Source organism: Paenarthrobacter sp. MSM-2-10-13, assembly GCF_011605365.1.
Taxonomy (GTDB): Bacteria; Actinomycetota; Actinomycetes; order Actinomycetales; family Micrococcaceae; genus Arthrobacter.
On the sequence record NZ_JAAOXO010000009.1, the window covers coordinates 56,737 to 114,407 of the forward strand.

Below are 57,671 nucleotides of genomic sequence, written 5' to 3' on the forward strand. Positions count from 1 at the left end.
GCAACGCTGTTGCACCAGAATATGTGTGAGCGGCGCCACGGTCAAGGGTTAGTTGTGACGGATAAGCATCAGCTCAATCTGGCCGGCCGGACTAAACCGCTGACTGGAGTGGGCTGATGGCGCAAAAGGCGTTTGTTGCATCTAACCCAACGCAGTTGCCCCTATCGACGATCTCTCACATCCCACCCCCAAAACCCGATCTTTCTCTCACATCCCACCCCCAAAACCCGATCGCTCTCTCATTAGGGCGAAGAGGAGGCGTCGTCCGCACTCAAGTCCACATCGACGTCGAGCCTTTCGTTCCTGGCCGCTGTCCACGTTCCCGCGGGCCGGGCGGCGAGGCTTGCAACCTAGGGCAAGTCGGCCCCATAGGCCCACTGGAGATTGCATCCAGCAACTCCCAGTGGGACGTGAGAGAGCGATCAGCTCAAAACCGCGGGATGTGAGAGAGCGACGGCAAAAACCCGCGGGATGTGAGAGAGCGACCCGCTCAAAACCGCAAGACGTGAGAGAGCGATCAGCTCAAAACCGCGGGATGTGAGAGAGCGACGCCAAAAAACCCGCAAGACGTGAGAGAGCGACGCCAAAGAACCCGCGGGACGTGAGAGAGGATCGGGAGGGGGTGGGTTATCCGGCAGGGCGCGTCTAAGGGAGTGACGACCTAGCGCGCAGAGGATGAGCCCGCCGCCGGAAGGCGGGAGCACGGCAGGGCAGGAAAGCTAGAGGACCTTGCGGATGGTCTCTTCGAAGCTGACTACGTGGTGCAGGGCGAGCTCTGCGGCACGGTCTTCGTCGCCGTCGGCAATGGCCGTGAGGAGGTCGACGTGCTCGGAGATGTGGCCGGAAACGGAGGGCATCTTCTCGAGCATGTGGCACCAGATGCGGGTGGCGAGGTTGTCGTAGCGAATGAGGACGTCTTCCAGGTGGGCATTGGCCGAAGCCTTGTAGATCAGCCTGTGGACCTGGATGTCGTAGCGCATGAGGTCCTGGGAGGAATTGTCCTGACCTTCAAGATCCCGGATCGCGGCGGCGACGGCGCGGAGCTCGGAACGCATGGCGGGGCTGGCCATCCGGGCAGCTTTCCTGGAGGCGAGCGGTTCCAGCAGTTCGCGGATTTCGGAGACCTCGGCGAGCTGGGTGATGTCCACGCCGGTGGCGAACGTGCCGCGCCGGGGGTAGGACACCACGAGGTGGTCGCTTTCGAGGCGCTTGATGGCTTCACGGACAGGAGTGCGCCCGATTCCCAGTTCGGCGGCGATTTGTCCGTCGTTGATGGGGTCGCCGGGTTTGACGTCCAGCATGATGAGCCTGTCGCGCAGCAGCAGGTAGGCGTTCTCTGCTAGGGACGTGCCCTGCGGAGCTGACTCCAGTGCTTCAAGTGCTGCGCTCATTGCTCTCTCCCGTTGTCACAACCACGGTCCCACGGATGAGTTTCCCGGACCTGTTGACGACCATGTGATCTTCAACATACTATGGCAATAGTTCTAATATATCAGTTGCCTAACAGTCGGCCACTAGACAAGCTTTTGAAGGAGAACACCATGGTTGAACCGCTGATCCGCCCGCTTGCACAGGCGGACCCGGAGGTCGATCAGGCGATCGCCCAGGAACTCATCCGCCAGCAGTCCACGCTGGAAATGATCGCCTCTGAGAACTTCGCTCCTACGGCCGTCATGGAAGCCCAGGGCTCGGTGCTGACCAACAAATACGCCGAGGGCTATCCCGGCAAGCGCTACTACGGCGGCTGCGAACACGTTGATGTGATTGAACAGCTCGCCATTGACCGCTTGAAAGCCCTGTTCGGCGCAGAGTTCGCCAACGTCCAGCCCCACTCCGGCGCCCAGGCCAACGCCTCGGCCATGCACGCACTGATCACCCCGGGCGACACCATCATGGGTCTCAACCTCGCCCACGGCGGCCACCTGACCCACGGCATGCGCATCAACTTCTCCGGCAAGTTGTACAAGGTTGTTCCGTACGGAGTCCGCGAGGACACCCACACCGTAGATATGGCTGAAGTGGAGCGTCTGGCTCTGGAGAGCAAGCCGCAGCTGATCGTCGCCGGCTGGTCGGCGTATTCCCGCCAGCTGGACTTCGCTGAGTTCCGCCGCATCGCTGACCTGGTGGGCGCCTACCTCATGGTGGACATGGCCCACTTTGCCGGCCTCGTGGCCGCTGGGCTGCACCCCAGCCCCGTGCCGCACGCCCACATTGTCACCAGCACCACCCACAAGACCCTCGGCGGTCCGCGCGGTGGCGTGATCCTGACCAACGACGCCGACATCGCCAAGAAGGTTAACTCGGCAGTCTTCCCCGGCCAACAGGGTGGTCCGCTGGAACACGTCATCGCAGCCAAGGCCGTTGCCTTCAAGATGGCCTCCGAGCCCGAGTTTCAGGAACGCCAGCTCCGCGTCCTTGAGGGTTCCAAGATCCTGGCCCAGCGCCTCCTGCAGGACGACGTTGCCGCAGCCGGCATCTCCGTTGTCAGCGGCGGAACCGATGTCCACCTTGTCCTCGCCGACCTCCGCCACTCGGTCCTCAACGGCCAGCAGGCCGAGGACACGCTGCACCGGATCGGCATCACCGTCAACCGCAACGCCGTCCCGTTCGACCCCCGCCCACCCATGGTGTCGTCCGGCCTGCGCATCGGCACCCCAGCCCTAGCCGCCCGCGGCTTCGGCGCCGAGGACTTCACCGAAGTTTCGGACATCATTGCGACGGCGTTGATCGCCGTAGCGAACAGCGGCACCCAAGCAGGCACCCAGGCAGGCGCCGAAGCAGCCACCGCCGAAGGTGACGTCACCCTGGACGAGACCACCGCCGTCGAACTCCGCAACCGCGTGACCGCCCTGGCGAACAAGTTCCCCCTCTACCCGCACCTAAACCACGACGGCAATGGCGCCGTAACCGAAGCAGAACTGATTGGAGCAGCCAAGTGAGTGCAGACCACCTCCCCGAACACCCGGACTTCCTCTGGCGCAACCCGGACCCGAAGAAAAGCTACGACGCCGTGATTGTGGGCGGCGGCGGGCACGGCCTCGCCACCGCGTACTTCTTGGCCAAGAACCATGGGATGACGAATATCGCCATCCTGGAAAAGGGCTGGCTGGCCGGTGGAAACATGGCCCGCAACACCACCATCATCCGTTCCAACTACCTCTGGGACGAGAGCGCAGCCATCTACGAGCACGCCCTCAAGCTCTGGGAAATCCTCCCGGAAGAGCTGGAGTACGACTTCCTCTTCAGCCAGCGCGGTGTCATGAACCTGGCCCACACCCTGGGCGATGTTCGCGAAAGCGTTCGCCGGGTGGGTGCCAACCGCCTCAACGGTGTAGACGCCGAATGGCTGGACCCGCAGCAGGTCAAGGAACTTTGCCCCATCCTGAACATCAGCGACAACATCCGCTACCCCGTCATGGGCGCCACGTACCAGCCACGCGCAGGCATCGCCAAGCACGACCACGTGGCCTGGGCCTTCGCCCGCAAGTGCGATGAGCTTGGCGTGGACATCATCCAGAACTGCGAAGTTACCGGTTTCATCAAGGACGGCAACAAGGTCACCGGTGTCCAGACCACGCGCGGCACCATCAACACCGAAAAGGTGGGCCTCTGCGCCGCCGGCCACAGCTCGGTCCTGGCAGAAATGGCCGGCTTCCGCCTGCCGATCCAGAGCCACCCGCTCCAGGCGCTGGTGTCTGAACTGCACGAGCCGGTCCACCCCACGGTGGTCATGTCCAACCACGTCCACGTCTACGTATCCCAGGCCCACAAGGGCGAACTGGTAATGGGCGCCGGTGTGGACTCCTACAACGGCTACGGCCAGCGCGGCTCGTTCCACGTGATCGAGGAGCAGATGGCAGCAGCCGTGGAGCTCTTCCCGATCTTCGCCCGGGCCCATGTGCTCCGCACCTGGGGCGGAATTGTGGACACCACGCTGGACGCTTCTCCCATTGTTGGCCTCTCCCCGGTGGAGAACATGTTCGTCAACTGTGGCTGGGGAACCGGCGGCTTCAAGGGCACTCCGGCGGCGGGCCTGACTTTCGCGCACACCATCGCCACCGGCGCTCCGCACCAGCTGAACAAGCCCTTCGCGCTGGAACGCTTCGAGACCGGCGCCTTGATCGACGAACACGGCGCCGCAGCCGTAGCCCACTAGCCAGGACAGGAAAAGACATGCTCCTCATTTCATGCCCCAACTGCGGGCCACGCGACGAAACCGAATTCCACTACGGCGGCCAAGCACACGTCGCCTACCCGGAGAGCCCCAACGACCTCACGGACCGCGAATGGGCTGAATACCTGTTCTACCGCGAGAACACCAAGGGAACTTTCGCAGAACGCTGGGTCCACAGCACAGGCTGCCGCCAGTGGTTCAACATGCTCCGCGACACCGTGAGCTACGAGATTCACTCCATCTACGGCATGGGCCAGCCCCGGCCGGACATCAAGGTGACGAGTCCAAAGAAAGCACCGGAACAGCCGGGCGAGTTCACCCAGGCCGGTGAGTTCGGCCAAGCCGGCGAACCGGGCCTCTCCCCCGGCGCCGCCTCCCCCACAGCTACCACCCCCATCTCTTCGGAAGGAGTCTAGAAGTGACCAGCAAGAACGCACGCCTCGCCACCGGCGGACGCATCGATCGCAGCATCTCCTGGCGCTTCACCGTGGACGGCCAGGAATTCACCGGCCACCCGGGGGACACCATCGCTTCGGCACTGCTGGCCAATGGCCACATCAACGCCGGCAACTCCCTTTATGAGGACCGCCCCCGCGGCATCATGGCAGCCGGCGTAGAAGAGTCCAACGCCTTGGTCAAGATCGCTCCCCGCTTCCCGGGCCACGTTGCCGAGTCCATGCTTCCCGCCACCGCAGTTTCCTTGGTGGACGGCATGAACGTTGAGCTCCTGTCCGGTCTGGGCAAGCTTGACCCGAACGAGGACAAGGCCGAGTACGACAAGAAGTACGTCCACACGGATGTACTGGTTGTCGGCGGCGGCATCGCCGGCCTGGCAGCGGCCCGCGAAGCTGTCCGCACCGGCGCCCGCGTCATCCTCATCGACGACCAGCCCGAGCTCGGCGGCTCACTGCTCTCCGGTTCCACAGCCCCGGATCTGGCGGAAGAAATCGAGGGCAAGCCGGCCCTGGAGTGGGTTGCGGACGTGGAGGCCGAGCTGGTTTCTGCCGCTGAATGCACGGTGCTGAACCGCACCACCGCATTCGGCTCCTACGACTCCAACTACTTCATCGCAGCCCAGAACCGTACCGACCACTTGAGCGTTCCGGCAGCATCGGGTGTCTCCCGCCAGCGTATTTGGCACATCCGTGCCAAGCAGGTTGTCCTGGCTCCGGGCGCCCATGAGCGTCCGCTGGTCTTCGAGAACAACGACCGCCCGGGCATCATGCTCGCCTCGGCAGCCCGCACTTACCTGAACCGTTATGCAGTGGCCGCCGGATCGCGCGTGGTCATCAGCACCACCAACGATTCCGCTTACGCTCTTGCCGCGGATCTGAAGGCAGCAGGCGTGGCGGTTGCCGCCGTCGTCGATGCCCGTCCGCAGATCAGCGCGAAGGCCGCTGCCGCCGTCGAGTCCGGTACCCGGGTCCTCATCGGCAGCGCCGTGGCTGACACCTCCGCGGATGAGAGTGGCCGCCTGAACGGGGTCACCGTCCGCAGTATTAACGACGACGGCGAACTCACCTCGGGCGTCGAAGAGCTGGCTGCCGATCTTCTTGCAGTTTCTGGCGGTTGGAGCCCGGTGGTTCATCTCCACAGCCAGCGCCAGGGCAAGCTGCGTTGGGATGACGAGCTCGCAGCGTTCATCCCCACCGCTCCCGTGAGGGACCAGCAGGTGGTGGGCGCAGGCCGGGGCAGCTACGAACTCCAGGACTGCCTGGCAGAAGGTATCTCGGCCGGAGCAGCAGCATCCATCGCTGCCGGGTTCGAATCCGCAACAACCCCGATGGAACTGCAGGCTCCCGTGGCAAGTGCACCGAGCCGTCAGCTCTGGCTGGTTCCCGGCCAGACCGGTGAGCCGGGCGAGTGGCACCACCACTTTGTGGACTTCCAGCGCGACCAGTCCGTGGCCGACGTCCTTCGCTCCACCGGAGCGGGCATGCGGTCCGTGGAGCACGTCAAGCGGTACACCTCCATCAGCACGGCCAACGATCAGGGCAAGACGTCCGGCGTCAACGCGATCGGTGTCATCGCCGCAGCACTGAAGTTCGGTGGCGCAGAGAGCATCCCCGGCGTCGGCGAGATCGGAACCACGGCGTACCGTGCACCGTTCACCCCTGTCGCTTTCGCGGCCCTGGCTGGCCGCCAGCGCGGCGAGTTGTTCGACCCCGCACGAGTCACCTCCATCCACCCGTGGCACGTGGCCCAAGGCGCACTGTTCGAAGATGTTGGACAGTGGAAGCGCCCCTGGTACTACCCGCAGGGCAGTGAGGACATGGACACGGCAGTCCTGCGTGAATGCGCCGCCGTCCGCGATTCCGTGGGTTTCATGGACGCCACCACGCTGGGCAAGATCGAGATCCGCGGCAAGGACGCGGGCGAATTCCTGAACCGCGTGTACACCAACGCGTTCAAGAAGCTCGCCCCGGGATCCGCACGCTACGGCGTGATGTGCACCCTGGACGGCATGATCTTCGACGACGGCGTGACCCTGCGCCTGGATGAGGACCGCTACTTCATGACCACCACCACCGGCGGCGCAGCCAAGGTGCTGGACTGGCTGGAAGAGTGGCACCAGACGGAGTGGCCGGAACTCGATGTGGTCTGCACCTCGGTGACCGAGCAGTGGAGCACCATTGCCGTGGTTGGCCCGAAGTCCCGCGCTGTGATCGCCAAGGTTGCTCCGCAGCTGGCCGAAAACGGTGGCTTGGAGGCCGAGAACTTCCCGTTCATGACGTTCCGCGAAACCACGTTGGCGTCCGGAGTGCAGGCACGCGTTTGCCGTATCTCCTTCTCCGGCGAACTCGCCTACGAAATCAACATCCCGTCCTGGTACGGCCTCAACACCTGGGAAGCTGTTGCTGCCGCGGGTGCCGAGTTCAACATCACCCCGTACGGCACGGAAACCATGCACGTGCTCCGCGCCGAAAAGGGCTACCCGATCGTGGGGCAGGACACCGACGGTACGGTCACCCCGCAGGACGCGGGCATGGACTGGATCGTTTCCAAGGCCAAGGACTTCATCGGCAAGCGCTCCTACCTCCGGCAGGACGCAAGCCGCGAAGACCGCAAGCACCTGGTGAGCGTTCTTCCCGTAGACCACTCGCTGCGGTTGCCGGAAGGCACGCAGCTGGTGGAGAAGGGCATCCCCGTCAACCCGGCCAACGGACCCGTCCCCATGGAGGGCTTCGTGACCTCCAGCTACCACAGCGCCGCGCTGGGCCGTTCCTTCGGCCTGGCACTTATCCAGGACGGCCGCAACCGCATCGGCGAGACCTTGGTGGCCTCGCTGGGAGACCAATTGGTGGACGTGGTTGTTGGCGAAACCGTACTTTTCGATGCTGAAGGGACCCGCAAAGATGGCTGAAACAGCAACCCCCGCAGAAACCGTGAACAGTGTTCGTGGGGCACGGCGCAGCCCGGCCCAGCACCTGGCTGAGGCGTTCACGTCCGGCTCAGTTCCGGGCATAGTGACACTCACCGAGATCCCGTACCAGGCCATGGTGGGCATCCGGGTTGACCGGACGTCCAACGCCGGCGCCCGCGTTGCGTCCGTGACCGGCGGCTTGCCTGCCGCTTGCGGTGAAGTGACGGGGACGGATTCCGTCAACACCCTGTGGCTCGGCCCCACCGAGTTCCTGGTGGTTGCACCGGAGGAAGCCCACGACTCCCTGGGCGGATCCTTGGTCAGCGATCTGACCACTGCACTGGGCAACGATGCCGGCCAGGTGGTGGACCTGTCCGCCAACCGAACCACGTTCGAGCTCTCCGGCAGCCACGCCCGGGCAGTGTTGGAAAAGACCTGCGCGCTGGACTTGCACCCGCGTGTCTTCAAGCCGGGCACGGCCGTTTCCACGGAACTTGCACACATCCCGGTGATGCTGTGGAAGACTTCCGAGGACTCCTACCGGATCTTTCCCCGGGCCTCGTTTGCCGACTTCCTGGGCCGCTGGCTGCTGGACGCCATGAGGGAATACGCCTCCCCTGAGGTCCCCTGATGGCACTGAGTGTGCTTGACCTGTTTTCTGTTGGCATCGGGCCGTCGTCTTCACACACGGTTGGCCCCATGCGCGCGGCAAAGCAGTTCACGGACGGTCTCGAATCGTCCGGCCAGCTTCCGGCCACGGTGCGCGTCCAGGCTGAGCTTTTCGGCTCCCTGGGCGCCACCGGCCGGGGCCACGGCTCAGACAAAGCCGTGGTGCTGGGGCTGCAAGGCCACTCCCCCGAAACCGTGAACACCCATACGGCCGACGACCAGGTCGCGGCGGCGGCACTCGAGGCGGAACTGCGTCTGGGCGGCAACCACCGGGTGGACTTCAACTGGGACGAGGACGTGGTCCTGCACCGCCGCAAGTCGCTGCCTGCACACCCCAACGGCATGACGTTCCGCGCGTTGGACCACACGGGCGGCGTGCTCCGGGAACGCAGCTACTACTCCATCGGTGGCGGCTTCGTGGTGGACGGGGACGCAACCGGCACCGACAAAGTGGTAGCCGATGACACCGTTCTCCCCTACCCCTTCACCACGGCGGACCAACTCCTGGCGATCTGCGAGCGCGAAGGCATGTCCATCTCGGACGTCATGTTGGCCAATGAACTCGTGTGGCGTTCCGAAGAGGAACTCCGCGAACGGCTGCTGGGCATTTGGGCTGTCATGCAGGAGTGCGTTGACAACGGCTGCTCTGCCGAGGGAATCCTGCCGGGAGGTTTGAGCGTCAGGCGACGGGCGCCGTCGTTGTTCAAAAAGCTTTCCGAAACCGACGCGGACCTGAACGGTAGTGCCTCAGCGGACCCGCTCCTCGCCATGGAATGGGTCAACCTCTTCGCCTTGGCAGTGAATGAGGAAAACGCTGCGGGCGGCCGGATCGTCACCGCGCCCACCAATGGCGCTGCCGGAATTGTCCCGGCAGTGTTGCACTATTACACCAAGTTTGTTCCAGGAGCCAACGACGACGGTGTCGTGCGGTTCCTGCTGGCGGCGGCCGCCGTCGGAATCCTGTTCAAAATCAACGCGTCCATCTCCGGTGCCGAGGTGGGCTGTCAGGGTGAAGTGGGTTCCGCCTGCTCCATGGCGGCGGCCGGCCTCTGCGAAGTCCTTGGCGGGACGCCCGAGCAAGTGGAAAATGCCGCCGAAGTGGGCATCGAACACAACCTGGGCCTTACCTGCGATCCCGTGGGCGGGCTGGTGCAGATCCCCTGCATCGAACGCAATGCGATCGCCAGCGTCAAAGCCATCAACGCGGCCCGCCTTGCCTTGCACGGCGATGGCAGCCACAAAGTGTCCCTGGACAAGGCCATCAAAACCATGCGCGAGACAGGCGCGGACATGAAATCCAAGTACAAAGAGACCTCCCGTGGGGGCCTCGCCGTCAACGTAGTGGAGTGCTAGCAATGACTGCCATCCAAACCGAAACCACTGCCGCCTCCTCCGCGGAGACCACGGTGGAACACGTCCTCACCCTGGACTGCCCCGAAGGTCCCGGGATCGTGCATGCCGTGTCCGGATTCCTGCTGGACCACGGCTGCGACATCATCGACAACAAGCAGTTCGGCGACCGCGCAGAGGGCCACTTCTTCATGCGCGTGCATTTCGCGTCCGACGGCGATGACTCCACTGTTGATCAGCTGCGGAACGCTTTTGCCCCTGTGGGCGATAAGTACAGCATGAACTGGCAGCTTGAGCGTCAGGGGTACAAGCGACGCGTGCTGATCATGGTCTCCAAGTTCGGGCACTGCCTGAACGACCTCTTGTTCCGGGCACGGATCGGCGAGCTGCCCATCGACGTGGTGGGCGTAGTGTCCAACCACACCGACCATCAGGGCTTGGCGGAGTGGCACGGGATCCCGTTCTTCCACGTCCCCGTCACGGCTGCCACCAAGCCCGCGGCCGAGGGACGTTTGCTGGAGATCATCGATGAGCTGGACGTGGAACTCATTGTCCTGGCCCGCTACATGCAGGTCCTCAGCGACGACCTCGCCCGGAAGCTCGATGGCCGCGCCATCAACATCCACCACTCGTTCCTGCCGAGCTTCAAGGGTGCCAAGCCCTACCACCAGGCGTACGCGCGTGGTGTGAAAACTGTGGGTGCCACCGCCCACTACGTAAACGGCGAGTTGGACGAAGGTCCCATCATCGCCCAGCAGGTAGTGGAAGTGGACCACACTTTCGGACCGGACGATCTGGTGGCCGCCGGTCGGGACACAGAATGCAAGGCCCTCAGCAACGCCGTTCGCTGGCACTGCGAGGGGCGGATCATCCTGAATGGGAACAGGACGATCGTGTTGAAGTAGTGCTTGCCCCGCCGAGATCGCGGGTCGGCTGTGAATTCGCTGTTGCTGACGGGCGAATTCGCAGCGGACCCGCGATCTCGCGTTAGACCGGGGTTACACCCGAGCCAGCCGAGTTGCCAGATGCAGCGCAGCCAGCCGGCCGTTCCCGCGTGGGTCACCGCCGCACAGCTCGAAGATCCGTTGCAGCCGGTGATGCAGGGACTGCCTTTCCAAGTGCAGCTCGCGGGCGGCCTGGGCCGTGTTGCAGCCCGTATCCAGCCACACACTCAGCGTCCTCATGAGTTGGGACTTCTTCAGACGATCATGCTCGACGACGGCACCCAGCTGCCGCTGGACGAACCCTTCACGTGTGGCCGGGTCCAGTGTTTCCTGAGCCAGGAGCTCCACGGCCAAGGTGTCGGCATCCACAACGCCTTTGCCTGGCGAGGCCAGATCAAAGGCTCGGCGGGCCTCCGCCAAGGACCAGGGCGCCTCAGCAATCCCGTTGCCCAACGGCCCCACAGCCACCAAGGATCCGGTGGGTACTTCCAGCCCTCGCAAGGCTTCCACCAGCGCACGCCTGGTGGCGGCCCCCTCCCCCAAAGCAGCGAGTGCAATCAGCTCAGCGTTATCAGCGTAGCTCGCACTATGCGGCACAGAGAGCCGGAGCAACGCGTCCACCGCAGGACGCAGATGCCCGGCGCCGGTTGATCGAATCACCACTGCGGCCACCGCGCCCTGAGCAGGGAACCCCGATGCCGGACCCAGCTGCTGAAGTTGCCAGTGCTGTCCTCCCGAATTAATGGCACGCATGAGTTCGATGCCCGCCAATTCCTTCAGCCCCGGCGGCATACGCTGCAACAGTGCCAAGCCCAGAATGTCCACGGAACGTTCGCCGGCCACCCGTGCGAGGCCGCCGTCGCCGTCGTCGGGCATGTGCAGTTCAAGCCGCGCGGCAAGGACGCCGCGGACCGGCACGTCCACGATGGTGACGCTGCCGGCGACTTCGAACGAGCCTGCAGAACTGAGGGTGGCGCCCGATGGTGAGAGCAGCCGCGCACTTGCCCCCGTTTTTTCGGACAGCACCGCCAGGAGTTGATCGAGCCCGCCGCCGTGGGCAAGCTCGGCTGCCATGGCGTGGCTGGCTTGGTCGCCGCGCTGAAGGTGCTCCACGGATTCGCTGACCAGGAGCGAATTGATCTCCTGCATGACTGCCACAAACGGAACCACGTGGCGCAGCTCGATCACGGGCAATCCTGCCGCCTCGGCGATCTCCAGCATGCGTGCAGGAACTACGGGCAGGGCTGGACCAGTTTCGAGGGCCAAGGCAGCAATGCCCCGGGCTGCCAGCTCACGGACGTAGTCGGCTTGCCGTTCGGCTGTGACGCCGGCCAGGGCTTGGCCGCCACTGAGTAACAGCTCACCGCCGCTGAGGAGCGGAGCGATGTCCAGGACTTCACTGGAGTGGACCCAACGGACGGCGCGGCTCAACGCCTCAGGGACGTTGTTGAGGAAGCGGGGTTCTGCGGATTTGAGGCTCTGAGACTTCAAAGCCGAGTCCAGGGCTATGGACATGACACTCCGTACGGTTGCGATCTATTTGCTTAGACACATCGTATCTTGATGCTGTGATCCGGGGCACATACGCTGAAAGGGTCCCTTTCATACACGGAGGCTCTCCCCATGCAAGACAACCTCTCTTCTTCGCGTTCGAGTTCAGCGCAAACAGGCTCTTCCCAGCCGGGCTCAACGCTGTCAGGACCGGCAACGGCGCCGGGCCACGACAGCGAAGCCTGGCTTCAACCCATTCCCGAATCAGACCGCACCCGCAAAGTTTCCGGACAGTTCTGGATCTGGGCAGGCGCCAACCTCGCACCTATCAACTGGGTGCTCGGCGCCCTCGGCATCCACCTTGGCCTTGGCTTCGCTGACACCGTGATCGTCCTGGTCCTGGGAAATCTGATCGGCATGCTGCTGTTCGGCTGCTTTGTCCTCCTTGGCCAGAAGACCGGCGCCACCGGAATGGTGTTGGCCCGCGCAGCGTTCGGCCGCCGGGGCAACTACCTCCCCGCCGCCATCCAAGCCCTGCTGGTGATCGGCTGGTGCGCCGTCAACACCTGGATCATCCTGGATCTGGTCATGGCGCTCTTCGGCACCCTTGGCTGGGTTGACCCGGAGGCCAAGAACTACGCCTGGAAGATCGGCGTCGCCACGGCCATCATGGCGGCCCAGGTAGCCATCGCCTGGTTCGGCTACAAGGCTATTGCAGCCTTCGAAAAGTGGACGGTTCCGCCCACCATCATCATCCTGGCCGTCATGTCATGCGTGGCGTGGTTCGGAATGAAGATCGACTGGGGCTATGCAGGCCCGGCCGGCAACATCCTTGAAGGTTCCGAGCGCATCGCCGCCATGAGCGCAGTGATGACGGCGATTGGCATCGGCTGGGGCATCACCTGGTTCACCTACGCTGCGGACTATTCCCGTTTCGTCAGCACCTCGGTCCCCAAACGCAAGGTGTATCTTGCCTCTGTCCTCGGCCAGTTCATCCCTGTGGTGTGGCTCGGCGTCCTCGGAGCAAGCCTGGCCACCAACAGCGGCGAAATCGACCCCGGAAAACTCATTGTCCAGAACTTCGGCGTCCTGGCCCTCCCGGTCCTCCTCATGGTCCTGCATGGTCCCATCGCCACCAACATCCTGAACATCTACACCTTCTCCGTGGCCACGCAGGCCCTGGACATCAAGATCAGCCGCCGCAAGCTGAACCTGTTCGTCGGCGTCTTCTCACTCATCGCCGTGGTGTTCTTCATCTTCCAGGAGGACTTCGCAGCGGTTCTCGATGCCTGGCTGATCGGGCTGGTCGCCTGGGTGGCCGCTTGGGGCGGGGTCATGCTGGTGCACTACTTCTGGCTTGATAAGCGTTGGCCGGCCAAGGTTGACCGCCTCTTCGATCCCGTAGGAACACACCGTTTGCCCGTCATCAACTGGGCCGGAATCGTCTCGCTGCTGGTGGGCATCTTCTCCACCTGGTTGTTCATGTACGGCCTGGTACCCGCCATGCAGGGTCCCATCGCCGTAGCCCTGGGCGGCTGGGACCTCTCTTGGCTGGCGGGCGGACTGACCAGCGCGGTGAGCTACGCACTCCTCGGGCCACGGGCCCACAAGAAGTACCTTCTGGCGGACTCAAACCACGTGTCAGTGACACAGCCAGTCACTCCCGCAGTTCCCGAAAGGACTACAGCATGATCCAGCCCGCTTTCGCTGATTCGCTCCACCCGATCACATGGCCCGAGGGCTACCGGGCCGCAGCGTCCTTCACTTTCGACGTCGACGCCGAGTCCTGCACCATCGCCCATGATCCTTCCAGCACCCGCCGGATGTCCCTCATGAGCCACCAGTCATACGGCCCCAAAATCGCCGTGCCGCGCTTACTTCAACTCTTGGACCGACAGGACATCAAGGCAACGTTCTTCATTCCCGGCTTCACGGCGGAGAGCTACCCGGACGTAGTACGCAGGATCGCCGATGGCGGGCATGAGATCGCGCACCACGGATACCTTCACGAGCCCATGCAGGGGATCGACGCCGCGACTGAAGCGAGCTATTTGGACCGCGGCCTCGAAGCACTGGCCAACGTGGCAGGAATCCGGCCGGTTGGTTACCGGGCACCGTGGTGGGAGCTGAACTGGCAGTCCCCAGCACTGCTGGCGGACCGGGGCTTCCTTTACGATTCAAGCCTGCTCGACGGCGATGCCCCCTACCGCATGGCCGTCGCCGAGGGCGACTCCCGGGACATTGTGGAGATCCCAGTGGACTGGGCGCTTGATGACTGGGAGCAGTACGGGTTCTACCCCGGAGTCACGGGCAGCGGGGTGATCGAGAGCCCGGCCAAGGCTTTGGAAATGTGGACGCTCGAGGCCCAGGCACATCATTCACAGGGAAGCTGCTTCGTCCTGACCAACCACCCGTTCATCTCCGGCAGGCCGTCCCGTGCCGTCGCCTTGGAGCAATTGATGGAGCGGGTCAAGGACCTGGACGGCATGTGGGTCACCACCCTGGCGGAGATCGCACAGCACACCAAGGACACCGTGCAGGAAATCCACACCCACGCACGGATCGACGTCCCGTTGTTCCCCGGTGCTGGAGCAAGCTTCCGCCCGGCGCAGGTCAAGATTCCCACCCTCCGGTAATTCTTCCGCCGGGATGGCATGTGATGACAACTCTGTATCGCACGCCATCCCGGCGACGGTGTTTAAGGGCCCCCGTACACCGCTTCTGTCCATACACCGATGATCCAGGTGCTCGCGGCGGCGCAGGCCAAGGCAAACTCCACCAGCATCCCTATGCCGGTCGCCTTCAGCGCAGCCCCGCTGGACCGCAGCGCAGCCTGGAAGTTTCGCGTGCGCTGCACTTCGCTAAGGAGCAGCCCCAGCGCGAACCCCACAAATAGACCCACCACGGGGATAACGAACATGCCCACCACGCCTAGGACCACACCAATCAGCACCGATCTGTTGGGGATCCCGTGCTGCTTCATTTTGCGCCCCGTCAACACGGCGCTGGCCGCCATTCCAGAGACCACAAACACCATGCCCACAGCAAAGATCACCCAGCCCATGCCACCGGCACCTCCCCAGATAGCCCAGGCCAAGAGGCTCGCGCCGATGAGGATACTGCCGGGCAGTACAGGAATGATGGTCCCGGCCACGCCTACCGCAATGGCCAGGCCACACAGGATGGTCACGATGAGTTCGGCGTTCATGGCCCCAAGTCTATGGGCCGCTGAGTTAGCCGGCGTCGCGGCCGGCCGCTTAAGCACAAACGACGGCGACGCTCCCCAGCACGGGAGGCGTCGCCGTCGTCGGTCTTGCGTTGGTAACCGCTACTCGGTGACGGCTGCGGCAACTGCCGCGGTGACCGCCGGTGCCACGCGGGCGTCCAGCGGGCTCGGCACGATGTAGTCCGCGGAGAGGTCCTCTGCGGCGAGCTCAGCAATGGCGTTGGCCGCAGCGATCTTCATGGCGGGCGTGATGCGCCGGGCTTTGGCATCGAGCGCTCCGCGGAAGATGCCCGGGAAGGCCAGAACGTTGTTGATCTGGTTCGGGAAATCGCTGCGGCCGGTGGCTACAACTGCTGCGTACTTCTGGGCAACCTCGGGCAGAACTTCAGGGTCCGGGTTGGACAGGGCGAACACGATCGACTGATCGTTCATGAGCTTCAGGTGTTCTTCATCCAGCTTGGAAGAGGAGACACCCACAAAGACGTCGGCTCCGGTCAGTCCTTCGCCCGGACCGCCGCTGATGCCGCGGGGGTTGGTGCGCTGGGCCATGCGGGCTTTGACGCTGCCGGGATCGGCCACGAGATCTGCGCGGTCCGCGTTGACCACGCCCTTGGAGTCGAGCAGGATGACGTCCTTGATGCCAACAGCCAGAAGGATCTCGGCAATGGCGATGCCAGCGGCACCGGCACCGGAGACGACTACCTTGAGCCCGGCGAGCTCGCGCTGGGTCACCTTGGCGGCGTTGGTCAGGGCAGCAAGAACCACCACGGCGGTACCGTGCTGGTCGTCGTGCATGACCGGGCAGTCCAGGGCTTCGATGAGGCGCTCTTCGAGTTCGAAGCAGCGCGGAGCCGAGATGTCCTCGAGGTTTACTGCGCCGAAGCTCGGGCGGAGGCGGACCAGGGTTTCGATGATCTCGTCCACATTGGTGGTGTTGAGGACCAGCGGGATGGAGTCGAGGTCGCCGAAGGACTTGAAGAGGGCCGACTTGCCCTCCATGACCGGCAAGGAAGCGCTGGGGCCAATGTTGCCCAGACCCAGAACGGCGGTGCCATCGCTGACCACAACAACCAGGCGTTCGGCCCAGGTGTGGGTGCGGGCAAGTTCAGGGTTGGCGTGGATTGCGCGGCTGACCTGGGCAACGCCAGGGGTGTATGCGATGGAGAGGTCGCGCTTGTTGTTGAGCGGGACGGTGCTGGAAATGGTCAGCTTGCCGCCTTCGTGGGCGGTGAAGATCTCTTCTTCACTCAGTACCAGGGCGTCGTTATCAGTTGCAATTGTCTCAATGGACACGTCTTTGTCTCCTCAGGCTAGCCGTGGACCCACGGCATGATTCGGGCAGGAACAGAACTGCTGGTGCGGGCCAAGGGTGACTGGTCCGGCATTGCTTCTGCAGATAGGGGGCTGCTAGCCGCTTCGGTGATTCCAGCCTAGGGACACGTTGAGGGTACAAGATTCAATACCAACAGAGACGATTCGAGAGTAAAACGTTCAACCAAGCCAAATTGTGAGCTACCTCACGCCAAAAAGCGTGTTCCGGGGCCCCATCGGTCTAGACCAGCGGTCCATTTCTCATTCACCAGAGAGCAGCGTGCACGCTTTCTTCAGGTCCTTCTCCGCCTCAAACAGGGACAACCTCCGGCAGCGGACCGCCTGCACCAAGCCACTCACCAGGTGCAGCAGGATGCGGGCCTTCACCGTGTCCTTCCCCTGGTCCTTGCTCAACGAACCGACCACTTCTTCGGACAGGGCATCGATCTCGCGCAGCAGCTGCGCTGTGTCGTCATCCTTACCCGCAGGACGGATGAGGCAGTGCTCAATACCCGGTTGCATAACCCGCAAGTGAAAAATCTCCATCATCAAACCCGCGAGGGCATGGCCTTTACCTTCCCGCAGCCCGACGCCGTCGCGGAGTTCCCTCAGCTGTTGCCGATAGACGGCCAGCATCAGGTGGGCTGTGGAGGGGAAGTAACGGTAGAGCGTACCGAGCGGAATGTCAGCCCGGGCCGCCACGTCAGAAAGGCTCAACGTATCGAACTGCCGTTGGGCGAAGCCTTCGGCAGTCTTGAGAATGCGGGCATAGCGCAACTGCTGCCGCGGCGTGGTGGGCGCGGCAGCCATACGGGGCAGCCCCGTGGTCAGGTCAAGGGAGTAGGGTTCCAGTGAGTTTGTTGCGGGCATTTCCGGCGATCTCTTGGCAGGCTGACAAGGAAACGGCCGGCTGGGTCCAGGACCACGGCTGGCCGATCGCATCAATGATACGGGAGCAAAATGACCGTTTCCTGAGAGCTCGATCTACTTCCATGAGCCATGCCTTTCCCGTCTATCCACCCGGCAGACATACACTTCATGCAGGTTTTGAAGCCACTCGGGAGGAACACACACATGGAGAAATTACGACGCCGGATGGCAGCAGCGCTGCTGACCGCTACTGTTGCGGCCATGGCACTTAGCCCCCTGCCGGCGTCGGCCGCGCCCAGCAACGGGCCGGACCCCATAGTCAACGGTCAAGCATTCGTCGGCAAGAAGCTGACCGCGGATATCGGCCCGTACACGTTCTACGGATGCGGGGGCGGCAAAGGCCCCGATTTCACGATCTACTGGACCCGGGACGGCTTTCTGGTGGCCGGGGAAACCGCACGCAGCTACACGCTGGAGCAGGACGACACCGGGGCCCGCATGGCCGCGCACTTAACAGCCAGCACCACGGCCTGCGGCGGAGAATCGCTGCACAGTAACGAAACCAAGCCCGTGGGAGCCGCGAACAGGGCTGCAGGTTTCACTGGTCGCAGCTTTGAACTCCTCACCCGCGCCAACGATGGCTCGCTGGTGCTCTACGGGCGAAATGGCAGCGCATGGGATCCAGCCCGAACCGTGGGTTACGGCTTCAACATCTTTAACACGGCGTTCTCCCCAGGCGACTTCGACGGTGACGGCAAAAGCGACGTGATAGTGCGTGACTCCGTCGGGGGGCTCTACCTCTTCAGCGGGGACGGCGCAGGCGGATGGAAGCCAGCCAAGCCCATCGGCAACGGATGGAACGTGTTTGACTCCATCGTCGGTCCGGGAGACTTCAACGGCGACGGCCATAACGATGTCCTCGCGCGAGAACCCGGCGGCGCCCTCTATCTCTACCCGGGCAATGGTGCCGGCGGCTGGTTGGCGCGAACCGCCGTCGGGACCGGCTGGAACGTCATGGACGCACTGGTGACGCCCGGCGACTTCAATGGCGACGGAAATGTGGACATCCTGGCACGTGACCGCAGCGGCTATCTGTTCTTCTACGGCGGCAATGGCTCAGGAGGCTGGTCGCGGTCCTGGATGATCGGCGTCGGATGGAACGCCCTCAAATATGTTGGCGGTGCCGGTGACTTCAACGGTGACGGCTTCCCCGACGTCTACGGAGTGGACCAGCAGGGCCGGCTGCTTGCGTACTACAGCGACGGCAAGACGGGGTGGAAAGGTTCCGAAGCGGTGGGCGCCGGATTCGGGTGGTTCACAGCAATCTTCTAGGAAGATCCCAGTCGCGGTACCATTAACCCCATAAAGTCTGGGGAGGACACAATGTTTGCTTCATCACGCCCTACGTCCGGCGTGCGCCGGGCTATAGCCGGAATAGGGGCTGCGATCTTTGCAGCAGTTGTTCTGGCCCCCGCCCCCGCCATTGCCACCATGGACCCCGAACCGCCGGTGATCACGGGCGCGCCATACGTTGGTTCCACCCTCACGGTCACCTGGGACCCCTACGCATACAAGGGCTGCGGCGCTGCTGCCGGCCCGGACACACGCATCTATTGGACGCGCGATGGTGAAGTAGCAACGGACCACCCCACATGGCCCGACTATGTCCTCACTGAAGAAGACCGCGGCAAAACCATAGCCGCGCACCTGGTGGCCAACTATCCCTGTGAAGGCATGGAAGTCGCCAGCGAGGAAACCGCTCCGATTTCTGCGTCCAACCGGCCCAACGGGTTCACTGGCCGCGGGGCGTTCGAGCTCCTGGCCCGCCGATCCGATGGTGCGCTGCTGATGTACCCGCGGGTCCAGAACTCCTGGGAACCGGCGAAGACGGTCGGTGCAGGCTGGAATATTTTTCCCACAGTGCTCTCCCCCGGTGACTTCGACGGCGACGGCATCAACGACGTCCTGGGCAGGGACTCAGCAGGCGGCCTCTACCTGTACAGCGGTGACGGCTCAGGCGGTTGGAGCGGCCCCCGGAAGGTCGGGACCGGGTGGAACATCTTCACTTCGCTGGTCTCTCCCGGAGACTTCAACAGCGACGGCACCAACGATGTCCTGGCCCGCGACGCCAACGGGGTTCTCTACCTTTACCCCGGCGATGGTGCCGGCGGATGGCTGCCCCGGTCCGTGGCGGGGCAAGGCTGGAACGCCCTGAACGCGCTCATCACCCCCGGCGACTTCGACGGCGACACCAACGTTGACGTACTGGCTCGCGATTCTGCCGGTTACCTGAGGCTCTACAGCGGCAACGGTGCCGGCGGTTGGAACGGCATGACCGTAGTTGGCCAGGGCTGGAACGGAATGAGCAAGATCGGCAGCGCCGGCGACATCAACGCCGACGGCAGCCTCGACGTCTTTGCTGTGGATGGCTCCGGCCAACTGCGCGCCTACTACGGCAACGGCAGGGCCGGCTGGGCCGGCGCTGAAGTTGTCGGCTGGGGTTGGGGCGGTTTCACGGACCTGTTCTAACTCGGCTTGTTTCTACGTTGTTGAGAACCCCGTTCGGAGCGATCCGGGCGGGGTTCGCGCAATAAACGGCTCAGCTATTTGCCGGCGATCCCGCAGGCGGTAGTCTCATCCCAATTGATCTCTTCGGCCAATTCTGTGCCGCCTTATTTCTCTGGGAGAATCCTTGGGCTACAACTCTGCCCTTCGCGCGCCTGCGCGCCGCCGCAGTCCCCGCCGACTGCTTGCACTCATCACTGTTCCTGCCTTGGCTGCCGGCCTCCTTGCCTCGGCGCTTCCTGCGACCGCCGCCAAAGAAGCGGGGAACACCGCGGCCTCCCTCACCATGGAGACTGTGCACAGCAAAGAAACCGCCCAGGGGCTTCCCGTAGAAGCAGCCCCTAGATCGAAGGGTTTCGACGGCGACGGCACCTTCGATCTGTTCGCCCGGGACAACGCGGGCCGCTTGCTCCTCTACCCCACCGATGGACGAGGCAATTGGCGAGCGCCGCAAGTGATCGGCAACGGCTGGCACATTTACAACCTCTTGGTTTCACCGGGCGACTTTGACGGCGATGGAACCGTAGACGTCATGGGCCGCGACGGCTACGGACGGCTCTTCCTTTACCAAGGAAACGGCGCAGGGGCTTGGAAACAGGCCTTCCAGATTGGTCAGGGATGGCAGGGGTTCGTCAATCTGATCGCACCCGGTGACTTCAACGGTGATGGCACCAACGACATCCTTGCCCAGGATGGTTCAGGCAATGTCTTCCTCTACCCCGGCAACGGGCGGGGTGGTTGGCTCACGCCGAGCAAGGTCACTACGAGCTGGCAGGGACTAGATGCTGCAGGGGCCGGGCATTTCTATGGCACATCCGAAGCCGTGGTCCTCGCGCGCACCCGCTTTGGCGACTTGCAGGCCCGTTCATCGCAGCGCAACGGTTTCTTCTTCGATTACGGTAGCCCCGACGCCTTTGACGGAACCATTGGCAGGGGCTGGGAGGCGCTTAGTCGTTTCGGGATTGCCGGTGACTTCAACGGAGATGGCTACAACGACGTCTATGGCATCAGCCCCAACGGCCTGCTGACGATGTACCTCGCCGACCCTTCAGGCTTCAGCAGCTGGGGCATCTACGGCTTCAAATGGAAGGGGCAGCCGGTAGTCGGAAGTGGCTGGAACGTCATGAACTACGTCTTTTAGGACTAGTCCACGCTCTTGATCTTCACCACGAACACGGCGCCCAAGAGCCCAATGACTGCGGCGGCTACGTACAGCGAGACGTAGCCGCCCCAATAGTCAACGAAGAGAAAAGCGATACCTGGAGCCAGCACCTGCGGCATTGAGTTTGCGATATTGATAACCCCCAGGTCCCTTCCCCGGTCAAGTGCTTTGGGTAGTACCTGAGTGATGAGTGCGAAGTCCACGGCCAAGTAGGCACCGAACCCGATCCCGAGAACCACTGCGCCCGTAATCGCCCCTGTCCATGTCGGGGAAAAAGCGAGGATCAGTGAGGCTACGGCGATGACGACGGATGAGGCAATGACCAAGGGCTTTCGCTTGCCCGTCCTGTCGCTCATCCGGCCACCCACGACGCTGGTAATGATGACGGCGACGGCATAAAGGCCGGTAACGACCAGCACCCCGAACTCGGGGTCAATGCCATTGACCTCCTTCAAGCGGACAGCATCCGTCAGGAAATAGAGCAGGTAGATAGTAACCATGTGATTTCCCGTGCTTACCAAGAACCTGGTCAACCACGCCCAAGCGAAATCCGGGTAGCGCTTGGGCGAAACCCAAAAGCCTTTGAGGAATTCAGCCATTTTGAACGGGGGACGCTCGCTAGGCGACAGTGGCTGATCGTCGCTCTTGAATAGATACAGAACGACGCCGGCCAGCAGCGCCGCGGCGCAGACCCAGTATCCGGCGGCGAAGTTCCCAGCTACGACAGCAGCGATTACTGCGCCAACGAGGATACCCACGGTCTGACCCATGGCTGCCAATCCGCCTACGGTTCCCCGCTGCGGTACGGGCACTCTGTCCGGGATAGCAGCGAAGATAGCCGCGTACATGGCGTTGGCTCCGGCCTGCACCAGGCACCACAGCAAAGTCATGGCTGCAACGTTGGGAGCACCGGCCAAAGCAATAAGCGCAGCAGCTCCAAGGATGGCGCCCATCAGTACCCAGGGAACGCGGCGACCAAACCTGGACGTCGTGCGGTCGCTGAAGGCCCCGAAGAGCGGGTTCGCCACCATGGAAACGGCCGCGCCGCAGCCCGTTACCAAGGCCAGAATGGCTTTCTTTTCATCCTCGTCGAAGTACGCCGCTTGTTGCGCAAGAAGAACCTGGAGGGGTCCAAAGAACGCTGCATTGATGCCCAGGTTAACCAGCACCACGCCCGTAACCCACAGGGGTCGCACACGGCTGACCGGCTCGGCCAGCGCCGTTGCGGTACCTCCACGGACTACGGCTGGGTCCGGCACCGGTCCCGGCAGATCGGACAAGCTCATGGCAGGTTCCCCCTCTTTGAATGTTTGGATTCAGCCTAGCGCGACGCGGCCACACTGAACCGCCGTCGGGTCTTTTATCCACATAGGCCGAAACAACTCCTGCCGCAGCACTGAACCAGGGGTTAGTGTGGCCTCAAACCGATAGAGGAGCAGCACCGTGAGTGAGCAAGTAAATACCGCCGATCTCTACGACGATCGCGGCGAGGAACTCGAGTCCATCGCCATCCAGTTTCACAACCTGGGCGGGCGCACGCATTTCAGCGGGCCTGTCCGCACTATCCGCTGCTTCGAGGACAACGCCCTGGTCAAGACCATCCTCAATACACCCGGCGACGGCGCCGTTCTGGTCATCGATGGACAAGGGTCACTGAGGACAGCACTCATGGGAGACATGATTGCGGAAAGCGCTGTGGCCAATGGCTGGGCTGGCGTAGTGATCAACGGTGCCATTCGAGACCGCGAGGCGATCGCCCGCTTACCCCTGGGCGTCAAGGCACTTGGCAGTAACCCGAAGAAGAGCGCCAAGACAGGTGTGGGTGAAGTGGATGTCCAGCTGGTCATCGATCGCGTCCGTATCCAGCCAGGCGTGATGATCTTCTGCGATCCGGACGGCATTCTGATCGAGCGCTGACCCTCACCGGGCTGCCGACTTAGAGGGAAAGTGGAAGAAATATTATCCCGTCGGGAATCAACCGGCCTGTAAGATAGTTACTGAAAGCAACTATCCTGCTTAGTCCACTTTTCTGCCACCTCTGGAGAAGATATGTCCAAAACTGCGCCTGTACGGGCCGCCGGAGAGGTCCTGACGCATCGTCAGACCCTCACGGTCATGGTGGGGCTCATGCTCGGCATGTTCCTGTCCTCGCTGGATCAGACCATCGTGTCCACCTCCATTTACACCATCGCCAACGACCTCGATGGCCTGTCCCTCCAGGCGTGGGCCACCACTGCGTACCTCATCACCTCCACCGTGAGCACCCCGCTGTACGGCAAGCTCAGCGACATCTTTGGCCGCCGCCCCCTCTACCTCGTGGCCATCGTGATCTTCCTGATCGGTTCCCTCTACGCAGGATCCGTCCATTCCATGACCGAGCTTGCCATTGCGCGCGGCATCCAAGGCCTGGGCGCCGGCGGTTTGCTGGCCTTGGCGCTGACCATCATCGGCGACATTGTGGCGCTGAAGGACAGGGCAAAGTACCAGGGCTACTTCATGTCTGTGTTTGGTATTTCTTCCGTGCTCGGTCCGGTCATTGGCGGCGCGTTCGCCGGCTCGGCCAACATCCTGGGCTTTGAAGGCTGGCGCTGGGTCTTCTTCATCAACCTCCCCATTGGGCTCGCCGCCCTTGTTGTGGTCTTCATGTACCTGCACCTCCCGGCCCGGCACGTGAAGCAAAAGATCGACTACTGGGGTGCAGCCGCGATCACCCTTGCGATTGTTCCGCTGCTGCTGGTTGCAGAACAGGGCCGCACCTGGGGTTGGGCCTCGGGCGCATCCTGGCTCTGCTATGGGCTTGGCGTCATCGGCATCGTCGCCTTCCTTCTGGCTGAGAAGCGCGCCGGAGACTACGCCTTGATCCCGCTGCGTCTTTTCAAGAACAGCACTTTCGGGTTGTCCTCGCTGCTGAACTTCATCATCGGCATTGGTATGTTCGGCGCCATCGCCATGCTGCCCATGTACCTGCAGCTCGTGAAGGGGCTTACTCCTACCGAGGCCGGCCTGATGATGATCACGTTCACTGTGGGCATCCTCTTTGGCTCCATCTCCGCCGGCCGAACCATCTCCTCATCAGGCGTCTACCGGGTCTTCCCGATCATGGGTACGGCTATCCTTGCGGCTGCCGCCACCGTGATGGGCCTGGTCCTCGGCGTCGATACCGGCCTCTGGGTTCCCGGCCTGATCGCCGTGTTCTTCGGCGTCGGACTGGGTTTCTGCATGCAGCCGCTCACGCTTGCCATGCAGGTTTCGGTCCCGCCGAAGGATATGGGCGTGGGCACCTCAACAGCCGCATTCTTCCGTTCCATGGGTGGTGCAGTGGGCACGGCAGTCTTCATCTCCATGCTCTTTAGCACTGCGGCTGACAAGATCGCCGACGGCATGAAAACTGCCGCCGCTACCCCGGACTATCAGGCGGTCATGCAGGACCCTGCCGTGGCGTCGGATCCCGCCAACGCCAAGCTCTTCGACTTCTTCAAGAACGGCGCCAACAACGAGTCCCTGAACGACACCAGCTGGCTCCACACGGCAAACAGCACGCTCACCAGGCCGATCACCGAGGGCTTCGCCCAGGCGATCGACATCGTGATGCTTACTGCTGCCGGGCTCATGCTCGTTGCCTTCCTGATCAGCTTCGCGTTGCCGAACAAGAAGCTCACGGACCCCAAGGCGGCAGCCAAAGAGTCCGTTCCCGCGCACTAGATTTGCGCGTCAGGTACTACGTCACGCACCACAAGCACGGCAGGCAGTCTTCGGACGGCCTGCCGTGCTTTGTGTTCAACTAGTTGAGCCATGAACCCGCTTTTGCCGCCACAGCAACCAGGGAGCGTCCACCCAGTCAACTCCCAGCTGTGCGGAAGCAACATGATGCGTTAACTACGTGAATACATGTCGCCTCCGTCACTTGACTGGAACTGGAGCGATATGACGTGCCACACTGTGTAGCGCGAGTGCACCGGCGTCCCCGTCGGACAGCCGACGACGTCCCGCACATCGCTTCCAAACCCCCATTCCCTAAGGGAGACCCATGTCCAGTTCCAGCACCGAAGGCGCGCCCCCAGTTTCACGGAAGGTGATCGGCCTGGCCGTCGCCGGCGCGGTGGGCGGTTTCCTCTTCGGCTTCGATTCCTCCGTGGTCAATGGCGCCGTGGATGCGATGGCGGACGAGTTCGTCATGACGGAAGCGGTCACAGGCTTCGCCGTTGCCGTTGCCCTGCTGGGCTGTGCCGCCGGGGCCTACTTTGCCGGCAAGATCGCCGACCGCTACGGCCGTATACCTGCCATGAAGATCGGTGCGCTGCTCTTCCTGGTGAGCGCGGTGGGAACGGGCCTTGCCTTTGGTGTGTGGGACCTCATCCTCTGGCGATTGGTAGGCGGTTTGGGCATTGGACTTGCCTCCGTTATTGCCCCTGCGTATATCTCCGAAATTTCCCCCCGGCACGTACGTGGCCGTTTGGCTTCCCTCCAGCAGCTCGCCATTACCACCGGCATTTTCGCGGCCCTTCTCTCCGATGCCGTGCTGGCCAACTCGGCCGGCGGCGCAGATGGCACGCTGTGGTTTGGCATTGAAGCCTGGCGGTGGATGTTCATCGCTTGCGCCGTGCCTGCCGCAGTGTACGGCTGGATCGCTTTCCGCCTGCCCGAGTCCCCGCATTTCCTGGTACTGAACGGCAAGGAAGACCAGGCCCGCAGTATCTTCAACAAAATCATCCCGGGCGACGACATCGAGCGCCACATCCGCGAGATCCGCGAGTCCATTCAGGAGGAGAAGCTCTCCACCAGGAAGGGGTCCCTCCGCGGCAACAGATTCGGCCTCCTGCCAGTGGTGTGGATCGGCATCATCCTCTCCGTCCTGCAGCAGTTCGTTGGCATCAACGTGATCTTCTACTACTCCACCACGTTGTGGAAGGCCGTCGGGTTCCAGGAGAAGGACTCACTGACAATCTCCGTGGCCACCTCCGTCACCAACATCCTGGTGACTTTGGTTGCCATCGCATTGGTGGATCGCATCGGCCGCCGCCCCATCCTGCTCACCGGTTCCATTGGCATGGCTGTATCCCTCGGCGTCATGGCAATGGCGTTCTCGTCCGCCGTGGGTACGGGCTCCGAGATCAGCCTCCCGGGCGCGTGGGGCCCGGTAGCCCTGGTAGCGGCGAACATTTTTGTGATCAGCTTCGGTGCCTCGTGGGGGCCGCTCGTCTGGGTGCTGCTGGGCGAGATCTTCCCGTCCCGCATCCGCGCCCGGGCCCTCGGTCTGGCCGCAGCGGCGCAGTGGATCGCCAATTTTGCCATCACGCTCAGCTTCCCCATTATGGCGGCAGGTTCGCTGCCACTGACTTACGCCATGTACGCGGCATTCGCGGCGGCGTCGTTCTTCTTTGTGATGTTCAAGGTTCCGGAGACCAACGGCATGTCCTTGGAACAGGCTGAAACGCTATTCGTTCCCAAAGGCGCACCGGTGGCTCCCCTGCCGGTCACCTCGGACGACACGAAATAGAGCACACGACACAAGAAAGCCCAGCGGAAACCGCCGGGCTTTCTGTGGTTTCGGGACCGCTACACCAAGTGGGGCTCGTGAGATTTCAGGTAGCCGCGTCCTCCGAAAGCAACGAGGATGGCGATAGCCATGGCCACCGCTCCGGCGAAGAACGGTACTTGCGGGCCGAAGTGCTCGCCCAGCTGGGCGGCCGCAAACGGGGCCAGCGCGCCGCCCATCCAGCGCACAAAGTTGTAACCGGCGGACGCGACGGGACGCGGTGAATCAGAAACGCCCATGGCCAGTTCCGTATAGACCGTGTTGTTGATGCCCAGCAGGGCACCGGCCACGATGACAAGCACGACGACGGCAGTCACCGAGTGCCCGGCTGCCAGTCCCAGGCCGATCAGGTCGAGCATGAGGACGGCCAGCGTACCGGTGAGGACCTTGACGGCGCCGAAGCGCTTCTGGAGTACAGGGGCGACAAACACCGAGAACACGGCAACAGCAACGCCCCAGCCGAAGAACACTCCCCCGATTCCGTAGGCGTCCATACCCAGGATGAAGGGCGTGAAGGCAAGGATGGTGAAGAAGCCGTAGTTGTAGAACAGTGCGCTGGCCGCTGTGGTGCGGAGACCCTTGTGGCCGAGCGCAAGGAGCGGATCCCTCAGGCGGGACTTTTTAGCGGGAGCGGGCGTCTTGGGAAGCAACGCCAGCAACGCAATGAAGGCCGCGGCCATGAGGACTGCGGTGCCGAAGAACGGAGCCCGCCACTGCCAGCCGCCCAGGAGGGCGCCCAGCAGCGGGCCAAGGGAGATACCCAGACCGAGTGCTGCTTCGTAAAGGATGATGGCAGTGCCGGTTCCTCCGCTGGCCACACCTACGATCACCGCTAGTGCCGTGGCCACAAACAACGCATTACCGAGGCCCCACCCCGCCCGGAATCCCACCAGCTGCTCAACGCTGCCGGCGAGGCCGGACAACGACGCGAACACCACGATGATCGCCAAGCCGATGAGCAGCGTCTTCTTTCCACCGATCCTGGAGGACACGAATCCGCTGATCAACATGGCGATTGCGGTCACCAGGAAATAGCTGGTGAACAGCAACGAGACTTCACTGGTGGACGCCTCGAGATTCTTTGCAATCGCGGGGAGAATAGGGTCCACGAGCCCGATGCCCATGAACGCGAAAACGGCCGCGAGCGCCGTGGCCCACACCGCTTTGGGCTGTTTGAGAAATGAAGCTTTCTCGGCTTCAAGGGTGGTTTCGATAGTTGTTTCGGCGCTTGCTGAAGCGTCAGCCAACTGGCGTGACATTCAATGGCTCCTTGTCGGTGCTTATCTGGTTAGTTCTGGAACGAGCTGTTGAGCTTGGCGATCACGGGCAACGCTGAGGCGAGCTGCTCAATCTCCTGGTTACTGAGACCCTGCAGCAGTTCGGCCACCATGGCATTGCGCCGCTGATTGGCGGACTCGACGGCGGCGGTCCCGGCTTGGGTGATGACCACCTGGACGGCCCGGGAATCGTCCGGGTCAGGCTGGCGTGTAACCAGTGAGGCGCGCTCGAGCTTGATGATCTGCTCCGTGGCGCTCGGGACTTTGATCCCCAGGTTCTTGGCGATGTCGCCCACTCGGAGGCCGCCGTCGGAAATCATGGACAGCAGGCTGAGCTGCGCGGCGGTTAGCTCGCCTTCGGGATCGAGGCGGCGGAACATGTACACGCCGAGCCGAAGTGACTCACGGAAGTCCTGGGCGAGATCCAATAGCCGGGGATCAAAGGTGTTCATATTTAGGTACCCTAATAGTTAGGGTACCTAAATGTCAAAGAATAGGGCGGGTGAGGCTCTTAGAGTGTGAGCTTCATACCCTCATGGCTCGCAACAAACCCCAGGCGCTCATAGAAGCGATGGGCCCCCACGCGGGACTTATCCGTGGTGAGCTGCACCAGAGAGCAGCCGCGCTCCCGGGCCTGATCAATAGCCCACTGAATCATCAACGCGCCAACCCCCTGACCCCGCAGCGCGCTGGAGACCCGGACCGCCTCGATTTGCGCGCGCCAGGATCCCCGGCGCGACAAGCCGGGGATATAGCTGAGCTGGAACGTCGCAACAACATCACCGTCGAGTTCGCCCACCACCAAAAGGTGCGCCGGATCGGCGTCGATCGCGTCAAAAGCCTGCTCGTAGGGCGCTAAATCGTCCGCATTTTCGCGCGTGGCACCCAACTGGTCATCCGCGAGCAGCGCGAGGATGCGCGGGAGGTCACCCCTGCGGGCGCGCCGAAGGGCGAAGGTCCCATACTCGACGGCGGCAGTCAGCAGGGCGGGCACGGAACCGGATTGAGTAGTCACCAACCCAGCATGCCACTCCGGTCGATATTCTTCGGAACTCAGTGTTGCTAAGTACCGGTACTTAGTTCTACTATGTAGTGGTAGCTAGTAATACTGAGTAGTGAAGGAGGTGTCCGATGGGCAAGCAAATGACAGAGATGCTCAAAGGCACATTGGAGGGAATCGTCCTGGCCCTCCTGACCGGGAAGGCGGCGTATGGATACGAAATCACCACGCTGCTCCGAGAGCAAGGCTTCACCGAGATCGCTGAGGGCACCGTGTACGCACTGCTGGTCAGGATCGAACAAAAGGGCCTGGTGGACGTGGAGAAGAGGCCGTCCGAAAAAGGGCCGCCCCGCAAGGTGTACACGCTCAACACCCAGGGCGAAAAAGAACTGAGCGAATTCTGGAACACATGGAGCTTCTTGTCCGAACGGCTGGAACAGCTCCGCAAGGAAGGAAAATAGCATGGCAGCAAAATGGATCGAGCTGGTCACCGGATCGCTCGAGCAGAAAAAGCAGTACAAGCAAGCCAAGGCACGGCTGGACGCCTTGCCCGAGCCCTACCTCGCTGTGGCCACCGCCTTCAACCGCTATTTGATGTACTACGGCGGTGTCACGCAAGGCGACACCATGGTGCAGATGTTCACGGACCTGGCCGACCTATGGGAACGAGCCGCAGTGGACGGCACCCCCGTCAGCGACATCGTGGGTGATGACCCCATCGAGTTCGCAGAGAGCTTCGCCCAGGCATACGGCGGAAAACGCTGGATCGACAAAGAACGCGAGCGCCTGAACAAGGCGATTGATAAAGCCAGGGAGGCGGAATCATGACCACTGCAGCAATCCGCGTAGAGGGCATCGAGAAGTCATACAAGGACCTCCACGTACTCAAGGGTGTGGAATTTGAGGTGGCCCCCGGCAGCATCTTTGCACTGCTGGGATCCAACGGAGCGGGCAAGACCACCATGGTAAAGATCCTGTCCACCCTGCTCAAAGCGGGTGCCGGCTCTGCCGCCGTCGAAGGCTTTGATGTCGCCACCGAGTCACAACAGGTACGGCAGTCCATCAGCCTGACCGGGCAGTTTGCGGCGGTGGACGAGGTCCTGTCCGGTAAGGAGAACCTGGTCCTGGTGGCTAAGCTGCGCCACCTGAAGAACCCGGGACAGATCGCGGATGAGTTGCTGGCGCAGTTCAGCCTCACGGAAGCCGGGTCCCGCAAAGTAGCTACCTACTCCGGCGGCATGCGTCGTCGATTGGACATAGCGATGAGCCTGATCGGCAACCCCACGGTGATTTTCCTGGACGAGCCCACCACCGGCCTGGACCCTGAAGCCCGCCTTGAGGTGTGGGACATCGTCAAGAACCTCGCCAACCAAGGCACCACAGTCCTGCTCACCACGCAGTACCTCGATGAGGCTGAACAACTGGCAGACCGGATTGCCATCCTGCATGAGGGACGCATCATCGCCAACGGCACCCTCGCCGAGCTTAAGCAATTGCTGCCGCCGGCCAAGATCGAATACGTAGAAAAGCAACCGAGCCTGGAGGACATCTTCCTGGCTCTGGTGGGTAGCGGCAACGCTGGGGCCAGTGGCAACGAGTCAGTAAAGGACAGGTCATGAACACCCACTTCTTCGCAGACACTTCTGTTCTGCTGGGCCGTTCCATGCGGCACATTTTCCGCAGCGTGGATACCATCATCACCACAGCAATCACACCGATCGCCCTCATGCTGCTTTTCGTCTACGTTTTCGGCGGAGCCATCAGGACCGACACTGAGAACTACGTGAACTACCTGCTCCCAGGCATCATGTTGATCGCGATCGCCTCCGGCATCGCCTACACGGCAGTCCGCCTGTTCACGGACATGCAGAGCGGGATCTTTGAGCGGTTCCAGTCCATGCCGATCGCACGCTCATCGGTTCTCTGGGCGCACGTCCTGACATCCTTGGTGGCCAACGGACTGTCGCTGGTGATCATCGTGCTGGTGGCACTTCTCATGGGATTCCGCAGCTCCGCCAACATCCTGGATTGGTTGGCCGTGGCGGGTATCCTGTCGCTCTTCACGTTGGCGCTGACCTGGATCGCAATCATCGCGGGCCTCTCGGCGAAGTCCGTTGACGGCGCGGGCGGGTTCTCCTACCCGCTGATCTTCCTACCGTTCATCAGCTCCGCCTTCGTCCCTACGGAGACCATGCCGGGCCCGGTCCGCTGGTTCGCCGAAAACCAGCCAGTGACGTCCATTGTGAATACCATCCAGGATCTGTTCGCGCAGCGTCCGGTAGGTGGGGACATATGGGTAGCGCTGGCCTGGTGTCTGGGGATCCTCGTGGTCTCCTACGCCTTTGCCACAGCCGCCTACAAGCGCCAGATCGCCTAGGTTCCCACCACGTTCCTATAACGGCCAGAGCTCCTCCATGTCATGGGAGGAGCTTTCGCTATGCAGACCGATTCGCCATTGGTCAGACATTAGCTATAGCTTTATCGAACAGATTTGTAACGGCCGTCACCATTGTGGCGGGTCCTTCGAAGGGTTCTTGAACTAATGTCCGACCAGACAACACAAGGGAAGCTTCACGCCTCCAGCAGGGACAGCGAGCCACACCTGTCGCGCTCCCTGAGCAACCGCCACATCCAGCTCCTGGCCATCGGCGGCGCCATTGGGACCGGCCTCTTCATGGGCTCCGGTAAGACCATCTCCGTCGCCGGCCCCTCCGTGATCTTCGTGTACATGATCATCGGCTTCATGCTCTTCTTCGTCATGCGCGCCATGGGCCAGCTGCTGCTGTCCAACCTGAACTACAAATCCTTCAGCGACTTCGCGGGCGACCTTCTTGGACCGTGGGCCGGCTTCTTCACAGGCTGGACCTACTGGTTCTGCTGGGTAGTCACCGGTGTGGCAGACGTCATCGCTATTGCGGGATACGCCGACGAGCTTTGGCCGGGAATCCAACTCTGGATCCCGGGCCTGGCCACCATCATCATTCTGCTTCTCCTGAACCTGCCCACCGTGAAGGCCTTCGGCGAGACCGAGTTCTGGTTCGCGCTCATCAAGATCATCGCCATCGTGGCACTGATCGTTGTGGGCCTGGTGATGATCTTCACCGGTTTCCAATCCAACGCAGGAACCGCGAGCTTCACCAATCTCTGGAGCCACGGCGGGTTCTTCCCCAAGGAATTCATGGGCTTCGTGGCTGGCTTCCAAATCGCCGTGTTCGCGTTCGTGGGCATCGAGCTGGTGGGTACGGCCGCCGCCGAAACCAAGAACCCTGAGCACAACCTCCCCCGCGCCATCAACGCGATCCCCCTGCGCGTCATGCTCTTCTACGTAGGTGCCCTGATCATCCTCATGTCCGTCACCCCGTGGACCGAGTTCAAAGCCGGCCAGAGCCCGTTCATTGCCATGTTCTCCCTGGCAGGCCTGGGAATGGCAGCTACCGTGGTCAACCTCGTGGTCCTCACCTCGGCCATGTCCTCCGCTAACTCGGGCATCTACTCAACATCCCGTATGGTCTACGGCCTGGCCAACGATGGCGACGCACCCAAGCTCTTCGGCCGCCTTTCCAGCCGCAAAGTACCCCAGAACGCACTGTTCCTGTCCTGCGTCCTGCTGCTGGCCGGCGTCGCGCTCCTGTACGCGGGCAAGGACGTTGGCGTGGCATTCGACATGGTGACCACCGTGTCCGCAGTCTGCTTCATGTTCGTTTGGTCGATCATCCTGGCCAGTTACCTCGTGTACCGTAAACGCCGCCCCGAACAGCACGCGGCCTCATCGTTCAAGATGCCCGGCGGAATCCCCATGGTGTGGGTGGTGTTCGCTTTCTTCGCGTTCCTCGTCTGGGCGCTGACCACCCAGCCGGACACGCTCACCGCCCTGCTGGTGACGCCCATCTGGTTCGCCATCCTGGGCATCGCCTATGCGGTTGTTCGGAAATCACCCCTGCACCAGGCCCGCGTGGCTGAGTGGAAGGCGATGGTGGAAACCGAAATCGCGGCAACACGCTAACTCTTAGGACAGAAACAGCGACGTCGGCACCCTGACTTGAGTGCCGACGTCGCTGTTTTATTTCACCTTATGCCCTGCGTTAGGCGCTCCTTCGCCGGCGGCTGGCAACCAGTGCCAGGCCTCCAGCAACCAGAAGCCCTGCAGCGGCCCAGAGTCCGATCATGACACCGGTTGCGCCGGTGTCAGGAAGGTCGCCCGTCGTCGCAACGGGCGGCGGGGTGGACGCTGCGGCGGGAGGAACAGTGGCTGACGCGGCGGGAGGAACATCCACCACCGGCTTCACTATGACCTCGCTTGAGTCACTCCCCGTGGCCTCTTCTCCGCCGGGCACCGTTGCAGAAGCAACCACGACGTTGACGTAGGACTCTGTGACATTGCTCTGGGCAATGACCCGGCTGACCGTTTGCCCGGGTGCGAGAGTGGCAACTGGCTCGATGGCCCCGAGCGCGGGGTCGTCGAATCGGACATCCGTGAGTACCGTGTTGCCGGTGTTGGTCACGCTGAGTTGCCAGAAGACCGTCTCAGCCGGGTTGATGGTGACAGCCTCGCTCCAAGGCCCTTCTTGGGTAGTTGAGACGAGCTTGTCCACCGTCAAGCCGGGGAGAGCACCGAAGTAGTACGAGTCGTCCGCAGCACGTAGGTCAGAACCACCAAGGGGGTTCTCCGCCGATGCCGTCACAGTGTTCTTGTACTGGCCCTCAATAGCCTCGCCCTGAGCCGACAACACCACAGAAGCACCCGGCGCCAACGAGGGAACCGTCCCGGAGAACACCTCCCTGCCAGCGCTGTCCTTATCAACAACCAGGACATCCTTCAGGACAAAGTCGCCGGTGTTCTTCACGGTGTACGTCCACTTCACCTCGCTGCCGGGAACCACCTGCGGCCCCGGAGCAGCTTTAACATCCTCGCCATTGGTGGTCTTTACAACAGACAAACCGGTGTTGCCGCTGAGGTACCAGGATTCAGCGGTGACTGGAGCGGGCTGCTGCGCCAAAGGGGTCCCTGCTGCGTCCGTTGCCGTGGCAGTGGCAGTGGCTGTGTTGTGGTACTGACCTGCCACGGCGGCATCCTGAGCGGTGAAGACACGGGTGTCTCCGGGGGCCAGTGCGCCTGTTTCGCTCGAGGTGGGTATCAACGTACCCGTGCTGCCATCCCCTGCGGAGAAGGCATCCGAGACGGCTATGTTTGAAAGCGGCGTATTGCCCGTGTTGGTGACCTCGTAGGTCCATGTCACATCGGAACCGTTAGCCACTATTGCACCGGGAGCTGAAGAGTAGACGGTCCCGTTGGTTTTCTTCACGATTCCGAGCCCAGGAGTTCCGGCCACATTCACAGCTGCCTCGTTAGTAGCGAACTGGACCGCTTCCCCGTTGTACGTTCCTGTTGCGAGGAGTACGTTGCTTGCTTTCGCCCCGAAGCGGGGATCTCCTGCCACCTTGGTGGGAACCACCAAGGTGAAGTCATCCCCGGATGCCAGGACGTCAACGAACATCCGGAAGGCAGTGGCGTTGAGGGGATCAGTGGACCAGTTGCCCGAGGTGGCATCCGTTGCATCTGTGGAATATTCGATCCTTGCCCCCGCCGGTGCGCCCGTTACGGCGCCCGAAAGGACCACATCGAAATCGTCGCCCGTTGCCACCGCCGGCAAACGGTCGAAGAAGGTGGCTCCAGTCACCGGGTTTGGCAGGACGTTGCTGACGTAGACCTGCCAGAACGCGTCCTCGCCTACGGTGGTGGCCAAGGACCACGGACCCGTCGCCGAGGTTCCGGACAACTTATCCAGCAGCAAACCACCGGCAATATTGATCGATACACGACCAATATCTTTAGCGACACTTGCCCGTGCGGCATCGAAATTGTAGATGTCTTCGCTGAAGAAGGGGGCGTAGCCAATCATCGGTACCGTCTGTTCGGCTGTGCCGCCGTCAGCAACTCCGATGAACCGTGGGTCTGCTGTGGAGGCATACGATTCGACCTGAACCGAGGAGGTGGTGGGCTGGTAGGCCTTGGCGAGGACCGTGACGGGAATGTCGTACTGCCACCCCGTGTTCTCAACCTTGCGGTCAGAAGCTTCCTTCGGATCCCGCATGGGAGTGATGTGATCGAAGGCGAAGGTAATGACCTGCAGTTCGCATCCTTCTGCATCAACCACCCGCGAGGTGGAATCCACCTTCACACCGTTGCCGATAGCAGGGATGGGCTCCACTCCCACCGAGAGGTCGGTGATGGGTGTGATGGCCTTGGTGGGATCGTACTGGACGCCGCAGGGAAGCACCACGGACATCGAGGCGTCCTTGTAGGTTTCCGACGGGTTTTGGTTGACGATACCGGCCCTGATAGTGCCGGTGTCGCCCACGCTCAGGACCGAGGGAGCTGAGACGTTGGTGGTCAGGTAGACAGAATCCACCGGAGTAAAGACGTCAGAAGCCTCGCCCGTCAGGTCCCCGGCCTTGAGGGTGGCCGTGTTGTTCACGGGTCCTGGCGGAATGCCGGCAGGACTGTTCACGGCGACCACACCATCGGTGATGTCCCGGAAGATTGGCACGCTTGCGACTGTGACTCGCATTTCCGAGCCAACGGACACCGTCTCGGTGCCAGGTGCAACGGAGATGCGCCACCCCGTCAGGACGGAGCCCGGCGGCAGATCGAGCGTATTGTTCCCATTGAACGTCTCCCAGCTGCTGGAACCAGTGTTCTGCACGGTCAGCGCCAGATTGGTACTGGTGGAAGGCTGGGCAGGTGTAAAGGTCTGCCAAGTGTCAGAATAATCAGTCTGGTACTCAACGCGGTAAGGAAGATCATCGGTAGCCAAGACGGGGCTGAAGGCCACGTTGATAGCGGTGACATCGTTGTGGTGAAACCACTCCTCCGACGGGCCGCCGGCGGTACCGCTATCGGTGACTACGAGGTCCTCGGCCTTGGGGCTGTCCCGGGGCCCGAGGTAGGAGGCATTAACGTAGGTGCTTCTGGCGATCATGCCGGCGGAGGTCTGGCCTCCTGAAGATTTCTCGATGGCCGTTGTTACGCCACCTGCCGGACTGAATGCAGGGCCCTGTGCAGTAGCGGGTACGCCTGCCCTGACCACACCGTTGGCGTCTGTTGTCTCCAACGTGGCGGTGTTGACCGGAGGCCGCTGGCCGTCTTCCCAACCAGCTACCTCCTCCGGGTACCGGACGGTCAGCCAAATGCCCGTGTTGCTTCGGTCCAGGCAGTATCCGGTGTGGTCGTATTGTTCGGTGCTGGTCCACGTAGCTGTGGGCCATGCACTCGTGTCCCATGTGCCCAGGCCGGTAGAGGCCGAGGCGAACACGGCACCGGCAGGCAAGACGTCAGTGAGTTTCTGCGCGTAGGCGGAGAAACTCAAGTAGCTTTCCTCCGAGCACACATTAAACCGGTAGGTCACCTCGCGATGGGAGGAGCCGGTGATGGTGGTGGCCGTCTTCTGCGCACGGTAATCATGGGGACCAGTGACCAGTGACGTCACCGGACCGGATGATACTTCCCCGCCTGGTCCTCCGGTACCGGTCATTTCCGTGCTCAGCGGAAAGCCCTCGTACTTGCGCCCGTTGTCCACCTGAGACACCGTGTACACAATGCTGACAAGATCCTCAGTGGTTTCGTCGAGGATCATGCTCAGTACTCGGGTAGCGGGATCGTAGCTGTGGCTCAAAACTGGTGAAGAGCTACCGGTAGGGAGCCCCGCGAAGGTGGTGCCCTCCGGGAGTGTTGTGGTCATGGTTACACCGGTTGCCGGATGGGAGGCGTCGACGCCCTCGAAATCAACGGTTGCAGTGTAGTTGTAGTTCTGGCTCAGCGGGACCGTTTCCGGGGCGGTCAGTGAGATGGTGAAATCCCCTGCCGCTGCCATGGCCGGGGAAACGCCCAGCATCAGCGAACCCGCACTGACCACTGCGGCCAGTGCTGCCGCCGGAATCCGCATCACAGAGCGTCTCCGTGACGGGGGTATCCGAGGCTTGACTGTGGAGTCCTCCCTCGAACCCGGCGATTTTTGCCGCCGGCCGAAACGACCCCGTGACTGTACTGCGGACATCTATAGCTCCCTTGCTAGTCCCGGCCTCCCAACCCTGGTGCACACACAGCGGTGCGCAGGGCAAGGAAGCTCGGGGTTTGGAAAGTGAGCGTTCGCTCTCTTCTCCTATCTAGTGGGGGAGGTATCGCAAACGTGACGAAGTGATTGCTGACCGGGGACATATGTTGATAACTCCGGCATGGGAAAGGGAGTGTCAGGCGAAGTACACGCCGATTCGGTTGCCGTCGATTTCCTCTATGCGGATATCGATGTCGTAGACGTCGTACAGCATTCCGGCGCTCATGATGTCTGCAGGCGTGCCCTGATGGATCAGGCGTCCGTTCTTCATGGCCAGGATGGTGTCCGAATAGCAGGATGCGAAGTTGATGTCGTGGACCACCAGCACGATGGTCTTTCCGAGCTCGTCAGCCAAACGACGCAAAAGCCGCATCATTTCCACCGAGTGCTTCATGTCCAGGTTGTTGAGCGGCTCGTCGAGCAACAGGTATTCCGTGTCCTGCGCCAGGACCATGGCAATGTAGGCGCGCTGGCGCTGACCACCGGAGAGCTCATCAACGAACTTGTCCGCCATGGAGGCCAGGTCCAGCTGCCGGATGGCCTCTTCAACGTGCTCAAGGTCCTCAACTGTTGGCCGCCCACCACTGTGCGGAAAGCGCCCGAACGCCACCAGATCACGCACGGTCAATCGCATGGTCAGGTGGTTTTCCTGCCGGAGGATGGCCATGGTCTTGGCCAGTTCCTTGCTGGGAGTGGCCGTCACATCCAGCCCGGCAACGGATACTCCCCCTGCGTCCATGGGCTGCAGGCGGCTGATCAAAGAGAGCAGCGTGGACTTGCCGGCGCCGTTGGGGCCGATGATGGACGTGATGCCGCCGCGGGGGATTTGGCAGCTGACATCGTCCAGCACAGTGGTGCCGCCGTAGCGCTTGGTCACATTGCGGACGGTAATCATGGACGGATACCGATCATTTCAGTGAGCCTTTCAGCAACAAATAGAGGAAAAGAATGCCTCCGGTGAATTCGATAATCACGCTGAGGGCAGTGGCGAACCCGAACACGCGTTCCAGCAGCAACTGGCCACCCACCAGGGCAATGGCACCGAGGAGGACCACGATCGGGAGGAGCCAGGCGTGCCGGAAACCGCGGCATAGTTGGTAGCCAAGGCTGACCACCAGGAGCCCGAAGAATGTCACCGGACCCACCAACGCCGTGGAAATCGCCACCAGCAGGGAGCATGCCAGCAGCACGCGCATCACCACTGGCTTGTGGTCGACGCCCACGTTGATGGCTACTTCGCGGCCCAGCGCCAGGACGTCCAGTGTGTGCCGCATGCGCCAGACGCCAACGCAGACCAGAGCGACCAGTACAGCAGAAACACCCAGCAAACCCGGGTCAACGTTGTTGAAGCTGGCGAAGAACAAATCCTGCAGGATGATGAATTCGCTGGGTTCCATGAGCCGCTGAAGCAGCGAGGAGAACCCCCGGAACAAGGTCCCCAGCACAATCCCCACCAGCAACAGCAGGTGCAGCGATCGCGTGGCACCTGTGAACATCCACCGGTACAGGATGGCGCTGAACCCCATCATCAGCAGGATCTCCACCCCGAACTTGAGCGTGGACGGCGCCGTGGCCAGCGTTGCAGCTCCGGCCACGAAAGCCAAGCCGGTCTGCACCAGAATGTACAGCGAATCGAAGCCCATAATGGACGGCGTCAGGATCCGGTTCGCCGTCACTGTCTGGAACAGCAGCGTGGACACGCCCACCGCGACGGCCACCAGCAGCATCGCGGAGACCTTGATGACCCGACGCGGCAGGACGTACGCGATGTTCCCTTTGAGGTCGATTGTCAGGAAAACAGCAACCAGCACGACGGCGGCAATCGCCAGGATGCCGATCACCAGTTCCGGTGGGGTGCTGCGGATGGCGTCGCGCCAGCGCTTTCCGGCGGAAACGGGAGCGGCTGCGGGCGCCGGGGTCACAGGAGTTTCAGGCATTGCGTTTCCTCAGGAGCAGGAAGAGGAACAGGATGGCGCCGAGCACGGACATGACCATGCCAACCGGCACCTCGTAGGGGAACCTGATGGTCCGGCCGATGATGTCGCAAACCAGCACGAAGGCAGCACCGAACAACGCGGTCCACGGAACGGCCCGGCGGAGGTTGTCTCCGAACAGCAGGGACACGATGTTGGGGACCACGAGTCCCAGGAAGGGCACAGCTCCAACCGTGGTGACCACCACGGCGGAGATCAGGGAGACGATCATCAGGCCAAGCCGCATGGTGCGGGCGTAGTTCAGGCCAAGGTTGGTGGTGAAGTCCTGGCCCATGCCTGCCACCGTGAAGCGATCGGCGGCGAAGAGGCCCACCAGGACAAGAACAGCAACAATCCACAGCAGCTCGTACCGGCCACGGAGAACACCGGAGAAATCGCCGATCATCCAGTTGCTGAGTGTCTGCAGGAGATCAAAGCGGTAGGCAAAGAACGTGGTAACTGCCGCAATAATGCCGCCCAGCATGATGCCCACCAAGGGAATGAGGAGGGTGTTGCGGGCCGGGAGCCGCCGCAGGATGGCCAGGAACAATGCTGTGCCGAGGATCGCGAACACAGAAGCCACCATCATCTTGGTGAGAATTGGAGAGTCCGGAGCCAGTACGGTGACTACCAGGATTCCGAGCGTTGCGGATTCAACCGTTCCCACGGTGGAGGGCTCCACAAAGCGGTTCCGGGCCATGAGCTGCATGATCAACCCGGCAACGGCAACAGCCATCCCGGCCAGGACCACAGCCACGGTGCGCGGCACCCGCGAAACCCAAAAGATTTCCCAAGCGCCGGCGTCGTTCGCCAGCAACGCGGGCAGTGAGACGTCACTGACCCCTACGAAGATGCTGCCAACGGCGATCACCAGCACCACGGCAGCAGCCGCAACCAGGCGGGCGGTCTCGCCAGCCCGGTTGCGGCTTGCTGGTGCCGTGGGGCGCACGGCTGTGATTGTCACTTCAGTTAAGGGCTAAGCGACGGAGTCGGCCACTGCTGTGACCATGGCTTGGACGTTGTTCAGTCCGTAGCCCACGATGTACCAGCCGGCAGGATCGAGGTTGACGATCTTGTTGTTCTTGGCGGCGTTGGTGGACTTGACGAGCTCGTTGTCCAGGATCGGATTTGCCGTGGAACCGGCGGTGCCGATGGCGGTGTCGCGGTTGATGACGTAGAGGATGTCCGGGTTGGTTTCCTTGATGTATTCGAAGGAAACGGCCTCGCCATGGGAGCCTTCAGCCTTGACCTCAGCGGCCGTCGGAACGCCCAGGACGTCGTGGATGATGCCAAAGCGAGAGCCCGCGCCGTACGCTGTGACTTCGCCGCCGGAGGTCAGGACGATCAGGCCCTTGCCGGCGGTAGCTGCCTTGGTCTTGGTGTCCGCGACAACCTTGTCTACCTCAGCGAGCTTGGAAGCAACTTCGTCTTCCTTCTTGAAGATCTTGCCGAGCTTCTCTGTCTGGGCCTTGAAGCTTTCCATCGGCTTGGCGGCATCAACGGAGAGATCAATGGTGGGGGCGATCTTGCTCAGTTCTTCGTAAGCGCCGGCGGTGCGGCCGGAGACGATGATGAGGTCCGGGGCTGCGGAGCTGACAGCTTCGAAGTCGGGTTCCTTGAGTGAGCCAACCTTGGCGTACTTGGCGTCGGAGAACTTCTTCAGCGCCTCCGGGTAGCTGGCTTCGGGAACACCGGTGGGCTCGACGCCGAGCGCGTTCATGGTGTCCAGAACGCCCAGATCGAACGTGACAACCTTCTCCGGGTTCACGGGAACGTTGGACGTGGAGCCTTGGGCGTGCTCGATGGTGATGGTGCTGGCTTCCTCGGGCTGCGAAGACGCCGTTGCCCCGCCCCCACAAGCCGTAACAGTCAGCAAGGCAGCCCCTGCAGCCAGTGCCCCAATGTAGCTCGACAGCCTCTTCTTCACGCCAGTACTCCACTCACTAATAAGTCATAGATGTGTTGCCTAATTGCGCTTTGACTCTATTAGTTAGGTGAGGCTAACTTCAAAGCCGAAAGGCCCTCCAGCGGGTAAAAGTGAGCTATCTCACTGGTTTTTCTCCCGCTGGAGAGCCTTTATGACGATCGGTGGTTAAACTTACGCTTCGGCCTGCCGGTCCTCCACAAGCTTCTGGACGGCGGCGAAGAGCGGGTGCGGCGGCGTCAGTTCCGTGATGCGCTCGACGGCGGTCGCTGCGTCCAGCTCGGACAGAAGCTTTGCCAGTTCCACCGCTTCGTCGTCGTTGCCGTCGTCGAAACGGAGGGCTGCGGACATCGCCTCAAGCAATGCCACCGGTGTGACACCGCGTTCGGCCAACTCCGCCGCCGGGCCAACGAATCGCTCGTGGCGGCTGAGCTTCCGCAGAGGCGCCCGGCCCACGCGGTTCACGGTATCCGGCAGGTGTGGGTTGGTGAAGCGGGACAGGATCTTTTGCACATAGGCTTCCTGCTCAGCCTCCACAAACCCATGCTTGGCCACCAGCAGTTCCTTGGTTTCCTCCAGCACCGCCCGGACCTTCGCTGCCACAGCCGGATCCGCCATGGCATCGGAGATCTTCTCAAGCCCTGCTGCGTAGCCGAAGTACGCAGCAGAAGCGTGGCCGGTGTTCACCGTGAACAGCTTGCGTTCGATGTACGGCCCCAGCTCGTCCACGAAGGTAGCTCCGGGAATCTTCGGGGCGTTGTCTCCAAACGGCGTACGGTCAATGACCCACTCGTAGAAGGTCTCCACCGTGACGTCCAGGCCTTGTCCCGCCGCCTGATTGGGGACGATGCGGTCCACGGCCGTGTTGGCAAAGACCGCGACTGCCCCCAAGTCACCCGCGGATTCGTCCCAGGCAGCCTGGATCTCCGTGTGCAGGAGGTCCGTGGCGTTGATGGCATTCTCGCAAGCCATCACTTGGAGGGCCGGCAAGTCCGCGGGACGGGCCGCCAGCCCTCGGGCGATTACTGGTGCCACGAACTTCAGGATGTGTGGCCCCACTGCAGTGGTGACCACATCCGCCGTCGAAATTTCCTCAACAACAGCGGCTTCCTGCGAGGCGGAGTTGAGGGCACGGAAGCCGGAGACGGTCTTGACCGCTGGGTTTTCACCAACCTCGTGCACGTCGTAGCTGCTTGCGTCGGCGAGCTGGCTGATCAGGGCGTCCGCTACGTCCGCGAACACCACCTCATAGCCGGCCTCGTGGAGCAGCAGCCCCACGAAACCACGCCCGATGTTGCCTGCCCCAAAATGAACTGCCTTCACTATGCGTTGACCTTTCCGAACAGCTCCAACACTTCATCAACCGTGGTGGCTTCCTCCAACTGGGCAACCTGCGCCTTGTTGGTGAAGATCTTGGCGATCGAGGACAGGATGTGGAGGTGCTCGTTATTGATACCGGCCACGCCCACCACAAACTTCACTTGCTTGCCGCCCCAGTCGATGCCCTCCGGGTAGCGGATGATGGACACTGCCGAGTGGTTGATGTGTTCCTTGGCATCGTTGGTGCCGTGCGGGATCGCCAGGAAGCTGCCCATGTACGTGGACACGGATTCCTCGCGCTCGTGCATGGCGTGGACGTAGCTGACATCCACGGCACCGCGATCCAGCAGGAGCTTTCCGGCTTCATCGATCGCGGCGTCCCGGTCAGTCGCAGTTCCATTCAGGACCACGCTTTCGCGGAGCAGGACACCTTTACCTTCAACGGGTTGACCGTCTATTGCTTTACCGCCTGCGGCGGGGGCCGGCTCAGCGGCATGCGCACCATGGGCGGGGGCTGCTGTTGTGGCAGCTGCGGCGGGCTGTACGCCGGCGGCGGGCTCCGTCGTCGTGCCTGAGTCGGGCGTTACGCCTGTTTCAGATGCCGCACCTTCGCTGTTGCTGCTCCGGACCAGGTCCACGATTTCGTCGTACTTGGGGCTGTTCATGAAGTTGTCCACCGAGTAGTGAACGGCGCTGGCCGTCCTCGGCTGGGCACGTTCGGTGAGGTCCTGGTGCGTGACCACAACGTCGTAGTTGTCGTTGAGGTTGGCGATGGCCGAGTTGGTGACCTTGACGTCCGGGAAGCCGGCCGCCTTGATCTTGTTGCGCAGGACCGAGGCACCCATGGCGCTGGAACCCATGCCGGCGTCGCAAGCGAACACGATGTTCTGGACCGGGCGGGTGAGGACAGTGCCAGCCTGGGCACCGGCGCGTACTTGGCCGCCGGCGCTCTCACCGGTCAGGGCAGAGGAGACGGAGCTCTTCTTGCCTTTCATGGCCTCCATGCGCGAGGTAGCTGCGGAGAGATCATCCTCGCCCTTGTTCTTGGACGTACGCAGGATAACCGCAGCGATGAGGAAGGACACGGCCGTCGCCAAAACAACCGCCAGGATGACGCCCACATAGCTGTCACGGGATGTCTGTGCCAACACGGCAATGATCGAACCCGGGGCAGCCGGAGCCACGAGGCCGGAATTGGTGACGGCCATAGTGGCAATGCCCGTCATGCCGCCACCGATCGCAGCGAGGATCAGGATGGGCTTCATGAGCACGTATGGGAAGTAGATCTCGTGAATACCACCGAGGAAGTGAATGATTGCTGCGCCGGGAGCCGAAGCCCTGGCTGCACCGCGGCCGAAGAACATGTAGGCCAGCAGGATGCCGAGGCCCGGGCCGGGGTTGGCTTCGAGCAGGAACAGGATGGACTTGCCCTGTTCCAGCGACTGCTGAATACCCAGCGGAGTAAGCACGCCGTGGTTGATGGCGTTGTTGAGGAACAGGACCTTGGCGGGCTCGATGAAAATGCTGGTCAGCGGCAACAGGCCGTTATTGACCAGGAACTCCACAACCTCGCCAGCACGGTCCGTGAACCACTTAACAACATAGGAAAGGCCGTAGAAACCGCCCAGCGCCAACACTGCGCCCCAAATACCGGCGGAGAAGTTGTTGACCAGCATCTCAAAGCCCGGACGGATCTTGCCGTCCCAGAGCCGGTCGATCTGCTTCATGGTCCAGGCACCCAGCGGGCCCATGATCATGGCACCGATGAACATGGGAGAGTCTGTACCCGCGATCACGCCCATGGTGGCAATGGCGCCCACCACGCCGCCTCGGACGTCATAGACCATCCGGCCGCCGGTGTAGGCGATCAGGATTGGAAGCAGGTACGTGACCATCGGGCCGACGATGCCGCCGTTGGGTTCGCCTTCGGCATTGGTTCCGAAGCCGCCCAACTCGGCTACGGGAATCCAACCCTTCTCAATGAACAGGGCAGTGATGAGGCCCCAGGCGATGAAGGCGCCAATGTTGGGCATGATCATGCCGGACAGGAATGTTCCGAACTTTTGGACACCAACGCGGGCGCTGGTGCGGGGCTTCGCAACGGTCTCTGTTGCCATGTGAATTCCTAACGTGTGTCCCGCTGCGGCGCGGGGTCAGTCGATATAGATCGAGAGAGAACAGCCTTAGGAGCTGCTGGAAATGCGGTGAAGCCACTCGAGGAACAGCTTCAATTCAGAGCTGGAAAGTTGGTCCGAATGTGAGGCCTGCAGTGCCGCATTCAGGGCGATTGCCGCAACAACCACGGACGACTTACCGGAGTCGTCCGCTGCGGCGCCACGGGCGGTGTCCGTGGAGACGGCGAAAATCATGGAGTCCCGTGTCATCGTTGAGAGCTCGAGGTTCCGTTCTTCCACCGGTTCTGCGATCAGCATGAGCGTGACGCCCACGTTGGCGGCCAGAATGCTGCGTGCCGCCTCGCGGGGCGGCACGTTGATCTGACCGGCGATAGCGGCTTTGTTCAGCATTTCTTCCAGAAGCGCTTCAGCATCGGCCACGATTGCCGGCCGGCTTTCCGGTCTGATATTGCCGAACATCACCAAATACAGATGGGGTTGGCTCAGCCCGAACTGGACGTGGTTGTCCCACATCCGCCGGACGTCTTCCAAGGGCTCCCCGGACGGTGCAAAATCCCGCTCCCCCGCCACATACTCTTCAAATCCGGCCGATACGACGGCGTCGAACAGGCCTTCCTTGTCGCCAAAGTGGTGGTAGAGCGTTGGCGCCGTGACCCCGGCAAGCTTGGTGATCTGGCGCGTTGAGACCGCTGACCCCTCCGAATTCGCCAGCAATTCGGCAGCTGCGCGAAGCAACCGAATTTTGGGCGGAAGCTGGTCATCGAAACTCATAACCGCTACCCTAGCACCTATAGCGTTGCTATATGAAGTGGCTCACAAAGGAATTTTGTAGGCTAGTTTTCGAGGCTCCCGGTGCCGTCGCCGGCGGGCCTGAACCAACAAGCAGGAACAGAGGATTCAGTGCAGAATTTCCAAGGAGTAGGGGTAAGCCCTGGCCGCATCATTGGTTCCGTCCGCCAGATGCCCAAGCCGGTGAGCGAACCGCCGTCGGGAGAGCGTTTGGCAGCGGACGTGAGTCCGGAAGACGCCGTCGCGGGTTTGAAAGCGGCTGCGCAGGCGGTGCATGACGAACTCAAGGGACGCGCGGACAGTGCTTCCGGCGACGGCAAAGCCGTCCTCGAAGCCACTGCGCTCATGGCCAAGGACACCATGCTCCTGAAGTCGGCCGCGAAGCTGATCAATGCCGGCTCCTCGGCCGAAAGGGCTATCTGGGAAGCCGGCGCTTCCGTCTCCGAAATGCTGCACAACCTGGGCGGCTACATGGCCGAGCGCGCCACCGACGTCCTGGACGTGCGCGCCCGCATCGTTGCCGAACTCCGCGGCGTCCCCGCTCCAGGTATTCCGGCCTCGGACACGCCCTTCATCCTGGTGGCCGAGGACCTCGCACCGGCGGACACCGCAACACTGAATCCCGCCGTGGTCCTTGCTCTGGTGACCTCGGGCGGCGGCCCGCAGTCCCACACGGCCATTATTGCGCGCTCACTCGGCCTGCCCGCCGTGGTGGCTGCACATGGCGTTGACTCCGTGGCCGACGGCTCCGAGGTCTACGTGGACGGCGCAGCTGGTTTCGTCGCTGTTTCACCCTCTGAGGAGCAGCGCGCTGCAGCGACGGCGTGGGCGGAAACCTCCGCCACGCTCGCCGAATTCGACGGAAACGGCACGACGGCGGACGGCCACCTGGTGCCGCTCCTCGCCAACGTCGGCGGAGCCAAGGACGCCGTGGCAGCTGCCGCTTTGGGCGCCCAGGGTGTTGGCTTGTTCCGCACCGAATTCTGCTTCCTTGAACGAGACACCGAGCCCTCCGTGGAGGAGCAGGCCGCGGCTTACAAGGCCGTTTTTGACGCGTTCCCGGGCAAGAAAGTTGTCCTTCGCACGCTCGACGCCGGCGCCGACAAACCACTCCCCTTCCTCACGGATGCCACCGAACCCAACCCTGCACTGGGTGTTCGCGGATACCGCACCGACTTCACCACACCAGGTGTCTTGGAGCGCCAGCTCGAGGCCATTGCCCGGGCAGCTTCGGAATCCGACGCCGATGTGTGGGTCATGGCCCCCATGATCTCAACGGCCGCCGAAGCCGGCCGCTTCGCTTCACTCTGCGCAGCTGCCGGAATCCAGACCCCAGGCGTGATGGTGGAGGTCCCCTCCGCTGCGCTGACCGCCGCCACCGTGCTGCGCGAAGTCGGGTTCGCGTCCCTCGGAACCAACGACCTCACCCAGTACGCCATGGCCGCCGACCGCCAGCTCGGACCCCTCGCGGAACTCAACACCCCGTGGCAGCCTGCCGTGCTCCGGCTCGTGCAGCTCACCGTTGAAGGTGCGGCGCAGGAAAGCTCCGGCCGCGAAGGCGACCCCAAGCCCGTGGGCGTCTGCGGTGAGGCTGCCGCCGACCCTGCCCTCGCCGTCGTACTGACCGGGCTGGGTGTCACCACACTGTCCATGACCGCGCGCTCCCTGCCCGCCGTCGGGACCGTGCTGAAAACGGTGACACTGGAGCAGGCGCAGGAACTGGCCCGGCTCGCTTTGTCTGCTCCGAGCGCTCTTGAGGCCCGCGACTGGGTCCGCGCCAAACTCCCCGTACTCGAAGAACTCGGCCTCTAACTTTTCGCTTCCGACTTTTAGGAGAAATCCATGCCCGAACGCACAGCCACCATCGCCAGCCGCTCCGGACTGCACGCCCGCCCCGCCGCCTTGTTCGCCGAGGCTGCAGGCGAGCAGCCCGTGGAGGTCACCATTGCCATGCAAGGCGAACCCGCCGATGACGCGCTCGACGCCGCGAGCATCCTTTCGCTCATGACGCTCGGCGCTGCCAAGGGTGACGTAGTGGTGCTGCGGGCCGAGGGGGACGGAGCCGACGCCGCGCTGGACGCACTGGTCAAGCTGCTGGAGACGGACTTGGACGCAGAGTAGCTGCTCGCCGGGTTGGGCCGGTACGACGATTCGCTGCACCTTAGACGATAGGAGTCGTCTAAGGTGCAGCGATCCGTCTCAATGGATGCTGGACGCGGTGTGCGACGGTCCAACGTGAGCCACGCGCTAGGCTTCTGCCATGGCATTGATAGCTCCCCGCGTCACCCCCGGCTTGCCCGCCGACGACGCCCGGAATCTGGCACGCTCCCTCCAAGACAGCGATGACATCACCGTGTTCGTAGATGGCACGGTCCACCGCCTGCCCACCGAGGCGAGGGACGCCGTCGTCGACCTCCTCGCCAGGCTGAGCCGCGGCGAAACGGTGACGGTGAGCAGCGTGGAGGAAATGCTCACCACCTCACAAGCGGCTGAGCTTGCCGGCATCTCCCACACCTATCTGCGCAACATGACAGATCGCGGCGAAATCCCGGTGGAGTACCGGGGAACGCATCGCCGCATCCGGCAGGCCGCCATCATTGAATGGCTGGCAACGCAGAAGAAAAAGCAGCAAGCCCAAGCGGCCACGGCAGACGACGTCACCGATTCCCAGAGCTAGCCAACCCACATCACCAGCATGCTGTTCAATAGCGGTATGGCAAAAAGCTCCCCTTCGACCGTTTGGCCCGTGGTGCACCAGGAGCGTCGTGCGCTGATCCAAGACCTCGAACCGCTTGAGCCAGCGCAATGGCAGACGCCGTCCCTGTGCTCCGGCATCCGCCGCGACTACCCCGCCCAGCACGGGGCCACCGTACTCAGCGCATTACTGCTTGCGGTGTCAGGGCGGCCGATCGGGAGCGATGAAGTGAGCGGACCCGGAGCTCCGGTGTTCCTGCAACGGTTGGGAAACGAGTGAAGATGCCAGGGGACACAAAAGGATTGCTTTCTGCCGACGTCCAGGCCTTAGGCCTGACCGGCAGGATCCATTGGACGAAAGGCTCGCCTGCGCCGGAGCCGGGCGCAGAGCCGGGGAGCGAACCCGCGTACATCTTGATTCACGGGATCGGGGTGTCGCATAGATACCTGGCGCGGTTGCATGCTGTTCTCGCGGCGAGCGCACCGACGTACTCGCTGGACCTGCCCGGTTTTGGCGGGACGCCCAAGCCCGGTCGCCAGCTCTCAGTGGAGGACTACGGCGCGTTCATTGCCGATACACTCGCGTCGTGTGGCATCGACTCCTACGTGTTGGTGGGGCATTCGATGGGTACGCAATTTGCCATCGAGGCGGCCCTGCGCGCCCCCGAGCAGGTCAAGCAGTTAGTACTGATGGGTCCCGTGGTGGATTCACGGCATAAAAATGTGTGGCGGCAGTCGCTGGCCCTGACCCTCGACGGAATACTCCGCGAGAGTCCCACGTCCAACGCGATCGTCATGTCCGACTACTTCCGCTGCGGCCCGCGCTGGTACCTCACCGAGCTGCCGGTGATGATGAAATACCCCACGGAGAAAAGGCTGGCCGGCATCCAGGTACCGTTGCTGGTCCTGCGCGGTAGCCGCGACCAGGTGGCGGGCCCGGATTGGTCACTGCGGTTGTCCAGGACAGTGGTACAGGGTCGCTTGGTAGAGATTCCGGGCGTCGGGCACGTGGCGCAGCACATGCGTCCCAAGGCTGTGGCGGATGCCATCCGGAGCTTCGTCACCGCTACCACTCCGCACCGCTAAACACTGACGCACGACGCCGGCACCTGGCGTGGGTGCCGCTTGTCGGGTAGCCGCGTCCCGGCTAGGCTGACGGAGCAAGCGCATTAGTAAGTTTGCTTACGAAAGGGCTGATCGTGACTGACAAAGACTCAACTGAAGAGACCCAGGGCTTCGGCACCACCGGCGCCACAGGACCCTTCGCCACAGGATCCTATGACACGACCTCCGATGCCGACAGCATCCACGAAGATCCCGATATGCGCCAGGACGAGGACGAGGATCCCGCAGCCTCCGCCAACCCGGACCCCCTGGACGGCAACGTCACAGGGTTGGAGCCCGGCGGTGGAGTTCCTCCGGGAGAAACCCCGCCGGCCGAAGGCAGCATGAGCAGCGACCAAGGCCACCACGAGTAACTACGCTGCAAGCCTCGCTGTTACGTCGCTAACCCGCTGTTTCGTTGCTGGCCAGCGACGTAACAGCGGGTTGGCAACGCCCTAGGTGTTCGGTAGCTTCAGGATCTCCCCGAGATCGTACTCAGCGGGCTCTTCCAGCTGCGCGTACGTGCAGCTCCCGGGGGTCCTGTCCGGCCGCCACCTGCGGAACTGCGTGGTGTGCCGGAACCTGTCCCCCTCCATGTAGTCGTACTTCACTTCGATCACGAGCTCGGGGCGCAGGGGCACGAAGGAGAAGTCCTTGCCCCCGCTCCAGCGGCTTTGGGCGCCCGGCATGCGTGAACCCCCGGCAGCCTCGTCCTGCCTGGCCCATTCGCCCCACGGGTGTTGGTCGAGTTCAATCTGATACGGCTCAAGCTCAGCCACCAAGGCCTCGCGCTTGGCCATGGGAAACGATGCCACTACTCCCACGTGATGCAGCCGGCCGGTGTCATCGTGCAGGCCAAGCAGCATGGAGCCCACTACTTTCGCGGTCTTGTGCCAGCGGAACCCAGCCACCACGCAATCGGCCGTGCGCTCGTGTTTGGTCTTGAACATCACCCGCTTGTTCGGGAGGTACGCCCCATCCAGTGGTTTGGACAGCACACCATCCAGGCCCGCGCCCTCCAGTTGTACGAACCACTCCTGTGCCCGTTCCAGATCAGTCACCGCAGGAGTCACATACACAGGCGGCTCGGCCTCGGCGAGCGCACGTTCCAAGATGGCCCGGCGCTCGGAGAACGGCTTGTCCATGAGGTTCTGATCGCCTAGCGCGAGGATGTCGAACGCAATCATGGACGCCGGGGTCTTCTCAGCAAGCATACGGACGCGGCTGTCGGCGGGGTGGATCCGCTGCTGGAGCACCTCGAATTCGAGCCGGCCACCCTCGATCAGGACGATTTCGCCGTCAATCACGCATTTGTCCGGCAGGTTCTTCCTGAGGGCATCCACCACCTCGGGGAAGTAGCGGGTCATGGGCTTCTCGTTGCGGCTGCCCAGGACGATCTCGTCGCCGTCCTTGAAGACGATGGTCCGGAAGCCGTCCCATTTGGGCTCATAGTGCCCAACTTCGGGGATGGTCGGAACGGATTTGGCGAGCATGGGCGAGACGGGTGGCATCACAGGCAGGTCCATAGACAATGTCTACCCGCCGGTGCGCGCCGAAGCTAGTGTTGGCCAGGGATATCTTGGTCGAGCGGCCCAGCGAGTGCCGCCCAGCACCGGCCCCGAAGCCTAAGCGCTAGAAGCCTACCGCTTAGGCTGAACTACCGCCCGTTACATTAATGTGACTTTACTTTCCGGCTCATGTACCGTCGTAGGGCGACCCATATCTCCGCTGGGCCGCTTCCGGATTGACGCCGAGCTCTGCCGCAATCCGGGATCCGCCAGACCCGCGGCAGAGACGGGGGACCCAGGTTCCCGGGCTTGTTACCCACAAGCCCTTGGGGTGAAGCCGCCTTGCGCGGCCGGACGGCCTCGTCCGAACCCGACAGCTAACCTCGAAGGCGTTGAGAGGCAACCACCATGTCCCCAACCATGGATCAGCCGCGCCGCGCCCAGACTGAAGGCGAGCGCACCAAGCCAACCGGACGCCGTCGGGCCCAACCCAGCGGATTCCTTGACAACGCGCCGGCAGATTCCGCCGCCGTCAGCGGAACGTCAAGCACGACGCCGGAACCCGCCACGGCGGCCATGCCCGCCGCGGTGAAACCCACCACGCGTGCGGAAATCCGTGCAGCCGAGCGCGAGCGTGCAGCCCGGGCCGTACTCGCGCCCGAGGAATCGGCGGCAGCTCCGAAGTCCACCACACCGGGACCACCTACCGCAGCCATCCCCATCGTTCCGCCGGCCAGCCAGAAACCCGATTCACGGGAATCCAGTAGCCAGGAACCCGCCACCACGGCTATTCCAGTAGTGCAGCCTGCAACGCCGGAACCCGCAACTGCGGCCATTCCCGTAGTCACTGCCCGCGATGAGTCCGCGCGCACGCCGGAACCCACGGAGTCCCCGCGCAAGGACGCTGAGTCCCCGCGCGGCAAGTCTCCGGCTCAGGTGGCCGCAGCCGCTACAGCCTCGGCATCATTGGCTAGCCGCCGGGACGTTCGAAAGCCAGCCGCTGCGCCCACCACCAAGTCCGGTTTTGGCGCCACATCCTCGTTCGGCCGTGAGCCGTTCGGCCGCGAACCACAGGCCGCCCTGCGCAAGGCGGCTTCGGTCAAACACATGAGCCAGCGCATGGCCGTGGTGGCGGGGGCCCTTGGCCTCGTGCTGACAGCCGGCGCTTTGGGGCCGGCCCTCGAACTTCCGTTCTTCGGCCAGGAAACCCCGTCGCAGGAAGCCGGCGGGGGCGAAGGCCGCACCTCGGGTTCGGCATCGCCCGGGCCCAAGGCTTCCTACACCACGGCGTCGTCGCCATCGGCCACCACGCCATCCTCAGCAACAGGGGCAACGGCTTCCTCCGAGGCCGGCCAGCCCGCGACAATCGCGGAGGCACCCGGGGCGGTGTCGCCGTCGTCGACTCCCACCCCACAGGTTTCGCTCGCGGACCCGGTATGGGTCCCGTCAGCGGGCTCGTCCGCAGTCCCGGCAGTTCCTGGCGCCACCAGCCCGGCACCCACCCAGCCGGCCCCCGCGCCGAGCGACGTGCCGCCGTCGGACACCATCACTACACCGCCTGCGCCGACGCCAACGGGCACCCCCACACCGACCCCGACTCCCACAGGAACTGCGACTCCCACACCGACTCCAACGCCGACGGATACTGCAACGCCGACGTCCAAGCCGAAACCGGGCAACCCGACCGCTGCCTCAGCACCGCAGCCCAGTGAATCGGCACTTCAGGACATCCTCGATGCCGCACAGAAGGTATTCGGTTGAGCACCCGCCTGCCGCGTACGTCCACCCATGCGGGGTGGCATAGCCGGTACTGCAGCAGCAGCCGGACTGCCACGTTTCGTCGGCGGATGGGGCGCTGGAGCTGCCAGCGTTTGCGGCGCTCCTAAGGCAACACCGCATACTTCGTACTTACAAGGGGAAGCAGGCTCAGATCCGTGGCCGTACTGCCCAACGCCTGGCCTTCAGGGCCGCATGTAACTCGAGCCGGATCGCGCCACTCAACGGATCAGCACCGATGAGCTGGCGGATCCGGCCGAGCCTGTTGTAGATGCTGCTCCTGTGGAGATGAAGTTTGGCGGCGACGTCCTGAACCGAGCCGTCATTGTCATAGAGCAATTCAAGGACGGGCAGGAGTTCGCCGTTTTTGTCGTGGTCCTCGAGTGCCCTGAAATGCACAGATCCCGTGTCATCCCAACCGCCCGGTGCTACCAAACGATCGAACAGCTGGTACACGCCAACAGTTCGGCTGTCCACGAGCTCACCCAAAGGGAGGTCTACTGCGGCCGCTTGGGCAGCAACCTTCGCTTGCCGGTACGCACCGGACAGCTGCCGGATAACTTGGAATGGTTCGCTGATCCCCAGGATTACCCTGTCCACTTTGCGGCCTGCGCGTTTGGCCAGCTCCAGTTGATAGTGCACCAAAACCTGGGCATGGTCCGCCCGGCCGCCCGACTCGCGGAACAACACAACGGAATGCGTCTCCGTTCCGGCGCTGAACAACGCGGCGTTCACGCCAATGGTGGACTGCAGCGCGGCAGATCGATGCGTCAGGGTAGCTGCAATGGGATCGACGTCGGACCTCGCGCCATCGGGGTCGAGGATAGTCACCAGCTGCCACGGACCGCGGCCCTGGATTTCCTTCCAACCCGCGACGGCGGCCACAGCGTTGGATTCGCCGCCGCAGGCTGAGAGAAACTCCTGTTCACGCCGTCGCCGGAACTCCGATTCAGCCGTGTTGGAATCAAGGAGCAAGCCCGCCAGCAGGTCCAGCTCGTCCCGCACGCCTGGCAGTTCGGCGAGTATCGCCGTCGCGCTCTGTTCTTCAAGGTCAAGCTGCACCCACAAGTACCCCACGCGGAAACCGCGCACCAGCAAGGGGACACAGACGCGGCCCAACATGCCCAGTTCGTCGTTGGCTGGAACCACCACGGGTCGCACCGCCGTGGCAATGCCGTGAGCGAGCTGCCATGCGCTGACGTCGCTGGGTACCCGCTTGCTCAGGAGGAAGTTCACGCGGACGCGGTCGGCGTGGGACTGGTTGGAGCTGTAGGCGAGGAGAACGCCGTCGAGGTCTTCCAGGGAGAGCCCGCGGCCCAGCTTCAAAGCCACCCGTTCAACGATCTGTTCCACGTCCTGCTGCATCGGAAAAGCGTACCAACAGCAGGCGACACTTGACGCTTCAGTGCTCGACAAATGTCGAACTTGCCCGGCTAGGATCCTTGTATCCACAGGGTTTTCCTGTGCGGGCTGTTCCGACTCCATGTCGCCTGCCTCACAGCCGGATTTATTCTGGAATCACAGCCCGCAACACATTTTTCGGCCGAAGAGCCCGCTAACGATGGAGCCCACAGATGATCATCGGTGTCCCCAAAGAAATCAAGAACAACGAGTTCCGCGTAGCCATCACGGCTGCCGGCGTCCACGAGTTCCGCACCCACGGACACTCCGTTCTGGTTGAGCGCGGCGCAGGCCTCGGCTCGGGCATCACCGACGAGGAATACTCGATCGCCGGCGCAGAAATCGTCAACGAAGCCGACGATGTCTGGGCCCGCGCAGACATGGTCATGAAGGTCAAAGAACCCATCGCGGCCGAGTACCACCGCTTCCGCAAGGGCCTCATCCTCTTCACCTACCTCCACCTCGCCGCAGAGCCCGAGCTCACCGCCGAGCTCATCAACTCCGGCGTCACGGCCATCGCCTATGAAACCGTTCAGGAGGGCCGCACGCTTCCGCTCCTCGCCCCGATGTCCGAGGTCGCAGGTCGCCTGTCCGTAGTGGTCGGCGCTTCCTCCCTCATGGCTCCGGCCGGTGGCAAGGGTGTCCTCCTGGGCGGCGTACCGGGTGTGCGCCCGGCCAAGGTTGTTGTCCTCGGCGCCGGCGTTGCGGGAACCAACGCCGCCGCCATGGCGCTGGGCCTCGGTGCTGATGTCACCATCATGGACATCAACATCAACCGGCTGCGCGAACTCGACGCCCTCTACCAGGGCCGCCTGAAGACCGTTGCCTCCAACGCCTACGAGATCGAGAAGTCAGTCATCGACGCAGATCTCGTGATCGGCTCCGTCCTGATCCCCGGCGCCAAGGCACCCAAGCTGGTCACCAACGACCTCGTTGCCCGCATGAAGCCGGGCTCGGTTCTTGTGGACATCGCCGTTGACCAGGGCGGCTGCTTCGAGGACACGCACCCCACCACCCACCAGGAACCGACGTACAAGGTCCACAACTCGATCTTCTACTGCGTTGCCAACATGCCTGGCGCCGTTCCGAACACCTCCACGTACGCACTGACCAACGTCACCCTGCGCTACGCCGTGGCACTGGCCAACCTGGGCGTCAAGGCCGCCTTCGACCGCGATCCCGCGCTCGCCGCCGGCCTCAACATCGCTGCAGGCCACGTGGCACACCACTCCGTTTCCGAGGCACACAACCTGCCGCTGGTGACGGACTGGCACAGCCTGGTCACCGCATAGCGAAGCCTTCGCGGCGACAGAAACACGTCCCTGGCCCGCTGTTCCGTTGCTGCCCAGCAACGGAACAGCGGGCTTCCGACGTTTCAGCGCGAAAAGTTCCGATGGGTGTCTCCACCTCGAGCTGCAGCACAGGCTCCTGGATGCCCAGCTTGTGGAGAAGCAGGCGAGTGCGTGTCTCCCCCACTGACTCGGATCGCTTATCCATTGCGGCGAGAACCTGACGCAGCCGCCGCGCACCCCGCGTGATCCTGCCGCTGTCCAGAAAATGTTGCAGGATTCCCGGATCAGCACCCCGCCTGAGGGCCTGGTCCGCGATAACCACGGCTGCTTCGAACGCCAACGTTCTCGCACAGTCGATCACTGTCCGTTCAAGGCTCGTGACTCTGACCCGGCCTCCCCACGGCGCGGGCACTTCCGTGATTTCTTCCGGGTTCAACGGCCCACCGTGGGCAACCACATCCGCACCCGAACTTGCCTGGGCAGGAGAGAATGGCGTGGTGACATGCACTTGAGGGCCACCTTCCCAGTCAGGGCACCCATGGAGCCGGGCAGCACTCAGGTGGCTATACGTTGCTTGGCCCGATGTGCTGCACGCATGGGCCTGAATACGAAGTATCTCCCGTTCCCAGGGCTTGCGACGACGCCAGTCAACTGTCCGGACATAGGCACCGCGCCTCAGCCTCAGGAGCTTCCCCGAACGCACTCCTGCGGTCAGCGCGCGGTCCCCCAGGCCCGTGGCCGCAAGCTCGGGGGTTGAGGCAACAAGGGTGGACGGCCAATGCTCAGCGAGAAGGGCATCAAGCTTTTGTGATTGCATCTACCCATTTTTGGTGCAGGGGTGGCCGACAACCATCGATGATGCATCCTATGTGGACAACTACGTGCCGAGGCCGCTGTTCCGTTGAGGCCCAACGACGGAACAGCGGGCCGAGAACGGATTTGCGGTTAGGGCCTCGACGGGAGGGACGGAACCAGCTGCGACGGAACCGGCACAGGAACACCCGAGGGGCCAAGCTTGGAGGGATCGATCGTGGAGGGGTCGATCTCCGGCGGGGTCACGGGCAACACCGGCGGCGTGGGGATGACGCCGTTTCCGGGCTCCTGGTGCGACGGCGCGTTGGGGGTACGTTGCGATGGTTCGCCCCCGGGCTGCGGCTGGGGTTCGGGAGCAACAGGACTGACGGGTGCCGCCGGAGCAGGCTGGGGTTGGACAGTGGCAGGACCTTGCTGCGGCACGTCCGGAGCAGGCACCTGCTGCTCGGGGGTGGTGCCAGCGGGCGCATCGGGTTGGGGAGCGCTGCCCGAACCCGGGTTCAGTTGTGACACCACCGAACCGATTGCTGCTCCAAGATGCTGGAAAGCGCCCGGCAGGCCGCCCTCCGATGCGACGGCAGCGGTAGCCCCGCCTGCCAAGGACACGGCAACGGCAAGGCCCGCGATGGCGGCGCGGCGCTTCTTACGACGACGTGCAGCGAGTTCGTCCACAGGAGCGGACCCGGGCTGGGGCTCCGGCGCAACGGTGGCGAGTACCGCCGTGGGTGCACCCGACGACGCGGACGGTCCCTCCGCCGTCGAGGGCTGTTCGGTGACAGCGAGCCGTTCTGTGGCGGCTGGGCTGCTGACCATGAGCGCGCGGACTGCGTCGGACGGCAAAGGGGCAGTGCCAGCCAGTGAACGGAGCTCCAGAAGTTCCGTGCGGAGGGCTGCGTCGCCGGAGAGGCCGGAGTCGGCCAGCAAATGGTCGATGGCCTGCTGGTCGCGGCTTCCGCGAGGCGTGAATTGTTCGCTCATGATGTGCCGTTCCTTAGTAGTGCACGCTTCTTCAGTGCACCCAATGCCCTGCGCTGCAGTTGTTTGACGGATCCCTGGGACTTGCCCATGATGGCCGCCGTGTCTTCCACCGAAACATCTGCGACGACCCGAAGTGCCAGGACCTCCCGATAATCGTCGGGAAGATCATCCAAAATCTCGGTGACTCCCAGGCCGGCGACTCGTCCAAAAGCCTGGTCTTCCGCCGAAGGCACCCGCCTGGCGTCCAAGTCCGCCTCATAGGGCGTCGAATCGGGCGTTCGTTCCCGCTTGCGGTAGTGGTCAACCATCCGCGCGTGCGCGATGGTGAACAGCAACGTCTTGGCACCCTGAAGCCCTCCACTGAGCGAATCCAGCTTGGGATACAGGGCCAGAAATACGTCCTGCGTCACGGCTTCGGGGTCGTCCACGCCGCGTGCCCTGAGATAGCCAAAAACCGGTCCGGCGAAGTTGTTGTAGGCAGCCGTGAAGAGCAGGGCGGGATCATCCTGATCCGCCTGCACGTATTCATCAGCCAAAGGGTCTAGCACCCGTGGATGCCTCCGTCCCACACCACACTACGTAGCGGGGCTCCTTGTCCTAAGCCAAGGAGCCCCGCCCTTAAACCGTAACCGCTGCTTGCTTAGCGGACAGAATCGAGGGGTGCGCCCGGAACAGCCGGGACCTCGGAGGGAAGCTGAGTGGGCAGCTCAGGAGTCGCGGGAACGGCAGGAACAGCCGGCGCGGCGGGAACGCCCGGCACTGCGGGGACAGCCGGTACGGCAGGGGTTGCAGGCAGTTCGGACGTAACGGCCGCGTCGACGTCGGCCTCAGCCTTTGCCGAACCGTCAGCCTTCAGGCCGGCGGCCTTACCGGCTTCCACCACGGACTCGCAATGCGCCTCCACCTTGGCTTCG

General features: G+C 62.9%; 51 protein-coding genes and 1 riboswitch (1 of these 52 running past the window's edge). Of the genes, 28 read left to right on the forward strand and 23 right to left on the reverse strand.

What is annotated here, in order from left to right:
• Positions 1–719 precede the first annotated feature (719 nt).
• Positions 720–1,391: a GntR family transcriptional regulator gene (locus HAV21_RS16235; RefSeq protein ID WP_011776428.1), complete on the reverse strand. Its 672-nt coding sequence runs from the start codon at positions 1,389–1,391 to the stop codon at positions 720–722.
• A 150-nt stretch (positions 1,392–1,541) separates the two neighbouring features.
• Between HAV21_RS16235 and glyA the strand changes: the two genes are divergently transcribed.
• The 7 genes from glyA to purU are packed head-to-tail and all read left to right on the forward strand — an operon-like array spanning position 1,542 to position 10,462.
• A complete protein-coding gene (gene glyA / locus HAV21_RS16240; RefSeq protein WP_243753335.1) occupies positions 1,542–2,939 on the forward strand; it encodes a serine hydroxymethyltransferase in 1,398 nt (465 codons plus the stop codon).
• On the forward strand, positions 2,936–4,156 hold the full coding sequence (locus HAV21_RS16245) for a sarcosine oxidase subunit beta family protein (RefSeq protein ID WP_142937614.1): 1,221 nt from the start codon (positions 2,936–2,938) through the stop codon (positions 4,154–4,156). Before glyA ends, HAV21_RS16245 begins: the two co-directional genes overlap by 4 nt.
• 17 nt (positions 4,157–4,173) lie before the next feature.
• Positions 4,174–4,590: a sarcosine oxidase subunit delta gene (locus tag HAV21_RS16250; protein WP_142937613.1), complete on the forward strand. Its 417-nt coding sequence runs from the start codon at positions 4,174–4,176 to the stop codon at positions 4,588–4,590.
• A 2-nt stretch (positions 4,591–4,592) separates the two neighbouring features.
• Positions 4,593–7,538 (forward strand): FAD-dependent oxidoreductase, encoded by a 2,946-nt coding sequence (locus HAV21_RS16255; protein ID WP_166842470.1) that lies wholly within the window; start codon positions 4,593–4,595, stop codon positions 7,536–7,538.
• Positions 7,531–8,169 carry a sarcosine oxidase subunit gamma family protein gene (locus HAV21_RS16260; protein ID WP_166842471.1) on the forward strand — a complete coding sequence of 213 codons (639 nt, stop codon included), beginning with the start codon at positions 7,531–7,533 and terminating at the stop codon, positions 8,167–8,169. The genes HAV21_RS16255 and HAV21_RS16260 overlap by 8 nt, the downstream gene beginning before the upstream one ends.
• Positions 8,169–9,560, forward strand: coding sequence for an L-serine ammonia-lyase (locus tag HAV21_RS16265; RefSeq protein ID WP_142937610.1), 1,392 nt, complete (start codon positions 8,169–8,171; stop codon positions 9,558–9,560). The genes HAV21_RS16260 and HAV21_RS16265 overlap by 1 nt, the downstream gene beginning before the upstream one ends.
• Positions 9,561–9,562: 2 nt before the next feature.
• A complete protein-coding gene (gene purU, locus HAV21_RS16270; protein ID WP_142937609.1) occupies positions 9,563–10,462 on the forward strand; it encodes a formyltetrahydrofolate deformylase in 900 nt (299 codons plus the stop codon).
• Between the two features lie 93 nt (positions 10,463–10,555).
• Here the strand turns inward: purU and HAV21_RS16275 are convergent, their stop codons facing one another.
• The gene (locus tag HAV21_RS16275) at positions 10,556–12,016 is read right to left on the reverse strand and encodes a PucR family transcriptional regulator (protein WP_166842472.1); all 1,461 of its coding nucleotides are present in this window, start codon (positions 12,014–12,016) and stop codon (positions 10,556–10,558) included.
• Between the two features lie 108 nt (positions 12,017–12,124).
• On the opposite strand from HAV21_RS16275, the gene HAV21_RS16280 reads away from it, so the two are divergent.
• Together HAV21_RS16280 and HAV21_RS16285 are read left to right on the forward strand one after the other, a co-directional pair.
• Entirely contained in the window at positions 12,125–13,684 is a 1,560-nt protein-coding gene (locus HAV21_RS16280; protein ID WP_166842473.1) for a cytosine permease, read from the forward strand.
• Positions 13,681–14,628 (forward strand): polysaccharide deacetylase, encoded by a 948-nt coding sequence (locus tag HAV21_RS16285; RefSeq protein ID WP_166842474.1) that lies wholly within the window; start codon positions 13,681–13,683, stop codon positions 14,626–14,628. Before HAV21_RS16280 ends, HAV21_RS16285 begins: the two co-directional genes overlap by 4 nt.
• Before the next feature lie 62 nt (positions 14,629–14,690).
• Here HAV21_RS16285 and HAV21_RS16290 read toward each other — a convergent pair whose 3' ends face one another.
• The 3 genes from HAV21_RS16290 to HAV21_RS16300 all read right to left on the reverse strand — a co-directional run bounded on the left by HAV21_RS16290 (position 14,691) and on the right by HAV21_RS16300 (position 17,399).
• A complete protein-coding gene (locus tag HAV21_RS16290; RefSeq protein ID WP_142937605.1) occupies positions 14,691–15,200 on the reverse strand; it encodes a DUF456 domain-containing protein in 510 nt (169 codons plus the stop codon).
• Between the two features lie 120 nt (positions 15,201–15,320).
• Positions 15,321–16,511, reverse strand: a complete 1,191-nt coding sequence (locus HAV21_RS16295; RefSeq protein ID WP_166842475.1) for an NADP-dependent malic enzyme — start codon at positions 16,509–16,511, stop codon at positions 15,321–15,323.
• Positions 16,512–16,790: 279 nt separating this feature from the next.
• Positions 16,791–17,399, reverse strand: coding sequence for a TetR/AcrR family transcriptional regulator (locus HAV21_RS16300; protein WP_166842476.1), 609 nt, complete (start codon positions 17,397–17,399; stop codon positions 16,791–16,793).
• Positions 17,400–17,603: 204 nt separating this feature from the next.
• Between HAV21_RS16300 and HAV21_RS16305 the strand changes: the two genes are divergently transcribed.
• The 3 genes from HAV21_RS16305 (at position 17,604) to HAV21_RS16315 (ending at position 21,105) form a co-directional block, all read left to right on the forward strand.
• The gene (locus HAV21_RS16305) at positions 17,604–18,731 is read left to right on the forward strand and encodes a VCBS repeat-containing protein (RefSeq protein ID WP_166842477.1); all 1,128 of its coding nucleotides are present in this window, start codon (positions 17,604–17,606) and stop codon (positions 18,729–18,731) included.
• A gap of 51 nt (positions 18,732–18,782) precedes the next feature.
• The gene (locus HAV21_RS16310; RefSeq protein WP_166842478.1) at positions 18,783–19,928 is read left to right on the forward strand and encodes an FG-GAP-like repeat-containing protein; all 1,146 of its coding nucleotides are present in this window, start codon (positions 18,783–18,785) and stop codon (positions 19,926–19,928) included.
• Positions 19,929–20,091: 163 nt separating this feature from the next.
• The gene (locus tag HAV21_RS16315) at positions 20,092–21,105 is read left to right on the forward strand and encodes a VCBS repeat-containing protein (protein ID WP_243753336.1); all 1,014 of its coding nucleotides are present in this window, start codon (positions 20,092–20,094) and stop codon (positions 21,103–21,105) included.
• Positions 21,106–21,107: 2 nt separating this feature from the next.
• Here the strand turns inward: HAV21_RS16315 and HAV21_RS16320 are convergent, their stop codons facing one another.
• Positions 21,108–22,412 (reverse strand): MFS transporter, encoded by a 1,305-nt coding sequence (locus tag HAV21_RS16320; protein WP_142937599.1) that lies wholly within the window; start codon positions 22,410–22,412, stop codon positions 21,108–21,110.
• Positions 22,413–22,569: 157 nt separating this feature from the next.
• Between HAV21_RS16320 and rraA the strand changes: the two genes are divergently transcribed.
• From rraA to HAV21_RS16335, 3 genes are all read left to right on the forward strand, one after another.
• Positions 22,570–23,043, forward strand: coding sequence for a ribonuclease E activity regulator RraA (rraA, locus tag HAV21_RS16325; protein ID WP_011776445.1), 474 nt, complete (start codon positions 22,570–22,572; stop codon positions 23,041–23,043).
• A 132-nt stretch (positions 23,044–23,175) separates the two neighbouring features.
• A complete protein-coding gene (locus HAV21_RS16330; protein WP_166842479.1) occupies positions 23,176–24,828 on the forward strand; it encodes an MDR family MFS transporter in 1,653 nt (550 codons plus the stop codon).
• Positions 24,829–25,153: 325 nt separating this feature from the next.
• Positions 25,154–26,623 (forward strand): sugar porter family MFS transporter, encoded by a 1,470-nt coding sequence (locus tag HAV21_RS16335; RefSeq protein WP_166842480.1) that lies wholly within the window; start codon positions 25,154–25,156, stop codon positions 26,621–26,623.
• Positions 26,624–26,682: 59 nt separating this feature from the next.
• Here the strand turns inward: HAV21_RS16335 and HAV21_RS16340 are convergent, their stop codons facing one another.
• Genes HAV21_RS16340 through HAV21_RS16350 form a run of 3 tightly spaced genes read right to left on the reverse strand, consistent with a single transcriptional unit; the run spans position 26,683 to position 28,957 of the window.
• A complete protein-coding gene (locus HAV21_RS16340; RefSeq protein ID WP_142937596.1) occupies positions 26,683–27,921 on the reverse strand; it encodes an MFS transporter in 1,239 nt (412 codons plus the stop codon).
• Between the two features lie 29 nt (positions 27,922–27,950).
• Complete coding sequence (locus HAV21_RS16345) at positions 27,951–28,391, reverse strand: MarR family transcriptional regulator (protein ID WP_166842481.1); 441 nt, start codon at positions 28,389–28,391, stop codon at positions 27,951–27,953.
• A 59-nt stretch (positions 28,392–28,450) separates the two neighbouring features.
• The gene (locus HAV21_RS16350) at positions 28,451–28,957 is read right to left on the reverse strand and encodes a GNAT family N-acetyltransferase (protein ID WP_166842482.1); all 507 of its coding nucleotides are present in this window, start codon (positions 28,955–28,957) and stop codon (positions 28,451–28,453) included.
• Between the two features lie 113 nt (positions 28,958–29,070).
• Here HAV21_RS16350 and HAV21_RS16355 point away from each other — a divergent pair, with 113 nt between their 5' ends.
• The 5 genes from HAV21_RS16355 to cycA all read left to right on the forward strand — a co-directional run bounded on the left by HAV21_RS16355 (position 29,071) and on the right by cycA (position 32,942).
• Entirely contained in the window at positions 29,071–29,400 is a 330-nt protein-coding gene (locus HAV21_RS16355) for a PadR family transcriptional regulator (protein WP_142937593.1), read from the forward strand.
• A gap of 1 nt (position 29,401) precedes the next feature.
• The gene (locus HAV21_RS16360) at positions 29,402–29,767 is read left to right on the forward strand and encodes a DUF1048 domain-containing protein (RefSeq protein WP_142937592.1); all 366 of its coding nucleotides are present in this window, start codon (positions 29,402–29,404) and stop codon (positions 29,765–29,767) included.
• Positions 29,764–30,558, forward strand: a complete 795-nt coding sequence (locus HAV21_RS16365) for an ATP-binding cassette domain-containing protein (protein WP_166842483.1) — start codon at positions 29,764–29,766, stop codon at positions 30,556–30,558. Before HAV21_RS16360 ends, HAV21_RS16365 begins: the two co-directional genes overlap by 4 nt.
• Positions 30,555–31,316, forward strand: coding sequence for an ABC transporter permease (locus HAV21_RS16370; protein WP_166842484.1), 762 nt, complete (start codon positions 30,555–30,557; stop codon positions 31,314–31,316). Before HAV21_RS16365 ends, HAV21_RS16370 begins: the two co-directional genes overlap by 4 nt.
• A gap of 165 nt (positions 31,317–31,481) precedes the next feature.
• Complete coding sequence (gene cycA, locus HAV21_RS16375; RefSeq protein ID WP_208096994.1) at positions 31,482–32,942, forward strand: D-serine/D-alanine/glycine transporter; 1,461 nt, start codon at positions 31,482–31,484, stop codon at positions 32,940–32,942.
• A gap of 79 nt (positions 32,943–33,021) precedes the next feature.
• On the opposite strand, the gene HAV21_RS16380 is transcribed toward cycA, so the two are convergent.
• From HAV21_RS16380 to HAV21_RS16415, 8 genes are all read right to left on the reverse strand, one after another.
• On the reverse strand, positions 33,022–36,882 hold the full coding sequence (locus HAV21_RS16380) for an LPXTG cell wall anchor domain-containing protein (RefSeq protein WP_243753341.1): 3,861 nt from the start codon (positions 36,880–36,882) through the stop codon (positions 33,022–33,024).
• Between the two features lie 304 nt (positions 36,883–37,186).
• Positions 37,187–37,945, reverse strand: coding sequence for an ABC transporter ATP-binding protein (locus tag HAV21_RS16385; RefSeq protein ID WP_166842487.1), 759 nt, complete (start codon positions 37,943–37,945; stop codon positions 37,187–37,189).
• Positions 37,946–37,958: 13 nt separating this feature from the next.
• Positions 37,959–38,987: an iron chelate uptake ABC transporter family permease subunit gene (locus HAV21_RS16390; RefSeq protein WP_208096996.1), complete on the reverse strand. Its 1,029-nt coding sequence runs from the start codon at positions 38,985–38,987 to the stop codon at positions 37,959–37,961.
• On the reverse strand, positions 38,980–39,972 hold the full coding sequence (locus HAV21_RS16395; RefSeq protein WP_166842548.1) for an ABC transporter permease: 993 nt from the start codon (positions 39,970–39,972) through the stop codon (positions 38,980–38,982). The genes HAV21_RS16390 and HAV21_RS16395 overlap by 8 nt, the downstream gene beginning before the upstream one ends.
• A 27-nt stretch (positions 39,973–39,999) precedes the next feature.
• Positions 40,000–40,950, reverse strand: coding sequence for a siderophore ABC transporter substrate-binding protein (locus HAV21_RS16400; RefSeq protein ID WP_142937585.1), 951 nt, complete (start codon positions 40,948–40,950; stop codon positions 40,000–40,002).
• 171 nt (positions 40,951–41,121) lie between these two features.
• A complete protein-coding gene (locus tag HAV21_RS16405; protein ID WP_166842488.1) occupies positions 41,122–42,270 on the reverse strand; it encodes a mannitol-1-phosphate 5-dehydrogenase in 1,149 nt (382 codons plus the stop codon).
• Complete coding sequence (locus tag HAV21_RS16410; RefSeq protein ID WP_166842489.1) at positions 42,270–44,384, reverse strand: PTS mannitol transporter subunit IICBA; 2,115 nt, start codon at positions 44,382–44,384, stop codon at positions 42,270–42,272. The genes HAV21_RS16405 and HAV21_RS16410 overlap by 1 nt, the downstream gene beginning before the upstream one ends.
• Before the next feature lie 66 nt (positions 44,385–44,450).
• Complete coding sequence (locus tag HAV21_RS16415) at positions 44,451–45,173, reverse strand: TetR/AcrR family transcriptional regulator (RefSeq protein WP_142937582.1); 723 nt, start codon at positions 45,171–45,173, stop codon at positions 44,451–44,453.
• A gap of 129 nt (positions 45,174–45,302) precedes the next feature.
• On the opposite strand from HAV21_RS16415, the gene ptsP reads away from it, so the two are divergent.
• From ptsP to HAV21_RS16445, 6 genes are all read left to right on the forward strand, one after another.
• On the forward strand, positions 45,303–47,003 hold the full coding sequence (gene ptsP / locus HAV21_RS16420; protein ID WP_166842490.1) for a phosphoenolpyruvate--protein phosphotransferase: 1,701 nt from the start codon (positions 45,303–45,305) through the stop codon (positions 47,001–47,003).
• Between the two features lie 30 nt (positions 47,004–47,033).
• Positions 47,034–47,312, forward strand: coding sequence for an HPr family phosphocarrier protein (locus HAV21_RS16425; protein WP_089596564.1), 279 nt, complete (start codon positions 47,034–47,036; stop codon positions 47,310–47,312).
• A gap of 139 nt (positions 47,313–47,451) precedes the next feature.
• Positions 47,452–47,868, forward strand: coding sequence for a helix-turn-helix domain-containing protein (locus HAV21_RS16430; protein WP_166842491.1), 417 nt, complete (start codon positions 47,452–47,454; stop codon positions 47,866–47,868).
• 36 nt (positions 47,869–47,904) lie between these two features.
• Entirely contained in the window at positions 47,905–48,165 is a 261-nt protein-coding gene (locus HAV21_RS16435) for a hypothetical protein (protein ID WP_223941158.1), read from the forward strand.
• Positions 48,166–48,167: 2 nt separating this feature from the next.
• Positions 48,168–48,971, forward strand: coding sequence for an alpha/beta hydrolase (locus HAV21_RS16440; RefSeq protein ID WP_166842493.1), 804 nt, complete (start codon positions 48,168–48,170; stop codon positions 48,969–48,971).
• Between the two features lie 113 nt (positions 48,972–49,084).
• Complete coding sequence (locus HAV21_RS16445; protein WP_142937577.1) at positions 49,085–49,363, forward strand: DUF6480 family protein; 279 nt, start codon at positions 49,085–49,087, stop codon at positions 49,361–49,363.
• An 81-nt stretch (positions 49,364–49,444) separates the two neighbouring features.
• Here HAV21_RS16445 and HAV21_RS16450 read toward each other — a convergent pair whose 3' ends face one another.
• Positions 49,445–50,515, reverse strand: coding sequence for an ATP-dependent DNA ligase (locus tag HAV21_RS16450; RefSeq protein ID WP_166842494.1), 1,071 nt, complete (start codon positions 50,513–50,515; stop codon positions 49,445–49,447).
• A 239-nt stretch (positions 50,516–50,754) separates the two neighbouring features.
• Positions 50,755–50,903, forward strand: a riboswitch (cyclic di-AMP (ydaO/yuaA leader).
• Between the two features lie 2 nt (positions 50,904–50,905).
• Here HAV21_RS16450 and HAV21_RS16455 point away from each other — a divergent pair.
• A complete protein-coding gene (locus HAV21_RS16455) occupies positions 50,906–52,258 on the forward strand; it encodes a hypothetical protein (protein WP_166842495.1) in 1,353 nt (450 codons plus the stop codon).
• Positions 52,259–52,423: 165 nt separating this feature from the next.
• Here the strand turns inward: HAV21_RS16455 and HAV21_RS16460 are convergent, their stop codons facing one another.
• Positions 52,424–53,638 carry a helix-turn-helix domain-containing protein gene (locus HAV21_RS16460; RefSeq protein ID WP_142937574.1) on the reverse strand — a complete coding sequence of 405 codons (1,215 nt, stop codon included), beginning with the start codon at positions 53,636–53,638 and terminating at the stop codon, positions 52,424–52,426.
• A gap of 209 nt (positions 53,639–53,847) precedes the next feature.
• Here HAV21_RS16460 and ald point away from each other — a divergent pair, with 209 nt between their 5' ends.
• Positions 53,848–54,966 (forward strand): alanine dehydrogenase, encoded by a 1,119-nt coding sequence (gene ald, locus HAV21_RS16465; protein ID WP_142937573.1) that lies wholly within the window; start codon positions 53,848–53,850, stop codon positions 54,964–54,966.
• On the opposite strand, the gene HAV21_RS16470 is transcribed toward ald, so the two are convergent.
• The 4 genes from HAV21_RS16470 to HAV21_RS16485 all read right to left on the reverse strand — a co-directional run.
• On the reverse strand, positions 54,956–55,783 hold the full coding sequence (locus tag HAV21_RS16470) for a type IV toxin-antitoxin system AbiEi family antitoxin domain-containing protein (protein WP_166842496.1): 828 nt from the start codon (positions 55,781–55,783) through the stop codon (positions 54,956–54,958). The two genes, ald and HAV21_RS16470, sit on opposite strands and share 11 nt — an antisense overlap.
• A gap of 128 nt (positions 55,784–55,911) precedes the next feature.
• Positions 55,912–56,757 carry a hypothetical protein gene (locus HAV21_RS16475; protein WP_166842497.1) on the reverse strand — a complete coding sequence of 282 codons (846 nt, stop codon included), beginning with the start codon at positions 56,755–56,757 and terminating at the stop codon, positions 55,912–55,914.
• On the reverse strand, positions 56,754–57,305 hold the full coding sequence (locus HAV21_RS16480; RefSeq protein ID WP_166842498.1) for a sigma-70 family RNA polymerase sigma factor: 552 nt from the start codon (positions 57,303–57,305) through the stop codon (positions 56,754–56,756). Before HAV21_RS16480 ends, HAV21_RS16475 begins: the two co-directional genes overlap by 4 nt.
• Before the next feature lie 92 nt (positions 57,306–57,397).
• On the reverse strand, positions 57,398–57,671 hold the final stretch of the coding sequence (locus tag HAV21_RS16485; protein WP_142937569.1) for a hypothetical protein. Its footprint extends 443 nt past the window's final position; only the last 274 of its 717 coding nucleotides appear in the window; the start codon falls outside the window, past its right edge; it ends in the stop codon at positions 57,398–57,400.

Bases quoted from the DNA above. Each gene is read 5' to 3' on its own strand.
- HAV21_RS16365 (WP_166842483.1), top strand. From the start codon at position 29,764: ATGACCACTGCAGCAATCCGCGTAGAGGGCATCGAGAAGTCATACAAG.
- HAV21_RS16440 (WP_166842493.1), top strand. From the start codon at position 48,168: ATGCCAGGGGACACAAAAGGATTGCTTTCTGCCGACGTCCAGGCCTTA.
- HAV21_RS16235 (WP_011776428.1), bottom strand. From the start codon at position 1,391: ATGAGCGCAGCACTTGAAGCACTGGAGTCAGCTCCGCAGGGCACGTCC.
- HAV21_RS16455 (WP_166842495.1), top strand. From the start codon at position 50,906: ATGTCCCCAACCATGGATCAGCCGCGCCGCGCCCAGACTGAAGGCGAG.
- HAV21_RS16275 (WP_166842472.1), bottom strand. From the start codon at position 12,016: ATGTCCATAGCCCTGGACTCGGCTTTGAAGTCTCAGAGCCTCAAATCC.
- HAV21_RS16415 (WP_142937582.1), bottom strand. From the start codon at position 45,173: ATGAGTTTCGATGACCAGCTTCCGCCCAAAATTCGGTTGCTTCGCGCA.
- HAV21_RS16460 (WP_142937574.1), bottom strand. From the start codon at position 53,638: ATGCAGCAGGACGTGGAACAGATCGTTGAACGGGTGGCTTTGAAGCTG.
- HAV21_RS16425 (WP_089596564.1), top strand. From the start codon at position 47,034: ATGCCCGAACGCACAGCCACCATCGCCAGCCGCTCCGGACTGCACGCC.
- HAV21_RS16475 (WP_166842497.1), bottom strand. From the start codon at position 56,757: ATGAGCGAACAATTCACGCCTCGCGGAAGCCGCGACCAGCAGGCCATC.
- HAV21_RS16340 (WP_142937596.1), bottom strand. From the start codon at position 27,921: ATGTCACGCCAGTTGGCTGACGCTTCAGCAAGCGCCGAAACAACTATC.
- HAV21_RS16355 (WP_142937593.1), top strand. From the start codon at position 29,071: ATGGGCAAGCAAATGACAGAGATGCTCAAAGGCACATTGGAGGGAATC.
- HAV21_RS16370 (WP_166842484.1), top strand. From the start codon at position 30,555: ATGAACACCCACTTCTTCGCAGACACTTCTGTTCTGCTGGGCCGTTCC.
- HAV21_RS16320 (WP_142937599.1), bottom strand. From the start codon at position 22,412: ATGAGCTTGTCCGATCTGCCGGGACCGGTGCCGGACCCAGCCGTAGTC.
- ald (WP_142937573.1), top strand. From the start codon at position 53,848: ATGATCATCGGTGTCCCCAAAGAAATCAAGAACAACGAGTTCCGCGTA.
- HAV21_RS16260 (WP_166842471.1), top strand. From the start codon at position 7,531: ATGGCTGAAACAGCAACCCCCGCAGAAACCGTGAACAGTGTTCGTGGG.
- purU (WP_142937609.1), top strand. From the start codon at position 9,563: ATGACTGCCATCCAAACCGAAACCACTGCCGCCTCCTCCGCGGAGACC.
- HAV21_RS16305 (WP_166842477.1), top strand. From the start codon at position 17,604: ATGGAGAAATTACGACGCCGGATGGCAGCAGCGCTGCTGACCGCTACT.
- HAV21_RS16265 (WP_142937610.1), top strand. From the start codon at position 8,169: ATGGCACTGAGTGTGCTTGACCTGTTTTCTGTTGGCATCGGGCCGTCG.
- HAV21_RS16390 (WP_208096996.1), bottom strand. From the start codon at position 38,987: ATGCCTGAAACTCCTGTGACCCCGGCGCCCGCAGCCGCTCCCGTTTCC.
- HAV21_RS16450 (WP_166842494.1), bottom strand. From the start codon at position 50,515: ATGGACCTGCCTGTGATGCCACCCGTCTCGCCCATGCTCGCCAAATCC.
- HAV21_RS16310 (WP_166842478.1), top strand. From the start codon at position 18,783: ATGTTTGCTTCATCACGCCCTACGTCCGGCGTGCGCCGGGCTATAGCC.
- HAV21_RS16280 (WP_166842473.1), top strand. From the start codon at position 12,125: ATGCAAGACAACCTCTCTTCTTCGCGTTCGAGTTCAGCGCAAACAGGC.
- HAV21_RS16430 (WP_166842491.1), top strand. From the start codon at position 47,452: ATGGCATTGATAGCTCCCCGCGTCACCCCCGGCTTGCCCGCCGACGAC.
- HAV21_RS16335 (WP_166842480.1), top strand. From the start codon at position 25,154: ATGTCCAGTTCCAGCACCGAAGGCGCGCCCCCAGTTTCACGGAAGGTG.
- HAV21_RS16380 (WP_243753341.1), bottom strand. From the start codon at position 36,882: ATGCGGATTCCGGCGGCAGCACTGGCCGCAGTGGTCAGTGCGGGTTCG.
- HAV21_RS16300 (WP_166842476.1), bottom strand. From the start codon at position 17,399: ATGCCCGCAACAAACTCACTGGAACCCTACTCCCTTGACCTGACCACG.
- cycA (WP_208096994.1), top strand. From the start codon at position 31,482: ATGTCCGACCAGACAACACAAGGGAAGCTTCACGCCTCCAGCAGGGAC.
- HAV21_RS16330 (WP_166842479.1), top strand. From the start codon at position 23,176: ATGTCCAAAACTGCGCCTGTACGGGCCGCCGGAGAGGTCCTGACGCAT.
- HAV21_RS16470 (WP_166842496.1), bottom strand. From the start codon at position 55,783: ATGCAATCACAAAAGCTTGATGCCCTTCTCGCTGAGCATTGGCCGTCC.
- HAV21_RS16385 (WP_166842487.1), bottom strand. From the start codon at position 37,945: ATGATTACCGTCCGCAATGTGACCAAGCGCTACGGCGGCACCACTGTG.
- HAV21_RS16290 (WP_142937605.1), bottom strand. From the start codon at position 15,200: ATGAACGCCGAACTCATCGTGACCATCCTGTGTGGCCTGGCCATTGCG.
- glyA (WP_243753335.1), top strand. From the start codon at position 1,542: ATGGTTGAACCGCTGATCCGCCCGCTTGCACAGGCGGACCCGGAGGTC.
- HAV21_RS16435 (WP_223941158.1), top strand. From the start codon at position 47,905: ATGGCAAAAAGCTCCCCTTCGACCGTTTGGCCCGTGGTGCACCAGGAG.
- HAV21_RS16360 (WP_142937592.1), top strand. From the start codon at position 29,402: ATGGCAGCAAAATGGATCGAGCTGGTCACCGGATCGCTCGAGCAGAAA.
- HAV21_RS16410 (WP_166842489.1), bottom strand. From the start codon at position 44,384: ATGGCAACAGAGACCGTTGCGAAGCCCCGCACCAGCGCCCGCGTTGGT.
- HAV21_RS16250 (WP_142937613.1), top strand. From the start codon at position 4,174: ATGCTCCTCATTTCATGCCCCAACTGCGGGCCACGCGACGAAACCGAA.
- HAV21_RS16285 (WP_166842474.1), top strand. From the start codon at position 13,681: ATGATCCAGCCCGCTTTCGCTGATTCGCTCCACCCGATCACATGGCCC.
- HAV21_RS16345 (WP_166842481.1), bottom strand. From the start codon at position 28,391: ATGAACACCTTTGATCCCCGGCTATTGGATCTCGCCCAGGACTTCCGT.